Below are 57,671 nucleotides of genomic sequence, written 5' to 3' on the forward strand. Positions count from 1 at the left end.
TACTGACTACTGACTACTGACTACTGACTACTGACTACTGACTACTGACTACTGACTACTGACTACTGACTACTGACTACTGACTACTGACTACTTCCCTCCCTCACTCCGCGACAGCACAATGCGGAAGCCAATGTTATCCCTGCGAGTATTCGGCGGCAGAGATAACCGCGCCGAGCTGAGCAATTCATCAGGGTTGGAACTCCGCCAGCTTCCGCCGCGCACCGTGGCAGCAGGCATGTCCTTGTTCACAGGGTTGGATTCGAAATTGGTATCGATCCATTCACTCACATTCCCACCGAGACCGATGAGACCTTTGCTACTGGCGGGAAGCGCGGTCACAGCGGCAAGCGCAGGGAAACGATCATCGAAGCCAGGAATCACGGTGGTGAGTCCACCCATGCGGGCGCCGGCGCTGTCGGCGAAATTATCGGTGCCACGCGGTGGTGGCCACTCGTAGCCCCACGGATACACGCCCCGGATGCGCCCGTTGCGCTCGGCGGGGTCCTTACCTCGCTCCAGTGGCAATCCCACGGCGCGGCTCCATTCTTCGTCCGTGGGCAGACGGTAGGTGTCCGTCGACTGGATGAGCTTCATATCCCGCTCTTTCTTTGTGAGCCATGCGCAAAAGGCGCGTGCCTCATCACGATCCACACCGACCACGGGAAACTGCGCACTCTTCTGCTGAATCTGGCCGGGATAATTCTGCGGACGGCGGGCGTTGGTTGCCTTGGCATACTCGGCAAAGTCACGACGGCGGGTTTCTGTCGAGGCCATGAGCACCTCCCCCACCGGCACGAACTTCACCCCCATGGAGTTTCTCCACTCTCTACCAAATGCCACCGTGCGGCGTTGCACCATGTCCGCATACAGCTCGAGCATTTCATTCTCGGTCACCTCACCGTCCAACACGAGGTCCGTGTAGCCTTCCTGACGCAGCTCAAACTCCACCTCTCCCGTCTTCGCACGGGGAATCTCCAGCGGTGTGATGCCCAGCAGCTCACCTCCCTGGAAGACCTTCACCCCCTCAGGGTCGGTGCGCACAATCACGCTGCCGTATCCCTGGCGCGCCACCCGCAGGAAAAAGGCCTGCCAGTCGCCGGACTCGGCCCGCTCATCTGCGGCACGATCATCGAGCGCGGTATCGTCCGACGTCTCGGCTTCCATATAGGGCAACGTCTCGAGTTCATAGTGATGCTCGTTCGTCATGAAGCCACCATCTCGATCACGATCCGCGAGCCAGTAGCGGAACGCCTCCGCGTCCCCCGATGGCACCACTACGATGTAGGCCGGATCCTTCGTGCCCCGGATCTGGTAGCGCACCACCCTCCCCTCAAAGGGACGTCCCGTATCCTTCAGGAAGGCATCGAAGTACTTCATCTCCACCGGCCGTTCACTCGTGTGGCCGCCTTGCTTCGGCACGAACGTCATCTGCAGGCTGTTTATCCAGCGCTCACCGGGCTGCGGAAGCTTGGAAGGTTCCAGCTTCACTTCATAGGTGGCCGGGCGCTTCTTGTCGGCGATGTGCTCGATCTCGTGAATGCGGAATCCGGCCAGACGGATCTGATAGATGGCCGGCACTCCCTCGGCAGGATCCAGCGGGAGCGGCGTGGTACCGAGTTTCAGGCCATTTGAATAGACTTCCGCATGCGGTGGCTCGGTGCGGATGACCAGAGTCGGCTCCGTCCGGTGAAGGGCGGCCTGCACCTGTTCCTTCTGGCTGTTCCAGAAGATGGCCCCCAGCACCGCCGCACTGGCAATGACCAGCGCCATCATGACTTTTCGCCTGGTGCTGGCGCGCATGGGAAGAGCATCCCCACGCAGGGCCATCGCCATCTGTTGCGCATTCTCGAAGCGTTCCTGGGCTTTGGGGGCGCAGGCACGGCAGATGGCACTATGAAGTCGGCGCCAAAGCTGGATGCCCTCGCCGGACTCCGCCGCCGAGGGCAGGTCAGGGAAGTCGAGCCTGTCCTTTCCGGTGCTGGCCTCATAGAGCACCATGCCCAGGGAAAAGATGTCTGACTGCGGAGTGCCCGGCCCCTCAGGAGCCACGAAACCTTCCGTACCCACAAAGCTGCGCTGCCCCAGCAGGGCCACGAGGCCGATGTCCGCGAGACGGCAGGTGCCGTCAATAAAGACCAAGTTGGAGGGCTTCACATCCCGGTGGATGAGCCCGTTCTCATGCATGAAATGCAGCGCCTCGGCCACGTTGATGCCATGGCGGATGCACTCCTCTGCGCGCAGGCGACCCTGCTTGCGCATGCGGCCCATGAGGGTCAGCGGCTTGTACTTCTCCGCATCAATGTCACGACCAGTGTCCACATCATCCGCCAGCTCCATGATGTAGTAGTAGAAACCCTCCTCATCATTGCGGCCCACCTGCAGCACGGGCACAAGACCGGGATGGCGGCGGGAGACAGGCTCATAACGCTTCAGCGCCTCAAACTCGCGCTCGAAGGCCTCAGGATAGTCATAGTCCGCACGCCACACCACCTTCACCGCACGCAGGGCTCCGGTGACACTGCGAGCCAGCCACACCTCACCATAGGCTCCGCGACCAATGAGACGAAGGGTCTCATGGTCATGGATGCGAGGCCGCGTGCGGTCGCTGGAGGTGGGTGGATTCACGTAGAGAAAGAGCGGAACGTCCCAAGACTAACCCGGCTGCGTTGGACGCTCAATTCGGGTCATCTATTTCCATGTACGTCACACCGACCTCTTTTCCTGTACTGGGATCGAAAGAATGCACGCGCATCTGCTTGAGAATGTAGGCATCCTTGTACTTCTGCCCCTTGCGTACCACGAACTGCTTCACCTTCTTCGCGGAGCGGTCCCAGGCTTCCATCTTCAGCATGGCGCCGCTCTTCTGGTCGATCCACAGGTCCACCCATCCGTACGGACCGCGATTGTCCGGATTCTGAGCTCGTACCAGCCAGCACTTCTGCATGAGGACCTTGGCACTCTCATCCATCAGCTTCGCATTCGGCCAGTAGAGGAAGCGCATGGAGAGGTCCTCGTAGTTGATGGCGCTGCCACGCACGCGTTCGCCATAGAGCGAGGCGGGCATCTCCACCTTTCCGTTGGCATTCACCCGGGTGAGCGTGGTGGAGTTTTCCTTCAAGTCCAGATTGATCGACTCCTTCGGCGGCGCGGTGAAGACGAACCGGATGACATTGTCCGACATCGTGAGGGTGAAGGGATTTTTGATGCCTGATTCATTGTCGCGGAGCTGGCCCTTGAGCTGATTCAGATCCTGGATGGCCTGGCTCAGTCGCACCAGTTTCAAAATGCCGTCACCCGTGGGTTTTGGAGCTCCCTCCTGGCCAGAGGCCGGGCTCAGGGAGAAAAGCGCAGCGCCCAGCATGGCAAGGCCGGAGGTGAAGGTGCGTGCAAAGGAGGTCATGGATCTGGCGGACAAGTGAAAGTTCATGAGGCGCGGCTTTTGACAGTAGGCGGCGGACATCTACTCAAACAGGCAGGCTCCGTCCACCAGTCTGGCCCGGAACTCACGCACCGCCAACGTTTTCTCCCGCCAGGTCTGGTGGGATGCACCGCGCTGCGTCCCCGGCACTCCCGAAGAAACGCAGAACACACCTGGCTCGCGTGTCACGCAGGGCAGAATGGCCCATCAATCCGGATCATCGATTTCCAGATACGTGGGATCGCCCGCTTTCCCTGTGGCCGGATCATAGGCATACACGCGCATCTGTTTGAGGATAAATGCCCCCTGATACCTCTGCCCGCTACGCACCAGGAATTGCTTCACTTTCCTCGGCGATTTGTCCCAAGCCTCCATCTTCAGCATCGCGCCATTGCTCTTGGAAACCCAGAGATCCACCCACTGATACGGACCCCGTCCATCGGGATTCTGCACACGAACCACCCAACACTTGAAGCCCGCGAGGAGCGCATTCTCATCCATCACTTTCGCATTCGGCCAGTACAGGAAGCGCATGGCGAGGTCCTCATAGTTGATGGCCGTGCCCAGCACCGGCTGCGCGTAGAGTGCGGCAGGCATCTCCACTTTTCCGGAGGCATTCACACGAGTGAGCGTGGAGGACGTTTCCTTGAGATCCAGGCTGATGGTTTCTTTGGGCGGACTGGGAAAGACAAAGCGGATGACCTTGTCTGCCATGGTCAGCGTGAAAGGATGCGTCAGGCCGCCTTTCGTACGGAGCTGCCCTTTGAGCTGGTCCAGGTCCTGGGTAGCCTGGCTCATCCGCACCATTTCCAGAATGCCATCGCCCGTGGGTTTTGGAGTACTGCCCTGGGCCGAAGCAGAAGCAAAAGGCAAGAATGGTGCGCTCAACGTGGCAAAACTGAGGGCCAGGGCGCGAACGGAGCGGGTCATCATTCTTGCAGACAAGTGAAAGTTCATGGACGCGGCTTTTGACAGTGGGCCACGAACATCTACTCAAACAGGCACCCGCCGTCCACCAGTACCACCTTCAGTCTGTTCCGGAACCCATGCACCGCCAACGTTTCCTCCTGCCTGCCCTGGTGGTGCTGACGGTGGCGCGGTTTCTTCTCCTGCCCCAGACCGCGCTTTCTGAACTGGAGCAGCGGGTGCTCCAGCACGCACAGGAGGGTCACCTGTGGTATGAGGGCCTCGGCCCGCTGCTGCCGTGGTTGGTGAAAGTGAGCACGTTCGTCTTTGGTGAAGGTGGCTTCGGCGTGCGGTTCTTTGCGCCGTTGCTCATGCTCGGCGCGGGCTGGCTTCTGTGGATGCTGGTGCGGGGACTCTTTGATGCAACCACCGCTTCGTGGGCGCTGCTGGTGTTTCAGATCACACCTGTGGTGAATCTCGCCGCGGTCACCATGACGCACACCTCGCTGGGCATCGCCCTCTCCGTGGGAGTCATGGCGGCGGTGCGGGTGGCGCTGCATCGTGACTACCAGTTTCATCTGCACTGGTGGCTGCTGGCAGCGGCCTTCGCCGTGGTATTTCTGGCAGACTGGCGGATGAGCCTGATCTCCGTGGCCGCTGTCATCAGCATTCTCATCACTTCGCGAGGACGTCGTGCCTTGATGAAATGGCCCGTCCTGCCGGTGCTGGCACTTGCGCTCGGTTTGATGCTGGGATGGTTCCTGTGGTGGAATGGAAAGCACGAGTGGACCGCCTTTGAAGAGTTGCCGGTGAACGCACCAGACTCCTGGTGGCAGAAGCTGCTGGTCGTGCTGATCGCCTTCTCTCCCCTGCTACTGGCCGCCTGTGGATGGGCACTCGTGAAAAGCGCTGTTCCCCGGCCCATGACATATGCGGTGTCTGTCTTACAAGCCTATGCGTGGCCACTGGTACTGCTGGATGTCCTGTGCTGGATGAGCTTCCCCTGGCCCTACGCTGGCATGAGCGCATGGCTCGCACCTTCCATCGCACTGCTGGCCCATGTGTCCGTCAACTACGATGCCGGTCCGATGAAGAAGGTGCGCTGGGTGCGTGCTCTGGTGATTGCACTGGCAGCGCTGCAATCCTTGTGGCTCATGGGTGGCGGACTGCAGCGAGTGCTGGGGCTAGTGTGGTGAGCTGAAGCGCGAAGCGGCAACGTAGCTCGCGAGGCAGGTGGAATCTATCCCCGAACTCCGTTGTCTACGCTTAAATCTCCGGCCCCTCACGTCTCGAGAACGACTTCGAGACGCGTGCCCTTCGCACACCGTAAACACTCGCGAAGGGACTCGCGAGCTACGTGGTGCTCACGCGAGAGCCCCGTTCACTTCATCGGCGCGTACGCTTCCAACTCGGACAGGAACGCAAAGTCCGCCGGGAACTGATCCTGCTGCGAATGTTGGGCCACGAAGGTGACACGGATGTACCGCGCTTTCTTGGGCGCAAATCGCGCTTCCGCGCGGCCATCCTTCTTCGGTGCAAAGTCGTTGCGCCCCACTTCGGTGAAGGTCTTGCCGTCTTCACTGATGGACACTGCGACTGTCTTCGTAGAACCAACATTCGGCGCGCCATACACCACAGCCTGGATTTCCTTCACCGCACCAAGGTCTGCAGTCACCGTCTTGGGGAAGGTGGGCTCTGCGTCGGTGGCGTAGCAGTTGGGTGCATTGTTTCCCCACACGCCATCGGTCAGACCCGGGTCCCAGCCGTAGTTGTTCTTGTGGCTGGAGGTATAGGGCTTGCCGCGCAGGACATTCTCTCCCAACGTTGGATCCACCGGCCAATGCGTGTGAAACGCGGCAGCGGGCAGGCCTTCTTTGTTCCGTAGGTTCGGCTCGGCAACCTGCGACCACGCAAAGCGCACGCGGTCCGGCTTCGCCACCTTCGGGCTGCTGACGATCACGGTTTTGCCGTCGTCGGAAATCTTCACGTCTGCTTGCTGGAATTGACCATCCGTTCCAGCAATCTCAAACCAGTTGGGAGCCTTGCCATCGCGCGTGGTGAGTCCACTGCCGGTGTGCGTGAAGGAAATCACGACGCCCTGATCCGTGACCTTGAAGCCAGAATACAGCGGACCGGAGACGACGACGTTCTTCTTTCCATACGCATCCGCCATGGCCCACAGCAGCAGGCGTCGCGCCACTTCCATCTTCTCCTGAGGGTGGATGTCCTTGGGATTGCCAATGTCATTCGTCACGGCCATGCCGGTGTGCGGTGTCTTCAGAATCTGCTGCTGCGCCCACCAGAACTGCGGAATGGTGTGCACCGCCCCTTCGTGATAGAAGTAAGGAGCAATCTGCACATGGAGGAATGGCGCCTCGGGAGCATTGAACTGCTTGCGCCAGCCCGCGATGAGCGCGTTCTGCTTCGCCGTGTAGGCCATGCCCTCGGCGGAGTTTGACTCACCCTGATACCAGAGGAAGCCGCGCAGGGCAAAGGGAACCATAGGGTGTATCATGGACTGATACAGACCAGTCTCCCCCTGGAAACCGGAAGTCAGGACTGCGGGCGCAGCGGGAATGTCCGGAATGGGCGCCCCGGCACTCGCGGCCTTGTCGGCAGCTTCAGTCCAGGCGCGGACGCTGGCGATGTATTTGGGCATCTGGGCATCGTATTCGGGGAAGCCGGGCTGCCTGCCAACTCGCTGCTTGTAGAGATCTGCCGTTTCCGCGACTTCCTTCAGGCCTTCATCCGCCCACCACGGCTCGATGCGTGAGCCACCCCAGGAGCTGTTGATGACGCCCACCGGCACCTTCAATTCTTCCGTAAGCATCTTGCCAAAGAAGAAGCCGACTGCGGAAAAGTACTGTGCCGTCTCAGGTGTGGCATGCACCCACTGGGCATTCACCGTCTCCTGCCGCTTGTTGCTGGTGCCTTTGGGAATCTGGAAGAGGCGTAGCAGGGGTACCGGGCCCTTCGCGGCTTCGGCCTTGTTTCCCGGCGTCGTGTTGGCGACAGTCCACTCCATGTTGGACTGACCGCTGCACAACCACACTTCACCCACGAGGATGTCAGAGATTTGCTTTGCCGGGAGGCCTTCTTCCGTGGCGCTCAAGACCCGGCCCTCAGCACTGGCGGAAAGAGGATCCAGCGTGACCTGCCAGCGACCATCGGACTTGGCCGTCGTCTTCTTGGTCTGTCCAGCGAAGACGATGGTCACTTCCTTGCCTGGAGTCGCCCTACCCCACACGGGTGCGGGCTTGTCGCGTTGGATCACGGCGCCATTTTGGAAGGGCGGTGCGAGGGTGATTTCAGCGGAGAGCGGTACTGCGAGAGACGCGAGAGTGAGGCAAAAGGCCGGAAAAAGATTTTTGCACGCCATAGGGGTGAGCATCAGAAACGATTTTCCTGCGGCACGCCATAGCTTTCTTCGCGACCTCGGGCTTCTTCAGTGAAGCGAGCCTTACAGTGTTGGAGCCGAGCAGGACAATGCATAGGCCCAAGGAGTGGGAACGCCTCGTTCCCATGGCGACAGGGTCCATGACCGGAAATCACTGAGACACCAGGTTCAACACACATGGGATGCTCGGCACGCACCACGACAAGGAGTAGTGCCCAATGGGAACGAGGCGTTCCCACTCCTTGAGCCTATGCATTGTCCTTCCACATGGACTACCTCAAGCGCATGTGCCACTCCAGATAGCCCACTCTCACTCACTCCCACTCAATGCTCGCCGGCGGCTTCGTGCTGATATCATACAGCACGCGATTCACACCTTTCACGGAGTTGAGAATGCGATTGCTCGTATTGCGCAGCACCTGATACGGAAGCTCCACCCAGTCGGCGGTCATGGCATCTTCGCTGATGACCGCGCGCAAGGAGATAGCCTGCTCGTAGCTGCGTTCGTCACCCTTCACACCCACGGTCTTCACAGGGAGGAGTGCGGCATAGGCCTGCCAGGTCTTTTCATACCAGCCGGACTTGCGCAGCTCTTCCATGAAGATGGCATCGGCCTCGCGCGTCGAGGTGAGGCGCTCTTCCGTGATCTCGCCCGGCACGCGCACAGCGAGGCCAGGTCCGGGGAACGGGTGACGCCACAGGGCGCGGTGCGGGATACCCAGCTCAGCGCCGAGGGCACGCACTTCGTCCTTGAAGAGTTCTGCCAGAGGCTCGATCACACGACCGGCTTCCTTGAGTTCCATCACGCGGTCCACACGGTTGTGGTGCGTCTTGATCTTGGAGGCGATGGAGCCGCTCGTGGCGCTCTCGATCACGTCCGGATACAGTGTGCCCTGCGCGAGCAGTTCCACGTGATCCGCCGCGCCGAAGAAGACATCCAGGAAGAGATTCCCGATGATCTTGCGCTTTTGCTCGGGGTCGGTCACGCCCTTCAGCGCGCCGAGGAACTGTGCGCTGGCGTCCACCACCTCGATGGGCACGCCCACCTCAGCGAACTGGGCCACCACGTCCTCGCGCTCATGTTTGCGCAGCAGGCCGTGATCCACAAAGATGCAGCGCTGCTTGATGCCCGCCTTGTGCAGGAGCACGGCGAGCACGGTGGAGTCCACCCCACCGGAAACACCGCAGAGCACTTCGCGTCCTGCCACTTCCTTGCGGATCTGCTCGAGCATCTGGTTCTTGAAATCCGTGATGCTGAACTTCGCCAGCTTGCCCTTGGCCAGGCTGAGGAAGTTCTCCAGAATCTTCGTGCCCTCGTGGGAGTGGGTCACTTCCGGGTGGAACTGGATGCCGTAGCACGCCTCGCCCCACTGCAGGGCCACCGGCACGCTGTCCTGGTTGGTGGCCACGACCTTGGTGCCCTCCGGGAGGTGCTGCACGGTATCGCTGTGGCTCATCCAGATTTGGGAGTCATGGGACAGCCCTTGGAAAAGGGTGCAGGGCTCACCGGTGATGAGGCGGGCGGGGCCGTACTCACGCGTCACACCGGGCTTCACGGTGCCACCATGCTTGATGTTCAGGAGCTGCATGCCGTAGCACACGCCCAGAACCGGCACTCCAAATGCCTTAAGCTTCTCAAAATCAACGTCAGGCGCATCCTTCTCCGAGGTGCTGCGGGGGCCACCGCTCAGGATGATGGCACCCGGGCCCTTCAGCTCGCCGAGCTTCTCAGGAGCGTAGAGGTGGGACACAAAACCCAGCTCGCGCACACGGCGCACAATCAGCTGGCTGTACTGGGAGCCGTAATCAAGTACTGCGACTTCGCCTTCGGTGGTCATAGATGGAAGGCGAAAGTCATTCGTTCGGATTCGGGCCATGTCAAAGCGGAATCTTGGGGGAGTAGGCTGGGGTGGGCGCGGCAACTGCGGGAAAAGAGCGACTGCGCGTCCTTGGAGACATCCCTCCGGAGAAGACTCCCGCGAAAATCCAAGGCACCTTAACTACTTAATGATGACTTAGCCGCAGATGCGACTCGTAGTTTTTCCGTGCTTGCCAATGTGCCGGTTTTTCGTCAGGTTTGGCGCACCGAGTTCCAAGGGCCAAATCTACCATGGCGGCGAAAGCGATTGCCTTCATCAACTTCAAGGGTGGCGTGGGAAAGACCGCGGCCACCGTGAACATCGGCGCGTGCCTCGCCTACTACCGGCGGAAGCGGGTGCTTATTGTGGATCTGGATGCCCAGTGCAACTCCAGCTTCTGGCTCATGCCGCCTCTCGTGTGGAAGGAGCACATCGGAAATGGGGAGCACTCGACCTATCAGCTTTTCCGGGATGCCATCATGAAGTCGAAGGAGTTCGACTTCGAGAAGGCGGTGCTCAAGGGCATGCCGCGCGCTACGGTGCCGCTCATCAAAGACCTGGACCTGCTGCCAGCAGCAGTGGAGCTCATCAAGGTCGAAGAACAGCTCCAGCAGAACAAACACGCGAAGTTCTACGAATTCGTGGCCAAGGCGCTGAAGCCACAGTACGAGCGGTATGATTACATCCTCTTCGACTGCCCGCCGAACACCTATTCGGTGACAAAGAATGCCCTCTACGCGGCAGACTACTGCGTCATCCCCTACCTGCCGGACTTCCTTTCGCTCTCCGGTTTTCAGATTTTCGCGAAGCTGGTGGATGACATCAGCGAACTTTACTCCTGGCAGAAATCCAGCCGTCACAAGACGAGCATCGCCGCGGTGCTGGTGAGTCACTACCGCACGGGATTGAAGGATCACGACAAGAGCCTCGCTGACCTGCGCATCATGCTCTCCCTGCTGAAGTCCCAGGGACTCGTACATGCCAAGGCCGACCTGCTGGAGCCCCCCATCCGTCTGAGCAAGGACGTGGCGGAGTCCACGAACCAGCATCAGCCGGTCATCCTCACTGCACCCAACAGCATCGGAGCGGCAGACTACCACGACCTCGCCAAGGCCTTCGACGACCACTTCTCCAACCTGCCATGAACGATCTCACTGCACGACTGCGCAAGCTTGCCGCGCTGCTGGAGGAAAAGGGCGCGGAGTTGGAAGGCAAAAGCTGGAACACCGCTGTGACCGGCTTCGGCAAGGCGCTCGCGAAATTCGAGGGCTCTGCCGAAGATGCCGCAAAAGGACTCGCTCCAGGGCTGCGGGATCTGGGCAAGCTCTTCGAATCACCCGACAAGAAATTGCTCGATGAGTCGGTGATGAAGAAGCTCTACAAGGAGATCCTCGACGCCAGAACGCCCAAGGACGTGACCGCCGCGAAGATGCGGGCCGCATTTCTCACCGAAGTGAAGAAGCAAGGAGGCACCGCTGCGAAGAAAGCGCTGAACCTGGCGCAGGAGGTGATCTCCGAACTGAAAGCCCCGAAGGAAAAGCCCTCCAAGGAGGCGGATAAGCTTCGGCTAGAACTGCATCGCCTCGGCATGCTGGCGGATGATGACCAGCGCGAGTATGAGCTGGCAAAACGTTTCAGCGACAAGGCAGATCTCAAGCGCCTGGCGCAGGCTGCGGGCCTGCCGGTGGCGAAGGATGCGAAGAGGCCTGCACTGGCGACTGCCGTGCTGACTGCCGCGAAGCGGGTGGCGGCGCATACGGTGCCGGTCTAGTCAGCAGCCGGTGCAGGGTTCAGAATAACAAACGAACGTATCCACCAGTAGAAAGCTCTTGGGTAAGGAGAATAGGCGACAGCCTCCTTCGGTAGGGTGCTGCTGCGTCGGCACCCTAATCAGGTGGGGCTCGGGGAGGTGCGGAGCGAATGGTGTTGCGTGCCCCCCAAGGTAAAAACACGCAGTTCCACACCACCTCCGCCCACGGAAGTTTGGGTGCCGACGCAGCAGCACCCTACCAGGATCCTGCAAGCGCTTGCCACGCGCTCACAGAATCTTCAACTCAGCTTCCGCTACACCGTAATCCTCAGCCCCACTATCTTCCCATCTAGAATGGTCAGCCGGTGCTTCAGCTCGATGGGACTGCCATCGAAGTTCCCGGATACCATGCCGGTGATGACGCACACGCAGCCGCTGTCTTCTTCCTTGTAGCTGTTAGGTTCGAACATGGGCTGGTACTTTTGGTGGGCTTCTTCGATCCATGCGCGGATGGCGGCAGGGCCGTGGTGTTCATGACCTTCGTCGTGCACCACAGCATCAGGAGCGAAGAGGTCGGCGAAGGCCCCGTACTCCCGAGCGTTCATGTGCAGGACATAGGCGGCGGGCAGCGGCAGGAGCGAGAGGGCAGAGAGGAGCATCATGGCGGTATTCCGGTTGGGTTTCATGACTCACGAGGTGGATTCGCAGGCATTCTCGCCCATCCCACTGACAGCCCTATGTCAGGAGGGGTTTGGGAAATTGCATAACCCAGAAAGTAGTCCGCCGGGCTCCGGCGGGTCAGGTGAGTCCAAACGGCAACGTGACCCCCACCCGGCCATCAGAACCCAGAGTGACCCGGGTCGTCGACACATTCGGAATCTTCGCCGATTGCTGCCACGCCCGGAATGCCGGCATGCTGCCTATCGCCTGCTCCAGTGAAGGGCAAAAGCACCGCCACAACACCGCGCGGATGAAAAACTCATGGCATACCAGCACCGCCTGCTGTGCCTGCCGCTTCTGAAGCCATCGCAAGGTGAACTCCACGCGCTCCATGAAATCCGCGAACGACTCCGCCCCTTCTCCATCGCGATGGTCGGAATGACCACGGCTCCAGAATGCCTCGACCGCATGACGCCGGTCTTCGTTCGTGGTGCCACGCCACTGCGCTGGCGCCAGATACGTGAACTCCTGAATGGGCAGCGTCACTATCTCCACCCGCGGAAAGCGACGCAGCAAGGGTGCCGCAGTCTGCTGTGCCCGGAGAAACGGCGACACCGCGATCACGGATGGCTTGAAAGGAAATGCCCTGCCGAATTCCTCCGCTTGTTGCAGCCCCAGTTCAGTCAACGGAATCGACCCCGGATCCTGTGTAACCAAACCCGCATTCCCCGCGCTCTCCGCGTGCCTGATGAAGAAAGCGTCAAAACCCATGCGCAAATCCACTACCCCACAAACCTCACCTGCATCCCCACAGCCTTCTCCAGCAGGCGGAGGTATTCATCCCGCGGAATCTCCCGTCCGCCAAACATCGCGAGGTGGGGCGTAGTCCACTGGGTGTCGTGAAGGATGAAGCCCTTCTGCTGGAGATGATCCATCAGCCAGATGAGGGAGGCCTTGGACCCGCCGGTGCGGCGGCTGAACATGGACTCGCCGAAGTACGCTCCGCCGATGGCCACGCCGTACAGGCCGCCGATAAGTTCATCCCCCTCCCAGGTCTCCACGGAGTGGGCGTAACCCAGCTTGTGCAGAAGCTCATAGCTCTGCATGATCTCACGGGTGATCCAGGTCTCGCGTCGCTGCGCACAGCCCTGCAGGACCAGGGAAAATGCGGTATTCACCCGGACCTCAAGCTCCCGCTTGGCCAGCTCGGTGCGCGTACTGCGCGGCACCCGGAATTCATCGATGGGCAACACCCCCCGGGGATCTGGGGAGAACCACGAGAGCCGGCCATTTTCCATCCCCATGGGGAAAATGCCGTTGCAGTAGGCGCTGATCAGCAGTCGGGGTTCGAGTGCGGACACGTGTGGATTGGACGGGAAGAGGGACACCTGTGTTTGGTGTCTGGGAGTATGGTGGCGTTGAGTCGATCCCGCAACTTTCTGGATGGGGATGTGTGATGAGATGGGAGTCAGGGGGATGCGGGGACTGCATGAATGGCCGCAAAAGAACGCAAAGGGATTCGGAGGTTAGGGCTTCTGCCCTGACGGTGGGCGTTGGGCCTTCTGGCCCGACAGATGAAGGCCTCACTAGGTTGCGGGTGTGCGGCGCATTGAGTTAGGACGCAGAACAGCTGTTGCTGTCAGGCCAGAAGGCCTAACGCCCACTGTCGGGCCGGAAGGCCCAACCTCCTTCTTGAGATTTCCCTTTCCTCTCCCCTGCCGCGCTCTTTACTCTGGGGCCCCAGCAGCCCATCACCCGTTCCCATGCGCAAAGGCATCTATCCCGGCAGTTTTGATCCCATCACCAATGGTCATCTGGATGTGCTGGCACGGGCGGCACGGCTTTTTGACGAGCTTGTGGTCGCAGTGGCGCGGGACAACCAGAAGGCCAGCCTCTTCACCATGGAGGAACGCGTGGCCATGATTGAGGCCTCGGCGAAGGAGATGGGGCTGGAGAATGTGCGCGTGACCCTTTTCTCGGGTTTGCTTGTAGAGTTCGCCAAGGAACAACAGGCCTGCGCGGTCGTGCGCGGTCTGCGGGCCATCTCCGACTTCGAGTTCGAGTTCCAGATGGCGCTCATGAACCGGAAGCTGGACCCGCAGGTGGAGACGATTTTCCTCACGCCCCGTGAAGAATTGACCTATATCAGCTCACGGATCGTAAAAGAAATAGCAAGACTTGGTGGAGACATCAGCGCCTTTGTGCCCGAAAGTGTGGCCAAGGCGTTGCGCAAGAAGCTCGGCTGAAATGCCCCCTTCCCGCTCTCTCAGAGCCCCTTGTGAATCCCCGACCCTACCTGCCATGAGCCTCCAATTTGACCCGAATACCCTGCCAGGCGACGGCCTGGACATCCAGGGCAGCCTGCCACCCAGCTTCTTTGACCTGGCGGAGAATGACCAGGCACGCCCGGTGACCCCGCTGGAGTACAATCTCCACGTGTCCAAGGACGAAGATGGCGAACTCTTCGTGACCGGGGAGGTCAGCGCCACCTTTGAGCTGCACTGCGGCCGGTGCCTGGAGCCCTTCCAGCTCCGCATCGAGCAGACCGATTTCGCCCACCAGATTCCTATGGAAAATGGTACACCAGACTTGACAAACCTACTAAGGGAGGACATCCTGCTGGCCCTTCCGACCTATCCGCGCTGTGAGACGGGCAACGTAACACCGCGCGAATGTCCGGCAGAGGGCAGATTCGACTCACCCACGGAACCCTCCGGAGACGAAGCTCCCGATGCCTCAGGCAAGAATACGTGGGAGGCCCTCGACCAGCTTACGAACCTTAAGAAAAACTAGACCATGGCCTGTCCGAAACGCAGAAAATCCAAGAGCAAGCAGAAGATGCGCCGCGGCGCCAAGCGCTGGAGCGCTCCCAAACTGCAGTCCTGCTCCTCCTGCGGCACCTCCAAGCCCGGCCACATCGTGTGCCCGTCCTGCGGCTACTACGGCGATCGCCAGGTCGAGACCATCGAAGCGGCAGCCTAAACAGCTCCCCTTTCTCGCAATCCCTTTTAAATCCCTGCAGTGCCACGCGCTGCGGGGATTTTTTGTTGCTCAGGCAGGAGGTTAGGCGTCCTCGCCTGACAGCGGTGGTTGGGCCTCCGGCCTGACCAATCTCACTCGAATACAGAATGACAGTCAGACCAGAGGTCTAACATCCACCGTCAGGCGGGACGCCTAACCTCCTTACCGATCACTTCTTCGCCCCGATGCAGTACGCATACCGATCCGAGCGCAGAAAGACTTGGCCATCGGCTACAGCAGGACTCGCATTGGAAACAGCGTCGTCTCCAGCAATCACATTCGTAGCCAGCACTTCGAACTGCGGCTTCGCAGCGAGCACGACGGTACCAGAAGTACGTCCCACATAGTAGAGACGATCTCCTACCAGCAACGGCGAGGCATACCAGCGATCGCGCTTGGTTGGCATGGGTTGCTCGTAGACCACGTCGCCGGTTTTCGCGTCCATGCAGATGGCGATGCCGCGGGAGTCATTCACGATGTAAAGGTGGCCGTTGTGATACACCGGCGAGCCTACGTTGGAACCCTTCGCCTGTTTCCACAGCACGTGCGTGGCGGTGACATCCCCTTTCCCGCCAGCACGAATGGCCATGGACTGGCTGTTCGGCCCACCGGAGATGTAGATCACACCATCATGCGCCACGATCGTGGGGCACAACTCCGCAGCGCGAATCGCCTGGCAGGACCACAGTTCTTCGCCGGTCTTGGGATTGAAAGCACGCAGCTTGCCGCTGGCATTCACCACGAGTTCATCATGCCCATCCACCTTCATGATTGTGGGCGTGTTCCATGAGGCAGGAAAGCCACTCACGCTCCACACGGTTTTGCCGGTGCGGCGGTCGAGCGCAATGAGAGCATTGCTTTCATGAGCCGCATTCACGATCACGAGATCGCCGTACAGCATGGGTGAGGTACCTACCCCCCACTCGTGCGCCTTTTCTCCGACACTGACTTCCCACACCTTGCGACCGTCCACGGTGAAAGCATGCACACCGGCATTGCCGAGGAAGAAGAACACGCCCTGGCCATCGCTCACCGGCGTGCTGGAGGCATAGCCGTGCATGGTGATGTACTGGCCCTGGTAGGGCTTGTCGGAGTACGGTGACTTCACCTCGTGCTGCCACATGATTTTCCCGTCGCGACGGCTCAGGCAGATGGCGTGGCGCTTGAGATTGGAGAGGTCGCCTGGATCACGCACGTCAGTACCGTAGCCGCTGTAGCTGGTGAGGAAGACTCGGTCGCCGACAACGATGGGGCTGGAGGAGCCGGGACCAGGCAGCTCGGTCTTCCAGAGCAGGTCGCTCTCGCTCCACTTCAGGGGCAGATTCGTGTCTGTCACCACGCCGTTTCCGGTAGGTCCGCGGAACTGGGGCCAGTCCGCAGCGTGCAGGCTGGGCGCGAAGACAGCGCTAAAACCGAGGAAAAGATACAGAAAGTGCTTCATGGAGAGGAACGAGCGCAGGGTTCCCGAAATCAACGGGCGATACCACACCATTTATTTCGCCTCGGCAAAATATACCCGCAAATGCAGGCTAACCTCTAACCCACACGGCGGAGCATCCACTCAAGCGGGCCCGTGCGGAATCGACGCAGGAGCCAGACCGAGCTAAGCGAAGCCAGCAGCAGGAAGCCTACCCCTGTGGCGAGAGCCAAGACGGGTGACACGCTGGTCAGACCGAGCGCATCCACCGCACCCAAGCCGAGAACGATATGCCCGACATACCAGGTGAAAGCGAGGCGGCCCACGGACGACACCGCCTTCAGCAATCGGCTGCCTGGCCAGCGCGCCACGGCAAGGCAACAACTCCCAATGGCAAGAAGCGCAAACCCACCCGCATTCAAAAGAAACAGCGGCAGCGGGGGCATCGAGATGAGGCCGAAGAGAGCGACCGCATCCTCTTGCGAGAGGTCGGGCTGGGGATTCTCAGAGAACCAATCGAGGATCACATGGGAGACGATCCATGAGCCAGTCATCACCAGGAGTCCCCACTTCACGGCGCACCACGCGGTCGACCGCTCACGCCAGTCCCACCGACCCAGCCACACACCGAGGAGCAGTAATCCGGTCCACGGAAACACGGACCGGAAGCCATCATAGAACAGACTGCGGAGAAGTCCCTTCACCGTCCACAGGTGATGATACGTCATGGTACTCCAGTCCCAGTAGGTCTCGTAGTCGATGGTACACAGCAGCACGATGAACACCATCACGAAACCTGCGACACAGAGCAGAAGACGGCTCGAACGCTGGCGGACAAACCACGGTGCAAGGAAAAGGGACACGCCGTAGACACGCAGGATGTCTCCGGGCCAAATGGCCAGATTCAGAAAACCGCAGAGGAGCAGGAAGATGCCACGCCGACGCAGCCTGCGATCCAGAGTGCCCGGGGCATCTCCGGCTGCGGCGGCTTTGCTCACCATCAGCGTGACTCCCATGCCCGCGAGCATCACGAACATGGCCGCCGGGCGCCCATCAAGCACCGCCAGAAGATGCGTGCTCCACTCGGCAGGTGGTGTGTGCTGCGTCATCACGAGGATGAAGTGCACCAGGGTCATGCCGAAGATGGCAAACCCGCGAGCGAGGTCGAAGCCTTCGAGACGTGTGGCAGTTGCCTGCGCGTTCATGCCAGCCAGATCCAAGACAGGAAATGGCTGGCACGTAAAGGGAAGACTTGGTGACGATTACCTACGCCCATCCACCGCGAGCTTCACCTTGTAGAAGCCCGTGCGGGCGGTGATGTAGAGGGTCTGGGTGCCTTTCGCGCCAAAGACGCAATTGGCGGGACCTTCCGGCACTTCAATCTTCGCGAGCGTCTTGCCTTCCGGTGAGAAGACCCAGATGAACTTCTGAGCGGTGACATACAGGTTGCCGCGCTCATCGATGGTCATGCCATCACCACCGCGAGCCTGGCCTTCTTCCATCTTCGCGAAGTCGCGGCCGTTGGTGCAGGCGGCTGTCTTGGGATCGATGTCATAGGCACGCACTTTGTTCGCGCCGTTGTCGCAGACATAGAGGGTCTTCTTGTCGAGCGAGACGATAACGCCGTTGGGCTTCACGCAATCGTCCACCACGCGGGTGATCTTGCCGCCCTGAGCATTGCCCTTGCCGGTGGCGATGTAGTACACCGCTTCCTTGTCCTGCGTCGGCGCTTCCTTGCGGTAGTTGGGGTCAGTGAAGTAGATGCCGCCTTTGCCGTCGAGGTCGAGGTCATTGGGCGCATTGAAGGTGGCGCCGTTATGTTCCTTCGCGATTGCCACCGCTTCGCCAGTACCAACCTGACGGGTGACAAGACGGTTCGTGCCTTCGCAGGCGAGAAGCGCACCGGTGGGTGTAAACATCAACCCATTCGCGCCCCCGGTATTCTCACGATGCACCGAAATCTGACCGGAGGCAGGATCGTAGATGTGGATGCGGTTGTTCGGGATGTCCGTGAAGAAGATGCGGCCATCGATCGCGAGTGCAGGCCCTTCGGTGAATTTGAAGCCACCCTGCACGAGTTCCACCTTGGCATCCGCTGGCACGGGCGCCGCTTGAGAATCCTGTGCCTTGGTTGCACGTGTGAGGTCCTCCGCCTTGGGGTTCTCCAGGATGCGGATGTTGCGCCACTTTACGGACATGGGCGTGGTCTCCTTCCCCACCCCATGCACTTGCAGGGCGATGAAGCCCTTCGGCGTCATGCTGTCCTTCAGGTCACCGGCAGGCACACCATTCAGGAAGGTGCGCAGATGGTCACCATTCGCCTCGATGCGCACGCGATTCCAGGCGTCGCGCTTGAAAGCGTAGCGCGCGGGGTCATTCGCTTCGAGATTGTTCAGCCAACCGCGCCGCCCTTCTTCATAGATACCGCCGGTCCATGCGCGATCACTCGGGTCGAGTTCAAACTGCAACCCATGCACGCGGCCATTCTGGTAGTCCGCCTTCGACTCAGAGCGGAACTGGATGCCACTGTTCAGCCGCGAGTCGACCATGACCTCCAGCTCAAGAATGAAGTTCCCGTAGTCCTTCTCGGTGCAGAGGAAGGAGTTCGGCGTGTCTGGCACACTGGTGCCCACGATGGCCTCGTCCACGATTTCATACTTCGCGGTGCCACCGAGTTGTTTCCATCCGTTGAGGGTCTTGCCGTCGAAGAGGGGAACGAAATCGGCGGCGTGGATGGCTGCGGGCGAGAGGAGGAATGCGAGGAGGCAGGTGCGGAGGTTCATGCGAGAGATAGAGGACGGCGATTGCGTGAAAAGAGAACGCCCTTCATGGATGGGTGTTTCCACCCCGGCGTATTTTTCGCAGACTTTGCGATGTGCTACTCCATCGTATTCACGACTTACGAGCAGTCAGCGCTTGTTCAGAAGTCCCACTCCACGACCACCTTCTCCTCCATGCCGGTCTTCCAGGATGCGAAGGTCCACCCGCAGCACGCCCAGCCTCTCCTCGCCACGCCGTGCGCGTCCTTGACAGAGATGCGAAACACCCTTCGCTGCGCGGTGGCCCAGAAGAATGGCCCGCGCAGGAAGACACGCAGATCTGCTGATTCGATCGTGAGCTCCTGAGATTGCGCCCAGCGATTCAGCAGTTCACGAGCGTGCCCGGATTCAAACATAGTCCAAATTCAAGAATCCCACTTCACGACGACCTTCACCTCCATACCTGACGTGATAAACGTCCCACAGCACGCCCAGCCCTGCCGGAGAGTACCGCTTTCTTTGTCCGTCACGGCGATGCGAAATACCGCCTTGCCTTGGTCCGCGAGCCAAAAGGGGCCTCTCCAAAATCCGCAACGCTTTGCTGAAACAAGAAGAATCCCCTCGTCCTTTGCCCACGCATCCAGCATGCTTCGTCCGCTTGCCTCTTGCCTCCGTATGATCAGGAAGACGACTGCAATGGCGACCAGGATGAAGATGGTCGTTGTGACAGGGGAATTCATGAACAGAAATGTACTTCACGCGTCCCTTCGCGGGTCGATTTCTAAAGAGGAAACCCTCGCGAAGGGACTCGCGAGCTACATTCGACTACCCCACCACATTCTGCGGTTTTCCATCCAGAAACGCCTTCACATTCTGCGTCGCCACACTGATGAGCCTCTGACGCGCTTCCTTGCTCGCCCAGGCGATGTGCGGGGTGATGTAGCAATTCTTCGCGGTGAGCAATGGATCATCCGCAGGCGGAGGCTCGGCGGAGAGGACATCGAGACCAGCCCCTGCGAGACGCCCCTCATTCAATGCAACAGCCAGCTCAGCTTCATTCACCAGTGGACCGCGAGCGGTGTTGATGAGCAAGGCACTGGGTTTCATCTTCGCGATGTTCTGCGCATTGATGATGTGCTTCGTATCTTCCGTCAGCGGGCAGTGAAGGGAGAGGACATCCGACTGCGCGAACACTTCTTCCTGGGATGCGGGAGTCACGCCTTCAATCGGAGCTTCTTTCCAGGTGCGGCGATTCGCGATGACCTTCATGCCGAGAGCGAGCGCAATCTTGGCCACGCCTTCGCCGATGGTGCCGTAACCCAAGATACCGAGGGTGCGCCCACTGAGCTCCACCAGGGTCCCGTCCCAGTAGCAGAAATCCGGGCACTGGCTCCAGCGTCCATCGCGCACGGTCTGCGCATGGTGTCCCACGCGATGCGTGAGCTCCAGCAGCAGCGCGAACACAGTCTGCGCAACGGAAGGCGTGCTGTAGCCCGGCACATTCGTCACTGTGATACCGCACTCCTTCGCAGCGGCGACGTCCACCACATTGTAGCCGGTGGCGAGCACGCCAATGTACTTGAGCTTCGGCAGGGAGCGGATGGTGTCGCCGCTGAGCACGGTCTTGTTGGTAATCACCAGCTCGGCATCCTGCGCGCGCACGAGCACCTCAGCAGGCGCGGTGCGGTCATGAAAGGTGCAGTCGGCCAGGGATTCCAGTCCGGCCCAGGAGAGATCGCCGGGGTTGGCGGTGAAAGCATCGAGGATGGTGAGGCGCATGCGCAGAAGGGAGCGTGGAGGGCAATGGAGGGCAAGTGATTCTGCATATTCCCCGCAGGGATGTTTCGCGTTTGCACGCGGCTGGCCCCACCTTGCCAAAATGCAGTGGTGAAGTTGCGGGCACGGCCACGGTGTCTAGCATCGCGGTCCATGAAAACTATCGCTCTGCGCACCTCATCTTCATGGATCGCACGCCTTGCCTGCGTGATCGCTCTCACTGGCTTTGCCATTCCCGCCTTCTCCGCGGACCCGGCCAACAAGCTCTGCCCCATCATGACGGATGACGAGGTGGATGCAGAATACATTGTGCAATCCGGCGGCGTGCCCGTGGGCCTGTGCTGCGGCAAGTGCGACAAGCTCTGGAAGAAAAACGAGAAGTACTACATCAAGGCAGGCCTGGAGCTTGGCCTGCTGCCACAGTTCAAAGGCAAGGAAGCAGAACTCGGCCTCGACAAGGTGGAACTGCTCCCACAGCGCTTCTGCCCCATCAATGACAAGAACATCGTCACTCCCGACAGTCCCTCCGTGGAGTACAAGGGTGTGAAGGTCTACTTCTACAACGAAGCCGCGCTGAAGAAGTGGGAAGCCGCTCCGGATGCGGCCGCGGAAAAGGCTATCAAGGCGGGCTTGCTGCCGCAACTGGCGGGCAAGTAGTCGATAGTCTAGAGTTGATGGTTGATAGCCTGAGAGGTGCTGGACGAAGAAGGGCTCATAGAATCCGACACACAAACGTCGAAACCCCAGTTCTCCTCAAGCCATCAACTTTCAACCATAGACCATCAACTCCCTACAGCTTCTCCGGCGTCTGCAGCAGCGCCGCCACGCGATTGAGCAGACGTCCAGCGCCACCACCATCCAGGATGCGGTGGTCGAAGCTCAAGGTGAGCGCAGCTTCCGTCACGGGGATGAAGGTGCCCACTTCATCACTCCAGCGCGGCACCTTGCTACCGGCACCAAGGCCGAGCACGAGGTTCTGCTCGGGCAGCGGGATGGGTGTGGCCCAGGTGATGCCGAAGGTGCCGAAGTTCGTCACTGTGGCGATGCCAGGGCGTTTGCTATCGACAGGGAGACGACGCACGCGGGCCTTTTCCACGAGTTCGTTGTAGGGAGCCACGAGGGCGGAGAGTGGTTTCTGCTCCACCTCACGCAACACAGGAACCATCACACCATCGTCCACTTCCACGGCGAATCCGATGTCGATGGCGCTGGGGTGCACGATGCGATTCCCCACGAGGCGGCCAGCCACCGCCGTGTTTTCCGCAAGAGCCAGGGCGAGCGCACGGACGGCATACAGGGCCGGGCCGGGTTTGGGATTGGCCTTCTTACGATGCACCAGCAGCGGATCCAGCACCACGGAAATGCCCACGGTGGCAAGCGGGCGGGTCCAGCTGCGGCGCATGGAGTCCGCCACGGCGATACGCATGGGCGAGGCCTTTGTCATGCGATGCGCCTCAAGTGAACGCAGGAATTGCTCAAAGTCTTCCACCGTCACGCGCCCCCCTGCCCCACTGCCTGCCACGGCGGAGAGGTCAGCGGCATTCAGGCCCATCTCATTCATGCGGGCACGCATGCGCGCGGAAATGTACGTGGCACCCGCCGCACCGGCAGGCACGGGAAGGCCACCCACCACCGGCTCCACGGTCGGCTGCCGCTCGTGAATCGTGCTGTGGTCATCCACGGCGAAGTGCACGTTCGCAGTGTCGGAGCCATTGGCGCCTTCGGACTTGGACTGCGTCACGGGTCCGGTGATGGAGCGCTGATCGGCAAACCCCATGGCCTTTGCATCTTCCTCGCTCACGAGCAGGGCACCCAGGGTCGCGCCCACAGCGTAGCTGGTTTGCGGTGTGGCGGTGACCTCCCCCACGGCACCGGAGCACGGGGCCGTCACGGTCATCACCGCCTTGCTGGTCTCCACTTCAAAGATGTCCTCCCCGGCCTCCACCTTGGCACCCGGCTCAATGAGCACGCGCACGATGGTAGCCTCGGCAATGCTTTCGCCGAGCTGGGGCATGAGAATCGGAATGGATGGCATGTGAAAAGGGTGAAGGGAGGAAGCAGGGACAAGCTGGCGAGCGTCTGCGCGAGGGCAAGATGAGAAGTGAGCGACTCACCTTGTCGCCGCACTCTTATACCACGGAGGAGAAGGACGGGAAACGCCGGTTCTTGGTCCTTGGTTCGTGGTTTGGATGGCCCGGACCTACGGGTGCGGGGTCGACGAATGAGGCACCCCCCTGAACCAACCAAGAACTAGGAACCGCAACACCCCCTACTTCTTCACCTTCTTATCAATGAGGTCCACCAACTCACCCACGTTCTTCAGGTAGGCCATTTCAGAGGTGGAGAATCGTACCTTGAACTCGGCCTCGACCTCCAGCATGAGGGTCACGTGCTGCACAGAGTCCCACGCCTCGATGTCCTGCGCAGTCGTTTCACGGGTCAGCACGATGCTGTCGTCCTCGAAGATGTTATGGAAGACCTGTTCCAGGCGGGCGAGTGTGTCCATGAGGCTTGTTCGCTAGACGCGGACCGGAAGCTTGCAAAGGAGAAAGATGATCACGTGCGCGCGGCAGGAGCATCGCACCAAGCAAGGAAGCACAGGCCTCGGAAACCTGGGTGTCCACGGGACGATCTGTGGGGAGCTCCCCCGTGGTCCGCGCCTGCATGGCAAATCTTGTAAGCCATCCCTCCATATTGAGGAACCATTGCTGCACCTCCGTCTGGCACTCTGGCGGCAGTGTGAACAGATCCACCACCGCCACCACGGCCGGACCAATGGCGCCGGGCTCCTTGGAAGACGTGGAAAAGTAGTGATTCATCAACTGCGTGCGGAAGGCAAAAGTCTCCGCCTCGCTCTCGATGGCCGCCATGCGCTCATTCATTTTCGCGCGATCTTGGCCAAGCACCTCGGCAATCAGGTTTCCCTTCGTTGGGAAATGGTAGTGCAGGCTCGCGGTGCTGATGCCCACCTCGTCACTGACATCGCGCACGCTGAACCCATTGCATCCGCGTGTCTGGAGAAGACGGCGGGCGGCGTCGATGATTTCGCTCTTGGTAATGTCTCTGGGACGGGCCATGACGGGAAACGAGGAGTCTATCGACTAGTAGACAGACTTGTCAAAATTCAAGTTCAGATGCTTGCCACCCGGGTCAAGCTGGGGATGATGGAGCACGCAACCCTCGCTCCTTCCCATGCCCAGCAAGAAGTCCCCCAAATCCGCGCCCGCCGCTGCCATCGCCGCCGCGAATGAAATCCGCCCGATTCGCAAGCTCATGGTGGCGAATCGTTCTGAGATCGCCATCCGAGTTTTCCGTGCCGCGACGGAACTGGGCATCCGCACGGTGGCCATCTATGCGAATGAAGACCGCTTCTGCCCGCACCGCTTCAAGGCGGACGAGGCGTATGAGCTGAACAAGGACAAGGGACCGCTCGGTGCGTATCTCGACTACGAAGGTATCGTGGCGCTGGCCAAGGAAAAGGGCGTGGACGCCATCCACCCCGGCTACGGCTTCCTCTCGGAGAATCCCCTCTTCGCCCAGGCATGCAAGGACGCGGGCATCATCTTCATTGGGCCAGAACCCAAGGTGCTGGAAATGATGGGGGACAAGACCGCCGCGCGTAATGTGGCGGACGAACTCGGCGTCCCCACCCTGCCGGGCACCAAGGACCCCATCGAGTCCCGCAAGGAGGCGCTGACCACGGCAAGGAAGATTGGATTCCCCCTCATCATCAAGGCAGCCTTCGGCGGCGGTGGCCGCGGCATGCGTGTGGTGCGCGAGGCGAAGGAACTCGAACCGCTGCTCGATGAAGCCCAGACCGAGGCGAAGCGTGCCTTTGGCAATGGTGCCGTGTTCCTGGAGAAGTTCGTGGGCCGCGCCAAACACATCGAGGTGCAGATCCTCGGGGACAAGCACGGCAACGTGATCCACTTGCATGAGCGCGACTGCTCCGTGCAGCGTCGCCACCAAAAAGTCATCGAGCAGGCGCCGAGCTACCAGATTGACCAGAAGATCATCGATGGCCTCTGCGATGCCGCGGTGCAGATCGCGAAGGCGGTGAACTACACGCACGCCGGTACGGTCGAGTTCCTCGTGGACGTGGAGACGGGCGAGTGGTTCTTCATCGAGATGAACCCGCGCATCCAGGTGGAGCACACCGTCACGGAAGAGATCACGGGCATCGATATCGTGCGTTCGCAGATTCTCATCGCACAGGGCTCGCAGATGCATGAGCAGCCGCTTGCACTTCCTGAGCAGCAGGACATCGAGAAGTCCGGCTACGCCATCCAGTGCCGCATCACCACGGAGGATCCGGAGAATGGGTTCACGCCGGACTTTGGGAAGATCCTTACCTACCGCAGTGCCGGTGGCTTCGGGGTGCGTCTCGACGGCGCGCTCGGCGTGAATGGCGCGGTCATCACGCCCTACTATGACTCCATGCTGGTGAAGGTGACCGTCTTCGCCCGCACGTACCAGCAGGCGCTGGATCGCATGCACCGTGCACTGAGTGAATTCCGCATTCGCGGGGTGAAGACGAACATCCCCTTCCTCCTGAATGTGCTTCACGATCCCGCCTTCAAAGGCGGCCAGGCGACGACACGCTTCATCGATACGAATCCCCACCTCTTCAAGTTCGCCCCGCGCAAGGACCGCGCGACCAAGCTGCTGAGCTATCTCGCGGACGTGAGCGTGAACGGCAATCCCTTCGCCAAGGGGCACAAGCCGGAGAAGGAATTCCGGATGCCGCCGGTGCCGCACTCGGATCATCGCGTGGCTCCGACACCCGGCACAAAGCAGCTTCTCACGGAGATGGGACCGGAGGCCTTCTGCAAGAACTGGGTCGCGAAGCAAAAGCGCCTGCTCATCACGGACACCACCTTCCGTGATGCGCATCAGTCCCTGCTGGCCACGCGCATGCGCTCGTATGACATGCTCGCCGTGGCAGATGCCGTCGCACGCCGCACGCCGAATCTCTTCTCGCTCGAAATGTGGGGCGGTGCGACCTTCGACGTGACCATGCGCTTCCTGCGTGAAGACCCATGGGAACGCCTGCGCCAGCTCCGTGCCCGCGTGCCGAACATCCTTTTCCAGATGCTCTTCCGCGGCTCCAACGCCGTGGGCTACAGCAACTATCCTGACAATGTGGTGAAGGGATTCGTGAAGCATGCCGCGGAAAACGGCATGGACATCTTCCGCATCTTTGACTCGCTGAACTACCTGCCGAACCTCGTGCCCGCCATGGAGGCGGTGCGCGAAGACACGCAGTCGATTTGCGAAGGCACGCTGTGCTACACCGGTGACATCCTGGATCCGAAGCGCGACAAGTACGGCCTGAAGTACTATGTGAAACTCGCCCGCGAACTGGAGAAGATGGGCGCGCACATGCTGTGCATCAAGGACATGGCCGGCCTCGTGCGCCCCTATGCAGCGAAGAAACTGGTGAAGGCGCTCAAGGAAGAGGTGGGCATCCCCATCCACTTCCACACGCATGACACGAGCGGTCTGAATGCCAGCAGCATCCTGCAGGCAGCCGATGGTGGCGTGGACGTGGCAGATGCCGCGATCGCCAGCATGAGCGGTGGCACCTCGCAGCCGAACATGAACAGCATTGTCGCCAGCCTGCAGCACACGCCGCGGGATACGGGACTCGATACCGAAGCGCTGCAGGAGTTCAGCGACTACTGGGCGGCCGTGCGTGCCTTCTACAAGCCCTTCGACACCAGCGAGCCCTACGGAACCGCGGAAGTGTATCTCCATGAGATGCCCGGTGGCCAGTACACGAACCTCAAGGAACAGGCGACGGGCATGGGTCTCGGACCGCGCTGGCCCGAGATCGCCCACGCATATGCGGAGGTGAACCAACTCTGCGGCGACATCATCAAGGTGACGCCAAGCAGCAAGGTGGTGGGTGACCTCGCCATCGAATGCGTGGCTCGTGGCGTGAAGCCGTCAGACATCATCAATCTCAAGGGCACGAAGTGGAGCAAGGACGTCACCAGCATGTTCGAAGGCTGGCTCGGCGAGCCCTTTTACGGACTCGACAAGGACGAGGCGAAGGACTCCTGGGCTAAGTGGAACGCGCTGGCCGATGCCATTGTGGGCAAGGGCGGCAAGCGCCTCAAGGGACGCCCCGGCGACCACGCTCCGAAGGTGAAACTAGAGGACGTGCGCAAGGAACTCGAGACCAAGCTCAAGAAGAAGCCCACCGAGGATGATGTGTGGAGCTACCTCATGTATCCGGATGTCTTCATGAAGTATGCAGACCATCGCGAGCAATTCGGCGATGTGAGCGTACTGCCCACGCCTGCCTACTACTACGGCTTGCGTGACCAGGAAGAAATCCATGTGGACCTCGAAGAAGGCAAGACCCTCTTCGTCCGCATGCTGAACCTCACAGATCCTGATGCGAAGGGCAAGCAGACGGCCATTTTCGAACTGAACGGCTACCCGCGTCACACCACCGTCGCGAACAAGAAACTCGCGAAGGAAGGTGCGTCCCGTCCCAAAGCGGATCCTGCCAAGCCGAGTGAAGTCGGCGCGCCAATGCCCGGCATGATTGCCAGCGTGGCAGTCAGCGTCGGTCAGAAGGTGAAGGAAGGCGAGACCCTGCTCACGCTGGAGGCCATGAAGATGTTCGCCGCCGTCGCCGCCCCTACCGCCGGCACCGTACAAGAAGTCTTCGTGAAAGTGGGCGAAAGCGTGGAGAGCAAGGATTTGCTGGTAAGGCTGGGATAGCCGGAAAGCGGCCAGCCTTACAACAGCACAAGAACGAACTCAGGGGCAAGAGTGCCCCTGAGGTGATCATGCCGATATCAGGCCACCTCAAGACACGGACGTGTCGCCCTCATCTGAAGGAACGGTCCCCTCCAGGTGTGACTTTGCTGAGGCCGCAATACCTTTGATGGGTGCATTCTCGAGCAACTTACAACTGGCTAGGACGTTGATCAATGGACGCACCAGATCATGGAAAACGGCCCAGTCATAATTCTGAGTGAGTCGCGGGTCAGAATCCTGCCTCATCGCGAAATCGAGAATATCGGTCAACGCTTTCACATCCCCACGCATGAGGGCAGCAATCGCGAAACTCGCCCAGCTTGTTGGTGAGTGAATCACGGATAGTTCCATGCACTTTTTGCTCAATTGAAACCAATTCAAGAGCATGGATGCCGCATCGCTCGAAGGACTTGCAGCTTGGTTTGCGGCTGGTGTGAGAATAGCCCATTTCAGGTAATCGGCGAGCGCCCATAGGGCGAGAACCACATGTTGGTTTCTGCTCCCTTCCGCATAGTAGGAAACTCCCACAAACCTCATTCCGTTTCTCTGTTCTTCGTCCAGGGCTGCCTGGGGCTTTATCAATATCTGGAGATACATGTCGTAGGCATGAGACAGAAACCCCTCAGCATCAGATATGTCTTCCGCGGTAAGAGCCAGGGACATCAAAGCGTCGGCAATCACCAGCAAAGTCTCATTCCTGACATCAGCTTTGGACTTACTTCTCTCTCTCAATTCGTCCAAATAGGCTCGAAAGCCGGGATCCAGTTCCTTGTCCGCCTGAAACTTTTGTGCACGAATGGACATGCACAAAAGCAAATCTCTGGTGTCTGAGGAGAGAAGGTTTCGCTTGGACAACCACGAGTTGTACTGCTTCAAAACAGACAACGCCTTCTTACAGGCACCTGCGTAGAGCAACCGCTGAATGAGCTTCTCCCAAGTGACAAAGATGCTTGGAGGTGAAAAGTCCCCCTGGGCACGCTCCAACAGCTTGTCACACCAAATTTCGAGGCGTGAGCGCTCGTTCCTCTTCGACAAACTGCTATACACCATTTCTTCGGCCTGATTGAGGGAGGTTTCGTTCTCGCGATCCTTCCTCAACCAGTAGGTGAAGTGAGTACCATGATCCTTGGCAAATCTCACGTAAGTCAACGACTTGAGTGAGTAACCTTGGGGAACGACGGCCAGCGGCTTCCGGAACATCATGGCAGCCTCAGTGGTGCACCATACCTGTCCCGGCTCCACCACAGGTTCCAGCCGGGCGGGCGTTACAATATCAGACCCGTGGTGCATGCTGCGAGTCGAGCCATTGAGCGAAACTTCGTTCGCCTGGACCTCGCCATAGTGCAAAGCGGTCCGCAACCGCAAGATGGGACCGCCCTTCGCAGAATAGTCGTCAAATGCCTGGGTAAGATTTACCGCAAAGTGGGCAAGCTTGCCCAAATCATCGTGGCAGCAGAAGATGCCATCCCCCCACAAATTTTGCTCGCGAAACTGGATTACCCCACTTCGAGCCATGGCCTCCTCGAGAAGCTTGTTCAGGGTGGTGGTATGAAATGTTTCCTTGTCCTTGTCTTCCAGCTTGGAGTAGCCGCGCACGTCAGCGAACATGATGCCTGCCTTGAACTTCTGGCCGGCAGGAACTTCACTTGGCCCAGAAACCCAGTACCGAACCAGATGGCGTTTCTGGCAGGTGAACTTCGTGGACCTTGCATGCACGCAGATGTGATTGTCCCAGACCAGGAGAGATCCTGGCTCCTGCACAAAGTCCCTCGAATGCTCATGAAAGTACTCAAGCAGGGCTCCTTTGTACTCTGTCACAAGCTCCTCCTGTCCACACCTCATCCCGCCGGTGCAGAACCTGAGAACGTCGCTGCTGCCACCATCCTTGGAAATCGGACAAACAATCGCTTCGCTGCCGAAATTTTGCGACCGCAGCCCGGCTTCAGATGAAAACGTGAACGGGGTGGTTTCCAGACGCTTCCGCAACTTGGGATCCATCCCCGAAATGAATCCCCGCATGTCCGCGACGGCGATCGCGCCTCCGCCGCAGCTTGCCTTCTCCACGCAATACAGGGCCACGTACTTCGGAGGGACGAGTGGCGTCTCGTAGAATTCCGTATGGGGCGCGATCTCCGCTTTTCCCAGGGAATTGCGCATCTTGGACTGACCTTGCCTGGGTTTGACGTTCCAGGCGATGCCCTTGTCGTACTGTGGCATCAGCTCCCCCAGAGACTGCACAAACCTCTGAGCCGAAGTCTGGTTCCCTGCGAAGTTGAGGTGTAGGTAACCGTTTTGTTGGAGCTCTTGCAGTGCATCTTCCCGCGGTATCATAAATGCAATGTCCTCTGAGGGGGTTGACCGCCCGGACGGGGCGGCGCGAATTTATCCGACCATTTAGATAAAACTTTGCTCACAGAAATATTGCATTGCATGTGACAAAAAATGCATAGCGCCCCAGGCGTCCCATTTTGACGGAGGCGCGTATGGAGCGCGGAGGAAGAGCTGGATCACGCCCCCTCGCTGCAGGTCGGAAACGTAGGACACTAAAGTTGGAATTGCAGATCTCTAAGATGGACGAAAGTCTTTCGGGCGCCCCAGTGAACGTGATGGAGGGAGACGTGAGCGAAAGCGGTTCGGGGCAATTCTGGTCCCGGCCAGTAACCGCGTGCTTTTTGCGATTGTCTCGCATTTGCCCAGGTGTACAGTCACCTGATGCCACTCCCGAAAACGATAGTTCGTTTGGCCGATCTTTGAGTTTTTCTAGCCCTCGGTCGCCGAGGACACCTTCACCTCCAATTCCCGAGCATGTGACCTGCCAAGCCTCTCCACATCCCGTTTGCCGAACACGGGAGCCTGAGGCAGAGTCCCCCGCCCTTTTCCCATCCCCGTTCATGCTGCGACTGCTTCTTCTCCTCAGCCTTCCGCTCTACATCCTCGACCAGTGGTCCAAACACTGGATCGTGCAGAACATCGACGTCCAATCGGAAGAGTTGGTAGTGGTGGAGAACTTTTTCACAATCCATCATGTCAAGAATACCGGCATTGCCTTTGGCCAGTTCAATGGGGGGCAGTACTCGAACTACATCTTCGGCGGAATCGCGCTGGGGGCACTGGCGTTGATCACCTGGCTGTACCGGAAGGGGCTCTTCCCCGGAGGCCTTAGCCGGACCGCGATTGCGCTGCTGGCATCGGGCGTATGCGGGAATTTCACAGACCGGATCCTGCACGGCTACGTGGTGGACTTCTTGAGCTTCGACCTGCACGTGAAGTTCGCGAATCCCTGGCCGACTTTCAATGTGGCGGACTCGTGCGTCGTGGTTGCGGCCATCCTGCTCGCGATTGCCTCCTTCAAAGAGGTGCCTGAGCAGAAAACGGCGTGAGCAAGATGCGTAGCCAGTCGTAGGACGGGGCTCAACCAGCCGCTTCGCATCTGCTTGCGTATCCCCTGTTTTGATCCTTCACTTGCTTGAAGTCCGCCCGGCCCTGTGAACCTGACGCCCAAGAAGAAGAACATGCGCTCCCTGTCCCTCTCGTCCGCCCTGTTCAGTGCGTTTGCACTCCAGCTTTCCGCGCAATCCGAACCGGAGACGCCGAAGGCTCCCGTCACGATCGAGCCGGGGCTGGAGAAGGCCGTGGAGTGGAAATGGTGGGTGGTGCCCTCGGACTCGGTGAAAAACTGGGCGAACCCCACCCCCCAGCCAGCGGAACAGGTGCCAGGCACTCCAGGTGCGAATGGGGCCACGACCACGGGTGCAACCGAGCCACGCCCACGCGAGTACGAGGTGAAGAAAGGCGACGTGCTCACCCACATCGGCAGGCGCTACGGCATCACGGCACAGCAGCTCAAGGAATTCAACGGATTCACGAAGGACACCATCCACATTGGGCAGGTCATCAAGATCCCCACCATGGAGGAAGTCATGGCCATGGCGCCACCGCCAGAGCCCAAGAAGGAAACCCGCAAAAAGCAGGAGGAAGAATCCAGCCAGCCCCAGACGCCGAAGGCTCCTGCGATGCTGCCTCCCGGACAAGAGGACCTGCTCATGCAGATCTATCTCGACCGCGAAGGGTTCTCCTGCGGCTCCGTCGATGGCAACGCGGGCCCAACCTTCACCAAAATCCTGCAGCTCTACCGCGACAATCATCCCGAGTTCATCGACATGACGTCGCTCAAGGAGAAGGCCTTGGAGGTCGTGGGCCATCCGCTGACGGCCTACACTTTGAAGCCCGAGGACTTCCGATTCATTGCGAAACCAGCGCCGAGCCTCAACACGACGCCAGTCCGCCGCAAAGGCAGCAATAAAGCGGCGGCGGCGAAAGAAGAAGTGGAACCTGCCACCACCTATGAAGAGCTCACCTCTGCTCCCATGCTCCTCTACCGGAACGCATGGGAATTCGTGGCGGAGCGCTACCACTGCGATGAACTCTTCCTGAGAGGACTGAATCCCCGGGTCAAGACCCTGGAGCCCGGCACGGGGCTGCAAGTGCCGAACGTGATTCCGTTTGAGATTGAGAAGGCTTTCGAAGGCACGCTCCAGCCCGTGGCAGATCCGGAGAATCCGGTGACGGTGGCGCTTGTAGAGCTGACCCGCCTGGAGGTTTCCCGCGGTGGCAAAGTGATCGCCGTGGCCCCTGTTGGCTTTGCCAGGCCTGGACTTCGGGGAGCAGGTTCCTGGACGATTCACCAGGCCGTTCCCCTCCCCAAGCTGGCTACGCTGCAGGAGCTGAAAGAGGCGCCCAAGCCCTCTGCCACGGTCCTGATCCAGACCGGCGATGCCAACCCAACCGCGCCCCCGCCCACACCTTCGGTAGTGGCGCCCACGGTTTCGCGCGCCGCGCTGGCCAGTGAGCAATTCATCGCGGAGGGTCCCAACAATCCGGTGGGGCTGGTCTGGCTCAATCTTTCCAAAACCAAGACGAAGGAAGCCCTTCCCTACGGACTGCACGGCACGAGCATCCCCCGCCGCATCAAGTCCCAGGAGGGCATCGGCGGCATCCGCCTCACCAACTGGGACCTCATGCGCATTGTGCGCTTGATCCCTGCGGACACACAGATGCAGTGGAAGTAGCCGCGCGTGTGCGCCATTGCCTCCGATTCTGTGGGGCCCAGACCATCGCTTCGTGCATGGTGCATGTCCCTGACCTGAAGAAGGGTTAAGGGTAATTCTTTGCGCTTGGCGGGACAATCTTTGGGGCGCATTGTAAGAGGCGAAACATGTCATCAACCTACCCGCAGGCGCTTCATCAATTGCTCACCGAGTTCGAGGGATTCCGCGATCTCGGCATGTGGCAGGCTGCCGGGGAGGTGCTGGAAAGAATCCCTGCGGAATGGACCAACCATCCCGACGTGCTCCTGGCGAGGCTGGACGTGCTTGTCGGCAACAATGACTGGACCGAAGCCCTGCACCTCTCCGAGCAACTGGGCGCTGCGCTGAAGGATCACCCCGAGGCGTGGTACGGCATTGCTTGCGCGCACTCGCAACAGGGAAACATCCAGGCAGCCATGGATGCCGTGAAACACTGCGTCTCGCTGGACAATTCCTACAGCAGCCGTGTACTCCAGGAGCCGCTGCTGGCTCCGATGTGGAATGAAAATCGACTCTGGGAGTGAGGCACGCTCCTACGCCGTCTTGACGTAGGTAAAAACGCTATCGCGGGCCCTGCCATCCAAGGCACGGCTACCTCTCGCAGGAAACGTCCATGTCGTGGCGTTAGGATAGATGCCTCGGCATTGTTATGATCACTGGCATCCCCTACAAACTCCCCCGCATTTTCGGAACTGCATACACGCTCCTGAGCCTCGCCACACTGGCTTCTGCTGCCGACATCGAGCTCACAGAGACACTCCAACTCCCCGAGTGCCACAGCATCGGCTGGGTGCAGAGGAATCTCCAGTCGAAGGGCGACCAGGCCTGGAATGGCGTCTTGGATGAAGCGAAATGGGGCACCCCTTCACCTCAGCAGGTGGTGGGTAGGAATTGGGACTGGAGAGTAACGACCGACCAGTGGAAACAGGCCGTGAAAGAGAAGGGCGAGGGAAAGCGGGAGGATGTAAAGTTTGACCTCTGGATTCCCGAGGGTGTGGAGGTAGTGAAGGGTATCGTCGCCATCTCCGGTCACGGCAGTGGAGAGTATCTCTACCGTCATCCCGAGATGAGGAAGCTCGCGAAGGAGTTGCACCTTGGAATCTTCAAGTTCGTGGGCAATCCCATGCAGCGAGGATTCTGGCCACAAAGCCTGCTCTTCGAACGGCTCGCTGCGTTCGGTCAGAAGTCCGGGCATCCGGAGCTGCCGAATGCCCCGTTGTTTCTCTACGGACACTCCAACGGCACCGGCTACTCGGCTGTTTTCCCTGCTACGGAAGGCGCGCATGTCTGGGCGTGGGTATCGATGCGGCCGGGGATCACATTCCAAGTCTATCAACCTGGAGGAGCGCAAGTGCCTGGGCTGGTGATCTTCGGAGAAGATGATCAGTTTCTGCTGCGTCCCTCCAAGGAGGAGAATCTCGCCGTGGTGGAGGTCATGAGGAAGAAGCACCACGCCGTGTGGAACTTCGCCGTGGAGCCGAAGACTGGGCATGGACCGGGAGAAAAAACCTGGCCGCTGGTATTCTCGTTCCTACGCCATACATTTGCCGCGCGTGTCCCTGCAGATGCCGATCCGCGCAAAGGCCCGGTGAAGCTCAATACCCTTTCAGAAGAGAGCGGATACCTGGGGAGGAATTGGGATGCGGCAAAAGGCGGCTATCAAACTTTGTCCATCGCACCTCATGCCACCTATGAGGGAGACAAGAGTACTGCGTCATGGCTCATCAATTCCGACTATGCGAGCGACTGGCAGGCCTTCCAGCGCGATGGGCAGGTGGGAAAAAAGGAGTGAGCACGGGCGGACGACCGCACACCCATCTGTATGCCATCGTCACGCAAGGCCACGCGTTCTGCATGCCTTGCTACCGCTCACGGCACCAGCACCGCCGCGCCGCGGAGCCTGCCTTCGCGAAGATTGGCCAGCGCTTCATTCGCCGCCTCCAGCGGGAATGCGTGAGTCTCCGTGCGCACTGGCACTGCGGGGGCCATTGCGAGGAACTCAAGGCCATCGCGTCGTGTGAGATTTGCCACGGAGACAATGCTCCGCTCGCCCCACAGGTCTGCGTAGGGAAACGCAGGGATATCGCTCATGTGTATCCCACCACACACCACCACCCCTCCCTTGCGCAAGCTGCGCAAAGCCAGGGGCACCAGCGCCCCCACTGGTGCAAAGATGATGGCCGCATCAAGCTCGAACGGCGGTGAATCATTCGAGCCACCTGCCCATACTGCTCCAAGCTCACGCGCAAACTCCTGGGCTGCCGTATCCCCCGCACGTGTGAAGGCGCATACCTCGCGCCCCTGATGTCGTGCCACCTGGAGGATAATATGCGCTGCCGCTCCAAATCCATAGAGACCAAGTCGCCTGCCCTCGCCGGCCTTCACCAGAGAACGATAGCCAATGAGTCCGGCGCACAGCCATGGAGAAGCAGAAACTGGGTCCATGTCCCTCGAGAGCGGGAAGCAAAAACGCGAGTCCGCCACCGTGTACTCCGCATAACCGCCATTGAGGGTGTAGCCCGTGAACTTCGCCGCATCGCAGAGGTTTTCTCTGCCTGAGAGGCAGTATTCACAAGTGCCGCAAGTCCATCCCAGCCAGGGAATGCCGACACGATCGCCGGCTCGAAGGCCTGTGACCTCCGCACCTACGATCACCACTTCTCCCACAATCTCATGCCCCAGAATCAGTGGCAGCTTCGGCTTCGGCAACTCACCATCCACCACATGCAGATCTGTGCGGCAGACGGCACAGGCCATCACCTTCACCAGCACTTGCTCACGGGAAGGCGAAGGCACAAGTATGTCGCGGCACTCCAGGGATCTGCCAAGACCGGTGAACACCATCGCTTTCATCATGTGCAGCCTGCGTTTCCATAGATTCGCACAGGATTGCGCCGTGTCCTTGAGAAAGACGGAGACAGCCCGCCCCTATTTCCCCAGCATCTTCTCCACCAGATCCAGGCATTCCTTTTGATTCAGAATTTCCACATGCTCGCGCCGTAGATGGGTGAAGGAGGAGGTGCTGCGTTTGACGCGCAGATCAGTTTCGCTTTCCACGGTCACCACCCCGTCATGTTCCCCGCTCATGAACATGGATGACTTGTCGATGGAACCGTAGATGAGGTCGTGCGTCGTACCCGCGGGCAGAGGAGTCGCATACAACGAATGCAGGAAGTCACTGCCCGGCTTCACATCGAGCCACGACGGCACGGGCTTTTTGAGATACCGGATGCCTGACTCCGCAGCCTTGTGGCCACCCCAGGGAGTGGAAATGCTGACGAACTTCGGAATGAAATTCACGCCCTCATCCGCAATCGCCTTGCTGATGGCCGCCCGGGAAACCAAGCCGCCCATGCTGTGGGCCACGACATAACACTGCGGGAAGCCATAACGATGCTTCAGCGTGCGCAACGAAAGGGCCAGCGCGCTGGACACACGCGCAAGCCTCATGCCGCTGGGATAGTGGAAGAACCAGAGCTGATACTTTGAGCGGTCGAAGTTTCCAATGAAGTAGCGCCAGTCTTGCGGACTGCCACCGATGCCGTAGACGAAGACCACAGGAATGCGATTCGGCGAATACGGCTCCGTCATATACAAGCCGAGACGATTCTCCGAGAGGAAATGCAGGGGTCTCCAGAGACCTGAACCACCCACATCAGGCGCGAACCTTGAGTCATCCAGTGAGGCGACCTCGCCGATGGCGAGATTCATCTGCCCTCCGAGTTCCTTGTTCTCCTTGGGCACGTGAATGACAGTGCCGGGTGGCAGGCCGTGCTCGCGATGCAGGGAGATCTTTAGGATTTGCGGCTCGGCGGAGGGGTTCGTGAGGGACACAGGCCTCGCATACTTCAAGTAGCCGAGCGGCTCACCGGCATCGTAGGCGCCGTTGCCATTTTCGTCAGTGAAGGCTCCGACACGATAGGCGCTGTCCATCCGCAAGTTCAAGGCAGCAATGCCATCCTCACGCACACGCTGGAATCCGGCGGAGTCCTTCCGCGAGCCATTCTCCATGCGCCAGGCGAGTGCGTAGGTGGGATGGGCGGCGGTCGGATGAGGAGTGACCTCCATGGTGATACCGCCCATGGTCTCGAGGGTCTCCACATGCTGCCGGAGACCAATGAGGCCACAAGAGCTCAATGTGGACGCCGCAGCAACGAGTGAGGCGAAGCGGACAGATTTTGATACATTCATGCAGGCAAGCCCTAGTGCATCACCCGATCAAACCACGCATCCGTCCGCTGCTGCCGGGCATCGGCTCGCATCTCACGGCGCTCTTGAAAGTTGGAATAGGCGTCGTTGCGATTGTCGAGTCGGTCCTGCAACTCTTCGTTGCTGGAGCAGGAGGCCAGGCAGCAGAATACTGCCAGCACAAGAGTGGTGAGGATGGCTTTCATAGCGCGGAATTTCACTGTGGATGATGGTGCATGATGCAGGCTGCATGTTTCAGGCTTCCCCCTGGATGCCGTCGATGTATCCCTGGGCGCCATTCTTGACGTTGGCGGCATTCGCTTCGTCGGTGTCGATGTGCATGGCGAGTGCGAAATTGGGATCCACTCGCACGCGCACGTCTCCAAAGATGAGCTCGCGGTCACCGGACACACGCACACGTACGGAGCACTTGTCCCTCAGGCCATAGCGGAGGGCATCGGTGGGAGTCATGTGAATGTGTCGCAGAGCGCAGATGACGCCCTGGTCGATGGCTACGCTTCCCGCCGGCCCCTCCAGTGTGCAGCCGGGCGAGCCCTCAATGTCACCAGATTCGCGAATGGGCGGCTGGATGCCGAGTTTGAATTGCTCCGTCATCGCGATCTCCACCTGTGTGGCCTTGCGCGCAGGTCCCAGCACACGCACACGCTCGATACGTCCTTTCGGCCCCACGATGGCCAATTGTTCCTTGCAGGCATACTGCCCCGGCTGGGAAAGGTCGGCATGCTTGGTGAGCTGGTGTCCAGGGCCAAAAAGCGCTTCCACGTCCGGCTGTGCCAGGTGGATGTGATGGGCAGAGACCTCCACCGGGATGGGTTCATTCCGGCAGGCTTCGCTGGCACTGACAAGAACATCGCGACTCTTCACTCGCAAGGTCTCACGCGCAATCATGCGCTCCTCATCCGTGGGCACCACCAGCACCTTCACGGGAGAGTCGTCCGCGGAGATGATCGAGATTTCCTTTCCTCCGGTAGCGAGACGATTTTTCCCTTCATCGATCTTGATGCCCATGCAGGCGAGTCCCTGCAACGCCGAGGCACGCACGCCCGCACTCCCCTGCCCGATACCCGCGGTGAAGATGACCACGTCAAGCCCACCCATGGCGGCCACGTAGGAGCCGATGTACTTGCGCACCCGGTAGCAGAAGGTCTTGAGCGCCGTGAGAGCACGGGCGTCGCCAGCATCCGCTGCCTTCTCCACTTCGCGCATGTCACCCGAGATTCCCGACAGTCCCAGCAAGCCGCTCTTCTTGTTGAGCAGGTCATCTATCAACTTGGACGCCATGCCTTCCGTGCGTTCGAGGAAGCTGGTGACCCCTGCATCGAGATCTCCACAGCGAGTGCCCATGATGAGCCCCTCTCCCGGTGTGAATCCCATGGAGGTATCCACGGAGCGTCCATGATCAATGGCACAGATGGAGGCGCCATTACCAAGGTGGCAACTGATGACTCTCAGCTCGCGTGCACGACGGCGCAGATGCTGGGCCGCCGCCAGGGCGACGTAGCTGTGGGATGAACCGTGAAAGCCATACCGGCGCACCCCCTTCTCTTCGTAGTAGGAGTAAGGCAGACCATAAAGATACGCGTGACTTGGCAACGTGGCGTGAAAGGCCGTGTCGAACACCGCAACATGCGGCACCTTTGGGAACACCCGTCTCGCCTCTCGAATGCCGAGCACATTCACCGGATTGTGCAAGGGAGCGAGAGGAGCAAGCGCCTCAATCTCCGCCACAACCTGGTCATCAATCACGACGGCGTTGGTGAATTTCTCCCCTCCGTGCACCACCCGATGTCCCACGGCAGTGATATCCGAAGAAGACTTGAGCACTCCATGCGATTCATGCGCCAGGGCTGCGAGCATGGATTTGAACGCGCCTGCGTGGCCGCGCTCCTTCACGTCGGACTCCACACGTCCTCTGGCACTGGTTTGCACCAGTTTTGTGCCCTCCGCATCAATGCGCTCCACGTGTCCATGCGCCGTATTCTCCGGACGCTCCGTATCAAACAGCGTGTACTTCAGTGAGGAGGAGCCGCAATTGATCACCAGGATGCGTTCAGGCTTCTCCCCCTTCAGCTCAAGTTCCGAGGTGTGATCCTGCTTCTTCGCAATGACCGCAGCCTTCTCCGGATCCTTCATGGCCTCCTGGATGCGCGAGCTGATCGTCATCGCGATCAACTGGGCTGCTTCAGGATTGGCCATGATACGGGTTTGGAAAAGGCTCAGGGGGATCAGCATCACCCGCGTACCGGAAGCCGCCGCCTTCAAGTCCGCCACCGCGGGATCACCGCTCATCAACGCGAGTTCACCGAAGGTTTCCCCCGGCTTGAGCTGCCCCAGCGAAATGCTTCCTGCTCCGTCCACCGGAAGGAACGCCTGGACCTTCCCCTCCACCACGACCCCCAGGAAATGCACTTCATCACCCGCACGCAAAATGGTGTCGCCAGAGTCGAACACCCGCACCTCTGAACCCTCAGCCAGCTCCGTGCGCTGGGCGAGGGTGAAGTGGGACAGGAGTGGGACACTGCCCACCAGAAAGGCGAGATCGCTGGCGCTCATGGCTTCTAGTTGAGTTGGCGCGGGTGCGTCATGTTTTCAGGCTTGAGCAGATCATCCAGCCGCTCCTTCGTCAGCCATCCCTTCTGCAAGACAAGGTCATACACACTGCCTCCGGTCTTGAGTGCTTCCTTCGCGATTGCGGCACTGCGTTCATAGCCGAGCACCGGATTGAGGGCGGTGACGAGGCCGATGGAATTGTGCACATACTGCAGGCAGCGTTCACGATTCGCCTCAATGCCGACGATGCAGCGGCTGTTCAGAACAATGGCGGCATTGCGCAGCAGCGTAAGTCCGAAGAGGAGGTTGAACGCAATCACCGGCTCCGCCATGTTGAGCTCCAGCTCGCTCGCCTCCGCTGCCATGGAGACGGTGATGTCCATGCCGATGATCTGAAAGCACACCTGGCTTACCACTTCGGGCACCACCGGATTCACCTTGCCCGGCATGATGGAGGAACCCGGTTGCATGGAGGGCAGGCGGATTTCATAGAGCCCGCAACGCGGACCGGAGGACATCCAGCGCAAGTCATTGCAAATCTTCGAAAGCTGCACTGCAGCGGTCTTCATGGTGCTGCTCATCAAGGCGAATTCCCCGGAATCCTGCGTGGCCTCCACCAGGTCATCCGCGAGCTTCACGGGAATGCCGCTGATATCCGCAAGATGCTTGGTGCAGAGCGCTGCATATCCGGGAGGGCTGTTGAGCCCCGTGCCGATGGCGGTGGCGCCCATATTGATGGAAAGAAACTCCTCGCCCACGCGCGTGAGATGGCGGATGCCATCACCGATCATCACCGCATAGGCGCCGAACTCCTGGCCGAGTGTCATGGGCACGGCATCCTGATTCTCCGTACGGCCCATCTTCAACACATCGGCGAACTCCTTCGCCTTGGCCTCCAGGGCCGTGCGGAGTTCACGCAGAGCGGAGAGTGTTTCCCTCAAGGTGAGCATCACGCCCAGCTTGATAGCGGTGGGATAGGCGTCATTCGTGGACTGCGAGCAATTCACATGGTCATTCGGATGAAGGTGCTCGTACTCGCCCTTGCGATGACCGAGAATCTCCAGTGCACGGTTCGCGATGACCTCGTTCGCGTTCATGTTCGTGGAGGTGCCGGCACCCCCTTGAATCATGTCGATTGCGAACTGGTCATGCAGCTTGCCTCCGGCGATCTCATCGCACGCCTTGAAAATCGCGTCCGCCCGCTCCTGGCTGAGCACACCGAGCTCACAGTTTGCCTTCGCGGCGGCCTTCTTCACAAAGGCAAACGCGCGAATGAAGTGCTCGAAGTGATACATACCGATGCCGGAGATGCGGAAGTTCTCCATGCCGCGAATGGTCTGCACACCGTAGTAGGCGTGATCCGGCACTTCGCGCTCGCCCAGAGAATCGTGCTCGGTGCGCACCGATGATACCACGGTGGCTGATTTCTCGCCGGCGATACGTTCCGCAGCAAAGCGCAGGCGCTCACTGAGACGTGCAGCGATGCGTCCCACAATGCGGTAGAAGAGCTCCGGCTTCTCCGTTCGCACCTTTTCCAGATCCGCTCGTGAAATCTGCCACACCTTGGCACCCTGGTGCGTGAGTGCATTTGCCGCATGAGGCGCATCATCAAGCATCACGCCCTCACTGAAGACAGCGCCCGGCACCAGGGTGGCAAGGGTGACCGTGCGAGCCTGGGCGCCGCGCACGATTTGCACTTCACCCTCCAGCACCAGCCCCAGCCAGAGGCGCGGCGTGGCTTCGTGGTACAAATAGTCGCCTGCAGCATAAGATACGGCACTGCCCTGCTGCATCACAGCGGCGAGATCTTCCGTGGCAATGCCGATGCGCTTCGCGGCAGCGGCGATGGTGTCGAGTTGGAGACTCATAAAAATGCGTGCGTGGGATATTGGTTTTATTTAAAGAAGGATCCAATGAGCAGGCCGATACCCACGGCCCCGACGGTGCAAATGACACCGGGCAGCATGAAGGAATGATTCAGCAGGTACTTGCCAATGCGCGTTGTCTTCGACCGGTCAAACTGCATGGCCGCGATGAGCGTGCCGTAGTTCGGGATGAAGAAGTAGCCATTCACCGCCGGGAACATGCCGATGAGGTATGGGATGGGAATGCCCAGCGAAATACCCAGTGGCATGAGCGCGCGTGTCGTGGCCGCCTGACTGTAGAGCAACATGGAGGCAATGAAGAGACCGATGGCAAAGGTCCACGGTGCCGCCTTCGCCATGTCACTCAGACCACCAATGATGACATCGCGATTGGCATTGATGAAAGTGTCCCCCAACCAGGCAAGGCCGAGAATGCCGATGATCGCGGTCACGCCCGATTGGCAGGTCTTGCACTTCGGCACCTCACCCACCGGAGCCTTCGTGACGGTGAGTATCAGAGCAGCGACCGCGAGCATCACGATGGCAATCGAGATGGGCATGGTCATCACCACGGGCTTGGGTCCGGTGCCTGCCACCGTACGGAGTTCCGGGAAGATGCCTGCGAGAACGATCAAGGTCACGCCGGACAAGAAAATGAAGGCACTCGCCTTCGCTCCCGCACGCAGCGGCTGTTTCACCGCGCCAGCGCTCTTGCCACCGGCGGTGAGTTCCCCGGAGGCCAGCAGCTTCTGGTACTCGGGATCGTCCTTGAGCTCCTTACCCACGCGAAGTTGTACAAAGGCCGCGATGAGCACCGCGAGAATGGTGGAGGGCACACAAATGAGTAGAATCTGCACGAGGCCGTATCCATGCGACGCCATGAGGCCAATCATGGCCGCCGTCGCCGCGGAGACCGGACTCGCGGTGATTGCCTGCTGCGAAGCGATGGTGGCCACGGCCATGGGACGCTCGGGCCGTATCCCATTTTCATGGGCCACTTCATAGATCACGGGAAGCAGCGGATACACAATATGTCCGGTACCTGCGGCAAACGTGAAGCCGTAGGTCACGAGTGGCGCCACAATGGTGACCTGCTTCGGATTCTTCCGGATGATCTTCTCCGCCACCTGCACCAGGAAGTCGATGCCCCCCGCCACCTCCATGGCAGAGGCCGCCATGATCACCGTGAGCACGATCAGCAACACTTCACCGGGAATCGCTGCCGGGGCGATGCCAAAACCCACCACCAAGACGAGTAGGCCCACGGCACCCCAGAGACCGAGCCCCACTCCTCCCGCTCTTGCGCCCATGGCGAGCGCGCCCAGGATGACGAGGAATTCGAGGATGAGTTTGATATCCATGGGAGGTGGTGTGGGAGGTTATGAATGGCTTGCCAGGAGGTCACGGTGTGTCGAGCCGCATGAACTCGATGCGGTGATTGGCGTGTGGGTTGCGAGGTGAAGGCCCTGCCACCATGATCACTCGGGTGGCGTTGATGCCATGACCGCCCAGCCATTGCCGCACGTATTCCTTCCAGTCGGCAGGCTCCTCCTCGAGGTCCACGGCATGCACGCCATAGGAAAAGCTCAGTCCCTGACACACGGCGGGATCCACGCTGGGAGCAATGCTCCACACCTGCGGCTTGCATCGGGAAAAGATTCGGGCCGTGCTCCCCCCTCGTGTGGGGACGAGGGCAATATCACAAGGCACGGTATTCAGCGCGTGCTCCACCAGCGAGGCGATACGTTCACTCGTGCTTTCGTTTGCCTTTGGCTGGATGAGACCCAAGGGATCCACCCTTTTCCCACGGGGACGAGCAGGCTCTGTCGCTGCCGCGATGCGCGCCAGCATCTGCACCGCCTCCTCGGGAAACTTGCCCATGGCCGATTCGCCGGAGAGCATCACACAGTCGGTGCCGTCGAGAATGGCATTCGCCACATCCGTGGCTTCCGCTCGTGTGGGAAGGCGGCTGCTGGTCATCGATTCCAGCATTTGCGTGGCAGTTATGACCGGCTTGCCTGCGAGATTCGCCTTTGCGATCAGCATCTTCTGGGTTTGCGCGATGCTTTCAATGGGCACCTCCACTCCCAGGTCACCGCGAGCGACCATGATGCCATCCGCAACAGACAGGATTTCATCAAAATGCACCAACGCATCCGAGCGCTCGATCTTCGCGATGATAAAGGGCTGACGGCCGAGTTTGCTCGCTGCGGCACGCAAGGCTTCAATGTCTGACGCGCGCTCCACAAAGGACTGGCTCACTGCATCCACTCCCGCTGCCAACGCAAACTCCAGGCACTTCTGATCGCGCTCGGTGAATGCGCCAATGCCCAGATCGATCCCGGGCAGGTTCAAGCCTTTCTTCGAACGCAGCTCACCGCCCACGGCCACCACGCACTCCACATCATTTCCCACTACTCGCTCCACCACCAACTGCACAATCCCGTCATTGAGAAAGATACGGTTCCCCGGCTGAACAACACGCGGCAAAGGCTCGAAGGTCATCGAAACGCGCGTCTCACTGCCAACGATGTCCTCACTCGTCAGGGTGAACCGATCTCCTGGTGACAATTGAATAGGCTCCGGCTGAATCTTTCCCAGTCGCATCTTCGGGCCAGGAAGGTCTGCCATGATGGCCACCCGCCGACCAGCCACCTTCGAGGCGTCACGGAGACGTCGAATCACCTCGCCATGATGCTCAAAGTCTCCGTGCGAGAAGTTCAGCCTCGCAACATTGAGTCCCGCCTTGATGAGCCGCACCAGCATTTCCGGTGACTCAGATGCGGGGCCGATGGTGGCAACGATCTTCGTCTTGTGAGAAGGCAGCGGTGCAACCGTTGCATCCCCCGCAGCCGTGGCATTCATACCCGGGCTGCCTTCGATGGATTCGCGACATGGAACTGAATCATTGACCGACGCCATTCCTCACACAGTGCCCAATGCTGCCTGCCGGTGAAATAGGACCTTGGTCCGATGCTCTTTGCGGGAGGTGAACCAGCCTGCTGAAGCTCAGGCTCCGGCACGCTTTTTTTCCACCACCTGCCGCACTCCCCTGGCCTGTACAATGGACTCCATGTAGGTCGCGAGACGTGACGCGGTCTCTACATGCTCCGTCTCAAGCTCCTGCGCATGCGCCAGATGATTTCGCAAGGATTCAATTTTCCGGGTGAAGCGGTCCGCGTCCCGCCGCGACGCAAAGCCCAGCACAGCAAGACTCTGCGCATCCGCTGCGAGGATATCCGCCTTGTCCTTGATCTGAAGGCAATCCACCAACCGGCAGGGATTGCCGCATCTCCCCCTCTCGGCTTGGAGCCACTGGGCTTTCTCAAGCCGTCCGGGTGAGATGCAATCCTTCCAGGTGTCCCCGGGATGCAACTCCTCGATGGCCCATGTCATGTTCAGATCAAAGAGCGTGATCACACCAAAGAGCCACATGCGCAGCGGCGCCTTTTGCAAATCCTGCCTCGTGATCACGCCGGTCACCTCTCCGAGCCACCGGATGAACACACGCTCGCGGGCTCCCAAGGTGACCAGCACCTCATCGAGTCCGACGTCTTCATCCAGCACCGACTCTGGGGAAAACTCGTGGGCACGCTCTCCGACGGTTCCGCCGATCAACTCCGCCTCCGTAACCCACCCTGCCACCAGCCCACCTCGACGCACTCCCAGCACTCCCACTGCCCGGGCGCGCATGACCTCAAGCCCCATGTCGGCGGACTGGTTCTCATCCAGAGAAACCAAGGGCTCCACCAGGTCCGCCGCGGACAGACTTTCCGAGAAAGTCTGGCTCAGTCGCGCAATCGACCGGGAGTGGCGGATGGGAGCATGGACAGTCTCTGACATGGAGGTTGGGGATGCAAATGCCAGCCTACGGTTCGCGTCTCTTTTCGCACCTTTCATCCCATAGGACCTAGGACCTATCGACCACTCAGTTCGTGAATGATAGAGACACAGGCACCCTCCACGTGGTACGACACGGTCATGGCACGATTTGCATTTCTCACCGCGCCGTTGCGTTGGATCAAGGAGCACCCAAAAACGCGGCGAGCCCTCTTCTTCGGGTTCTTCCATCTCCTGGGGCTGCTTACCTCCGTCGATGCCATCCTGAGTGTGCGCACTGCGCAGGGTGCGATTGGCTGGGCGATCTCACTCAATACATTCCCCTATGTTGCGGTACCTGCGTACTGGGTTTTTGGGCGGAGCAATTTCGAAGGGTACATCGTTCTTCGAAGGAAAGCAGAAGACGAACTTTCAGAGGAGGAACGCAAGCTCGCAACCGATCTCCTGGCCATGCGTCCTCAGGCCGGTGAGGTGCCGCCCCCGGCCATTCTCCTGGAGAGACTCGCAAAGATGCCCGCGACCCAGGGCAACCACACCGAACTGCTCATCGACGGCGAGGCGACTTTCCGATCCATTTTCGAGAGCATTGCGCAGGCACGCGAGTATGTGCTCGTGCAATTCTACATCATCCGCGACGATGGACTGGGCCGCCGCCTGAAGGATGCCCTGATTGAGCGAGCCAAAGCCGGTGTTCCCTGTTATCTCGTCTATGACGAAATTGGGAGTCATGGACTCACTGACAGTTATCTCGGAGACCTGAAGGCTGCAGGCGTGGAGACTCACCACTTCAACACACGCAAAGGCGACGCCAACCGCTTCCAACTCAACTTCCGCAACCATCGCAAAGTGGTCATCGTGGATGGTCACACGGCCTTCGTCGGCGGGCACAATGTGGGAGACGAGTACCTTGGCAAGGACCCCAAGATGGGTGCCTGGCGGGACACTCACGTGAAGGTGCAGGGTCCCGTGGTGCAGTGTGTGCAGATTGCGTGGGTGGAAGACTGGAAGTGGGCCACGGGCAGCATCCCCAATCTGAACTGGACTCCGAAGCCGGCACCCGGTGGGGAGAATGGACTGGCCTTCTGCCTGCCCTCTGGTCCCGCGGATGAGTTCGAAACGTGCACCCTCTTCTTCCTGCATGCCATCCAGTCTGCGAAAAAGCGTGTATGGATCGCGAGCCCCTACTTCGTGCCGGATGAGCAGTTCACCTCCGCGCTGCAACTCGCGGCGCTGCGTGGGGTGGACGTGCGTATCCTGCTGCCTGAGAAGGCCGACAGCAATATGGTGCAACTCTCCAGCTACACGTATCTCCCTGTCCTGGAAAAAGCCGGTGTACAGGTGTGGCGGTATACCAGCGGCTTTCTACATGAGAAGGCCATCATCGTGGATGACTATTGCGGCGTGGGCACGGCGAACTTCGATAACCGCAGCTTCCGTCTGAATTTCGAAATCACCCTGCTCTTCTCCGAACCTTCCGTGGTGAAGGAAGCAGAAGCCATGTTCCTCAATGACTTCTCAAAGAGCACGCGTGCCACCGCAGCAGACTACACGGAGCGGCCGTGGTGGTTCCGCCTTGCGGCGCGCACTTCGTGGCTGATGGCGCCCATCCAATAAGGCCGGCATCTCCTGTTATTCGATATCGCAGGCGACATCGCATTCTTCGTAGGACCAAGGTCCTATGGAGTGTAAATGCTACTGCTGGGTAGCATCTTCATCATGAGTGAGGCACGCATCGCTCCCAACCCAATGAATGCGAAACTGGTGGCACTGCTCGGGATTTGTACGTTCGGAAGCAGTTCATTGCTCGCACAAGAGAGCCCGGAGATGGTGGCGTTTCGGAAGCAAATCGAGTCGCAACTCGCCGAGATGAAGTCTGGCTACGAAGGCCGCATCAAGGAACTGGAGGGCCGGATTGGCGTCCTTGAGACGGACAATGCCCGGCTGAAGAAGAACGGCGCGACGGCTTCCAATGGTCCCACCAAAAAAGCCAATGAACAGATGGAGGACATTGAGGAGCGTGTGACGACCCTGGAAACACTGGCGAACCACTCGGATCCCCAGTTCCAGGCAACCGCGAAGCGCGCACAGGCCAACTCCGAGGCCATTGCGCACATCCAGCAAACCATCAAGGATGACGCCACGGAGTCCCGTGAAATCTTTCGCAGCGGCTCGGGCAAGCCCTTTGACCTCGCTGCGTTCTACAAACTCCCGCAACCTTTTGAGTTTCACGGCTACCTCCGCGCGGGCTTCGGCCTGAATGGCGAGGGGGGCGAGATGGACGCCTTCAAGGCGCCGGGTGCCGGAGCGAAGTACCGTCTGGGAAATGAAGAGGACACGTACGGCGAACTGGAGTTCACTCACAACTGGCTCCGTGAAGACGACCCCTTGCAGGCGCCATATGTGCGCACCACGGTGATGATGTCCTTCTCCACCGGACAGAACGACACCTACGACTCGCTCAATGCCCAAAACCTCGGCAATGACATCGCCCTGCGCCAGGCCTTTGTAGAAGCGGGCAATATCATCACGGAGGCTCCGGACATGCGATTCTGGGTGGGACAGCGCTACTACCGCCGGCAGGACATCCACATCAATGACTTCTACTGGCTGGATATGAGCGGCTATGGTGGCGGAGTGCAGGATGTGCCTTTTTTGGGGGAATCAAAGGTGGCCCTCGCCTGGCTTGGCGGCAGCTTTGACGAATATCAGACTGACGATGGCAATGCCGCCAAGAGCACCTTGGATTTACGGGTGTATGACATCCCGGCCCCCTTGGGAAAAATTGGATTCTGGCTGGCCTATGCCCACTCCAGCGGTGGAGAGGTGCTGAATGTCTTTGATGAGAATGGCGATCGATTCTCGCTGGAGACTTCCCAGGGCTTCGCCGTGGGCATGAAGCATCGCACGCTCCCGGAGAGTTTCTTGGGAGGCTACAATGAATTCTCCATCCAGTATGGGACGGGCGCCGCGTACAACTTTGCCTCCACCATCGACGTAGCCTCGCCCGACATTGATGACGCAACACGGTTCCGCATCACTGACCACTTCACCATTGAGCCCAACAGATGGCTCTCCCTGCAGGCGGCCGCCATCTATCAGGACACGGACTACGGTGGTCCAAACTCAAGTGAGAAGTGGGCGTCCTTTGGCGTGCGGCCCATCTTCCACTTCACGGATACTTTCAGCATCGCACTCGAAACTGGCGTGGACTTCGTGGATAGCGAGCCGCTTGGCGTGAATGACTATCTCTGGAAAATCACACTGGCTCCGCAGCTCACTCGCGGACGCAAGTTCTTCAGCCGCCCAGCCCTGCGTGCCTTCATCACCTACGCGAAATGGGGCGATGACTTCCGGGGCAAGGTGGGTGGAAGCGCCTACCGGAACGAACTTGAAGGACTTTCCTACGGTGTCCAGCTTGAGTCCTGGTGGTAGAATGCTGGCAGGACCAAGGCTTCCCCATTTGCCATGTCTGAAACCCTTACTCTCGTGGCACCGCTGTCCGGTGTCATCTATCCGCTCGAGCGCGTCCCCGATCCCGTCTTCGCACAGAAGCTCGTGGGTGACGGCCTCTCCATAGACCCCACGGACTCCTGCCTGCGTGCCCCGTGTGCGGGTGAGGTGGTGCACATACATCCTGCGTCCCACGCGCTCACCATCCGGGCGAAAGATGGTGTGGAAGTGCTCATGCATATCGGCATCGACACCGTGGCGCTGAAGGGCACCGGATTCACTCCGAAGGTCAAGGCCGGGGATCGCGTGGAGGCTGGAGCACCGCTCATTGAATTTGATCTCGATGAAGTGGCCACACACGCGAAAAGCCTGCTCACCCAGATCATCATTGCCAATGGTGAAACGGTGAGCGGCATGGAGCGTGCCTCAGGCTCGGTAAAAGCTGGTGCGGACGGATTTCTGAAACTCACCCTCGCCAATGGCAATGCTCCAGGCGTGACCGGGGGAGGTGCAGCAGTCACATCCGATGCCATCCTCATTCCCAACAAGACCGGCTTGCATGCCCGACCCGCCGCGGTGCTGGCAAATGTGGCCAAGAGTTTCCAGAGCGAGATCAAACTCCAGCTCAACGACCGCACGGCAAATGCACGCAGCATCACGGCAATCATGGCCCTGGAGGCATCCCGTGGGGACAAGGTGATCGTAGTGGCCAAGGGTGCCGATGCGAAGGAAGCCGTGGCGAAACTGAGCAAGCTCATCGCCGAAGGTCTGGGAGACGAAGGCTGCTGCCCGGCTCCAGCGCCAGCCACCACGACGACGGACAAGCTCTCCGAGCCACCACCCCAGCGTCGCAGCACCAACCCAAATGAGCTGCTGGGTGTATCCGCATCCCCGGGGCTTGCCGTGGGAAATGTCTTCCAAGTGCAGCGCGCGGACATTGCCGTGAAGGAAGAAGGCAGCGGGGTGGAGCAGGAGAAAGCAAGGCTCTCTGACGCCATCGCCAGGGCACGCGCGCAGCTCGACGCGCTCCGTGCACAGCTTCATGCAAAGGCCGATCCCGCCAAGGCAGCCATCTTCGCCGCACACGCGGAACTGCTGGACGATCCTGACTTTCTCGACATCGCCAACTCTACCATCGCCAAGGGCAAGAGCGCTGCCTTCGCCTGGAAGAGTGCGGCAAAGCTGCATGCCGAGCGCCTGGCATCCTTGCGCAATGAACTGCTCGCACAGCGCGCCAATGATGTACGCGATGTGGGCTGGCGTGTGCTGGAACTCCTCACCGGAGTGAGTCGCCAGCTGCCTTCATATCCGGAGAACTCCATTCTCATCGCGGAAGATCTCACGCCCTCGGACACAGCTACGATGGAACGTGGACGTGTGGTGGGGTTTGCCACCGTACGCGGTGGCGCGACCTCGCATGTGGCCATTCTGGCTCGCTCGCTGGATATTCCCGCCATCGCGGGCATCGAGCCTGCGGCCCTTGATGTCGCAGCGGGCACTCCAGTAGTCCTCGATGGCAGCAAGGGCTCCCTGCTTCTCCATCCACCACCTCAGGAGGTGGAGCGCATCCGTCAGCGGCAGGCGCGGAATGAAAAACGCCGCAAAGAGGACATCGCTCACGCTTTGCAGCCCGCTGTCACCAGCGACGGACATCGCGTGGCTGTCTTCGCCAACATCGGTGGCGTGAAGGACGCAGGACAGATCGTGGACGTCGGCGGTGAAGGCGTGGGACTGCTGCGCTCGGAGTTCCTCTTCATGGATCGCTCCGCCGCACCCAGCGAGGATGAGCAGACCGAGAGCTACACCGCGGTGATTCGCGCCCTGGGAAAAGAGAAGCATGTCATCATCCGCACGCTCGACGTCGGAGGAGACAAGCCCCTTCCCTATCTCCCCATTCCGAAGGAGGACAATCCCTTCCTGGGAGAACGCGGCATCCGGGTGGGCCTCGATCGACCGGAGGTCCTGCGCACGCAGCTTCGCGCCCTGCTGCGTGCCTCCAAGGAAGGAGTGCTGCATGTCATGTTCCCCATGATCGCGACGGTGCAGGAGCTGCGCGACGCAAAGGCCATGCTGGCGGAAGAGTCCAAGGCACTGGGCATCCCCCCCTTCCCCTGTGGCATCATGGTGGAGGTGCCCGCAGTCGCCGTCATGGCGGAGACCTTTGCCACGGAGGCGGACTTCTTCTCCATTGGCACCAATGACCTCACGCAATACACGCTCGCGATGGATCGCGGCCACCCCAAGCTCGCGCCGAAGGTCGATGCGCTGAACCCAGCTGTGCTGCGCCTCATCGCACAAACCATTGAGGGTGCACAGGCTCACAAGCGACTCACAGGCATCTGCGGTGGCATCGCCGGAGATCCCCATGCCGTGCCCATCCTGGTCGGACTTGGGGTCGATGAGCTGAGTGTGAGCATCCCCGCCATTCCTACAGTGAAGGCGCAGATCCGCAGGCTCAATCTCTCTGATTGCCAGAAACTCGCCAAACGCGCTCTCGACTGCACCACTGCGGAGGAAGTCCGCGCCTTGATGCCCGACCTTGAAGACTAACCCCAACGGCCATGTTCAACATCAACTTCAAAGGCGCCTTCTCGCTGCTGCAGAAAATCGGGAAGTGCATGATGCTGCCCGTCGCCGTGCTGCCTGTCGCGGGCATCCTGCTTGGCGTGGGCAGTGCGAACTTCTCCTGGTTGCCGGAAAGCCTCTCGCTGATCATGGCGAAATCGGGCGACGCCATCTTCGGAAACCTGCCCTTGCTCTTCGCCATCGGTGTGGCCATCGGGCTCACGGACAATGATGGCGTGGCTGCTTTGGCTGGCACTACGGGCTATGTAGTCTTCCTCGCCGCCCTGGGCGTGTGTGCGGATATGCGCGGACTGGAGGTGAAGCCCATCATGGGCATCCCATCTGTCGATACGGGGGTCTTTGGCGGCATCATCGTCGGGATGATCGCGGCCACCTGTTTCAACCGGTTCTACAAGGTCCAACTCCCCGCGTATCTGGGCTTCTTCGCGGGCAAACGCTCCGTCCCCATCATCACGTCCTTCGCCGTCATCTTTGTGGGTGCGATTTTGAGCTTCATCTGGCCTCCGATTGGGGATGCCATCAAGGAATTCTCCAATTGGGCGGCACACGGCCGTCCCGCGCTGGCATTCACCATTTACGGAGTGGTCGAGCGCGCGCTCATCCCCTTTGGCCTGCATCATGTTTGGAATGTGCCCTTCTTCTTTGAGGCGGGAAGCTACACGGATCCGGTCACCGGCAATGTCGTCAAAGGAGAAATCGCCCGCTTCATTTCTGGTGACCCCACAGCGGGAAACATGACCGGCGGCTATCTCTTCAAGATGTGGGGCCTTCCTGCTGCGGCGATCGCCATGTGGCGCGCGGCGCGTCCGGAAAACCGCGCCAAGGTGGGCGGCATCATGTTCTCCGCAGCGCTTACTGCCTTCCTCACCGGCATCACGGAACCCATTGAATTTGCCTTCCTCTTTGTCGCGCCGGTGCTGTATGGCATTCATGCCATTCTCGCCGGGCTGGCTTACTTCATCTGCATTGCCCTGGGCATCAAACACGGCTTCACGTTCTCGCACGGCTTCATCGACTACGTGGTACTCTTCCCGAAGTCACACCACGCGCTGTGGCTCTTCGTGCTGGGGCCCATCTGGGCAGGCATCTATTATACCGTGTTCACCGTGGCGATTCGCAAGTTCAACCTCGCCACACCCGGTCGCGAGGTGGAGGACGAGGCTGCCAAGGCCGCCCGCTCGGCCAGCGGCAGTTTCGCTCTCCAACTCATCCGCGCGTTTGGTGGGCGCAGCAACATCGCCAGCCTCGACGCCTGCATCACCCGCCTGCGCGTGAAACTCAATGACGTGACGAAGGTGAATGCGGAGAAGCTCAAGGCCTTGGGCGCCGCTGGTGTGGTGGTCGTGGGCGATGGTGTGCAGGCCATCTTCGGGACACAGAGCGAGAACTTGAAGACAGAGATGGAGGAATATCTGAAGACGGCAGGACCAGAAGCGGATGAGCTCGAAACGCCCTCTCCCGTAAAAGGCCCGGCCGCACCCGCCGGCGTGGTCTCCAAGCTGCGCGACCCGGACGCCGCACGCAAAGCCGCCGCATGGCTTGCGGCCCTGGGTGGCGCGGAGAACGTGGAACGTGTTGACGCCTGTGCGGAAACCCGGCTGCGTGTCGTGTTGCGTGATGAGTCACGCGCGAATGAATCCTCGCTCGTCGCTTCGGGTGTCGAAGCCGTGATCAAAGTATCCGCAAAGACACTCCATCTCCTCGCGGGTTTGAATGCGGACCAGTACGCCGCGGAATTGCGCGGGCAGCTGGCGGCACCTGGGGCAGCATGAGGCAAGTCAATCGATGGCATCGCACCACCACGATTGAAGAGAATGGTTGCGCACCCGACCTCCTCACCTGAACTCCCCCGGCTGCCCCGTGGAAGAAATCACTGCACGCCAAAGCTCGCCCTCCAGGTTCACGCGCTTGCTGCTGCGAGCAATTTCGGAAATCGGTACGTGCACATACTGGCCATGCAGGAAGCTGATGACGAGTCCCGTCTTCCCGGCCATGGCAGCGTGCACGGCGTGGCGGCCCATGCGGTCACACAGCAGAGCATCTTCCGTATTCGCGGCACAGGCGCGGATCTGATAACTGGGATCAAAATACCTCATCACCATCTCGATGTTTCTGGCCTTGAAGTGGGCATTGATCTTGTCCCGCAAATAGACACCAATGTCCTGTAGCTTCGTATTTCCTGAGGCATCCTTTTCGCCTGTCGCACCCAGCAAATCCTGCCCAGCTCCCTCGGCAACGACTAGAACCGCATGGTTCTTCCATCCCAGGCGGGCCTCCAGTGCAGCCAGCAATCCCCCCTTACCTTCCAGCTTGAAGGGCACCTCGGGGATGAGGCAGAAATTCACGTCCTGGCTGGCCACGGTGGCGGCAGCAGCGATGAATCCGGCATGCCGCCCCATGAGCTTCACCACGGAGACTCCGTTGTCCACGCTTCTGGCTTCTGTGTGAGCACTGTGAATCACCCGCACAGCAGCCTCCACAGCGGTACCGTAGCCGAACGTGCGCGAGACATACTGCACATCATTGTCGATGGTCTTGGGAATGCCCACCACAGCCAGGGCATGCCCCTGCTTCTGCGCTTCTTCGAACAAGGCATTACCTCCACGCTGCGTGCCGTCCCCACCGACCGTGAAAAGCATGTTCACCCCGCGACTGATGAGAAACTTCACCGCTTCGCATACATCGACAGGTCCTCTCGAGGTCCCAAGCAAGGTACCTCCATCCTCATGGATGTACTCCACAATGTCATCGGTGAGTTCGAGCGGAGGATTTCCGCGGGCGGGATCCAATCCGCGATAGCCTCCACGGATTCCCAGCACTGACTTTACGCCATAGCCACGCATCAACTGGCGCGTAACCGAGCGGATGACGTTATTGAGTCCTGGACACAATCCACCACAGGTCACGATGGCAGCGCGCGTGTCCTTCGGATCGAAGAACAACTTCCGACGTGGACCCGCACGCTCAAAGAACAATTGGTCCGGAGGGTTCCCATGCGCGGGCCATTGCACCACGGAAGGTGTGTAAAACTCCTCCTCTCCAATGACGTCGATGGGCGAGGTGTATCTGGGTTCTCCCAGTTGGGTGATGGCGACTTTGTTCATGAGCAGAGGGTGATGGCAAGGATTTGCGCCGCAAGAATACGCAGCAGCGTGGTGAGTGGAAAGACGGTAGCATAGGCCACGGTGGGAGCATCTGAACCGGCAATGTTGGAAGCGAACGCAAGTGCCGGTGGATCCGTCATGCTGCCGGCGACCAGTCCGCTGAGCTCCATGAAGTTCATCTTCAGAATCACCCGGGCGAAGGCTGCCACCAGCGCAAGAGGAATGATCGTAACGCAGGCACCGGCCACGAGCCACTGGATGCCCGTGGCACTGAAGACCGTCTCAAAAAACTTCGCCCCAGCACTCAGGCCCACCGCGGCAAAAAAGAGCGCAATGCCAAACTCACGAAAGGCGAGATTGGTGTTGATGGGCATGTGCCACACCTGGCGGCCAATGTGCCCCACCCTTGCCAGAATGAGTGCCACAATCAACGGACCGCCAGCCAGGCCCAACCGGATGGGATGTGGAAGACCGGGAAATGCGATGGGCATCGTGCCAAGCACGATGCCCAGGGCAATTCCGATGAAGAAGGGAATGAAATGGGTCTCATTCAGTTCCTTGAGTGAGTTCCCCACGGCACTGGCTGCCTTGTCGAGATCCTCGCTCCTGCCCACGAGCTGCAACTGATCTCCGAACTGAAGCCGAAGTCCCAGCACTGCGGACATTTCAATATCCGCACGCGTGACCCTTGTGACGGCTACATGAAATCGATCATCAAGATCCATCTCGCCCACGGTCTTCCCGAGCACGCCCGGCTCCGTGACCACCACGCGGCGGAATGTGACAGCACTCTCCTCCAGCATGAGATCCATGTCCGTACGCTGTCCGATAACCTTCTCCATGGTATCCAGTCCACCGCGGGGACCCACGGCCAACAACACATCATCCCGATGGAGCACCGTCGTATCCGTGGCCGGACTGGTGTCCATGCCATGCTTCACGCGGGAGATGGTCACGTTCGCTTCATTCTTTCCAGGAAGGTCCTTGAGCAACACGCCTTCGAGGTTTGGATTCGTCACGACAAACGTGCGGCGTTCCAGCGGCAACACCTGGCTACGTTGTTTGTCGGCATATTCCTTTGCTTCACGCATGGGATCGATTCGGAAGACCTGCTTCAACAGAAGCAGGGTCCCGATGATTGCCACGATGGCCGTGGGATAGCTCACCGCATAGGCGAGAGCAGGAAGAGCCAGCCTGTCCTCCGTGATGCCGGGCAGGGTGCTGATGGTCTGTGTCGACGCTCCGAGTGAAGGTGTATTTGTGGAGGCTCCCGAAAAAATGCCCAGCACCGCCTCCGGCTGAAAACCTCCAATCCAACCTGCGAGCGCCGCACCCACCGCGCCAAAAAAGACCACAGCCGCTGCGAGCAGATTCAACTTCACCCCCTGCTGGCGCAAGGCGGCAAAAAAGCCGGGGCCAAGCTGCAGACCGATGGTGAACACAAACAGCACAAGGCCGAACTCCTTCACAAAGGCAAGAGTGTGATGATCCGCGTCCTCGCCCAGATGTCCCACCAGGATGCCTGCAAAGAGCACACCCGCAGTCCCCAGCTTGATACCGCGAAACTTCACACTGCCCAAGGCCATACCCAGGACACAAACGAACGCCAGCACCCCAATCGCGTGAGCGATGGGCTGTGTCTGGTGAAGTTCAGTGAGCCATCTCATATCCACTCCCGGTGACCGGCCTGCCTCGCCTCGTCGTTTCCGCTATCCTGGCACTCGAGTGAGGTCGAGAACGATGTGAATCACATCATCCACTCTCTGTGAAGTCATCGGCCAGCCACTGGAAGCAAAGACCCGGCGCATGGCCAGGTTGTGCGGCAGCACCTCTGCCTCGAATCGTGCAATGCCGCGCTCCCGGGCGATGAGACCCAGATGCCAGAGCAGGTGGTGTGCCACCCCCTGCCCGTGGTAATCCTCCTCGACGATGAACGCTACTTCCGCCGCATCTTTGCCCATCCGACTGTAGCTTCCCGATGCAATGATAATCTCCTCACCCCGCTCCATGAGCGTCACCACGAGGACCACACGTGAGTCAAAGTCCAGCTCCCGTATCAGGCGGTGCTCCTGCTCGGTCAGACCGGACTTGGCTCCAAAGAATCTCAACCGAATGGATTCCTGCTCCAGCTTCTTGAAAGCCTCGTCCATGCGCCCGCCATCATCCGGATGCAGCGCGCGAATCTGCACCGCCACACCATTCCTCAAGGACTCATGAACAGAGTAGTGTCGGGCGTCAGTCATGCGTGGATCCGGATCATCACCGGCCTTGAGATGATCGGACTCAGGTGGCGCGATCATGCATCAGGAGCGCGGTGCCGCTGCCTTGATCTCAGCGCTGGCGCCATCCGCATAGGTGTCGAAGTTCTTGACGAAGAGCCCCGCGAGTTTCTTCGCCGTCTTGTCATAAGCCGCCTTGTCCGCCCAGGCTTCTCTCGGCCGCAGCATCTTGGGAGGCACCCCGGGGCACTCGGTGACCACATCAAATCCGAACACCGGGTCCCGCTCAGTCTTGGCCTTGGCGAGCGCTCCGCTGTGAATGGCATCGATGATGGCACGGGTGTGTTTGAGGCTGATGCGCTTCCCGACACCGTGGCCTCCCCCGCCCCATCCCGTATTCACCAGCCAGACACGGGCCTTGTGCTTGCGCATCTTCTTGGCGAGCAGCTCAGCATACTTGTTCGGGTGCCACACCAGGAAGGGGCCGCCGAAGCATGGAGAGAATGTGGCCTGCGGTTCCGTGACCCCCATCTCCGTTCCCGCCACCTTTGCGGTGTAGCCACTGATGAAATGATACATGGCATGAGCCGGCGAGAGCGCGCTCACCGGAGGCAGCACACCAAAGGCATCGCATGTGAGGAAGATGACATCGGTGGGATGCCCCGCCACACAGGGGATCTTCGCATTCTGGATGAACTCAATCGGGTACGCTCCGCGTGTATTCTGCGTGATGCTGGTATCCGTGTAGTCCACATCGTGATCCTCATCCAGCACCACATTCTCCAGCACCGCGCCAAAGCGGAGTGCCTGGAAGATATCCGGCTCACTCTCCGGAGTAAGATTGATAGCCTTGGCGTAGCAACCACCTTCGATATTGAAGATTCCATCGTCGCTCCAGCAATGCTCGTCGTCGCCAATGAGGTTTCGTTTGGGGTCAGCGGAGAGCGTGGTCTTCCCAGTGCCACTCAAACCAAAGAGCAGTGATGATGCCCCTGTCTCCTTGTCCGCCGTAGCGGAGCAG

Annotated in this window: 46 protein-coding genes (1 of these 46 running past the window's edge); 16 read left to right on the forward strand and 30 right to left on the reverse strand. The window is 59.8% G+C overall.

Going from position 1 to position 57,671, the window contains the following annotated elements; translation table 11 throughout:
- Positions 1–90: 90 nt before the first annotated feature.
- The 3 genes from DES53_RS25360 to DES53_RS25370 all read right to left on the reverse strand — a co-directional run bounded on the left by DES53_RS25360 (position 91) and on the right by DES53_RS25370 (position 4,294).
- Complete coding sequence (locus DES53_RS25360; protein WP_113961141.1) at positions 91–2,628, reverse strand: bifunctional serine/threonine-protein kinase/formylglycine-generating enzyme family protein; 2,538 nt, start codon at positions 2,626–2,628, stop codon at positions 91–93.
- Positions 2,629–2,677: 49 nt separating this feature from the next.
- Positions 2,678–3,403 carry an outer membrane lipoprotein-sorting protein gene (locus tag DES53_RS25365; RefSeq protein ID WP_170157394.1) on the reverse strand — a complete coding sequence of 242 codons (726 nt, stop codon included), beginning with the start codon at positions 3,401–3,403 and terminating at the stop codon, positions 2,678–2,680.
- Between the two features lie 225 nt (positions 3,404–3,628).
- Positions 3,629–4,294, reverse strand: coding sequence for an outer membrane lipoprotein-sorting protein (locus DES53_RS25370; RefSeq protein WP_170157395.1), 666 nt, complete (start codon positions 4,292–4,294; stop codon positions 3,629–3,631).
- 173 nt (positions 4,295–4,467) lie between these two features.
- Between DES53_RS25370 and DES53_RS25375 the strand changes: the two genes are divergently transcribed.
- Entirely contained in the window at positions 4,468–5,523 is a 1,056-nt protein-coding gene (locus DES53_RS25375; RefSeq protein ID WP_113961144.1) for a glycosyltransferase family 39 protein, read from the forward strand.
- Positions 5,524–5,708: 185 nt separating this feature from the next.
- On the opposite strand, the gene DES53_RS25380 is transcribed toward DES53_RS25375, so the two are convergent.
- Both DES53_RS25380 and guaA read right to left on the reverse strand, forming a co-directional pair.
- Positions 5,709–7,601 carry a sialate O-acetylesterase gene (locus tag DES53_RS25380; RefSeq protein WP_170157396.1) on the reverse strand — a complete coding sequence of 631 codons (1,893 nt, stop codon included), beginning with the start codon at positions 7,599–7,601 and terminating at the stop codon, positions 5,709–5,711.
- A 437-nt stretch (positions 7,602–8,038) separates the two neighbouring features.
- The gene (guaA, locus tag DES53_RS25385; RefSeq protein ID WP_113961146.1) at positions 8,039–9,562 is read right to left on the reverse strand and encodes a glutamine-hydrolyzing GMP synthase; all 1,524 of its coding nucleotides are present in this window, start codon (positions 9,560–9,562) and stop codon (positions 8,039–8,041) included.
- Positions 9,563–9,834: 272 nt separating this feature from the next.
- Between guaA and DES53_RS25390 the strand changes: the two genes are divergently transcribed.
- Positions 9,835–10,728, forward strand: coding sequence for a ParA family protein (locus DES53_RS25390; protein ID WP_113961147.1), 894 nt, complete (start codon positions 9,835–9,837; stop codon positions 10,726–10,728).
- Complete coding sequence (locus DES53_RS25395; RefSeq protein WP_113961148.1) at positions 10,725–11,354, forward strand: hypothetical protein; 630 nt, start codon at positions 10,725–10,727, stop codon at positions 11,352–11,354. Before DES53_RS25390 ends, DES53_RS25395 begins: the two co-directional genes overlap by 4 nt.
- Positions 11,355–11,647: 293 nt before the next feature.
- Here the strand turns inward: DES53_RS25395 and DES53_RS25400 are convergent, their stop codons facing one another.
- The 3 genes from DES53_RS25400 to aat all read right to left on the reverse strand — a co-directional run bounded on the left by DES53_RS25400 (position 11,648) and on the right by aat (position 13,354).
- Positions 11,648–12,019, reverse strand: coding sequence for a nuclear transport factor 2 family protein (locus DES53_RS25400; RefSeq protein WP_113961149.1), 372 nt, complete (start codon positions 12,017–12,019; stop codon positions 11,648–11,650).
- A 112-nt stretch (positions 12,020–12,131) separates the two neighbouring features.
- A complete protein-coding gene (locus tag DES53_RS25405; RefSeq protein WP_113961150.1) occupies positions 12,132–12,764 on the reverse strand; it encodes a histidine phosphatase family protein in 633 nt (210 codons plus the stop codon).
- Positions 12,765–12,775: 11 nt separating this feature from the next.
- Positions 12,776–13,354, reverse strand: a complete 579-nt coding sequence (gene aat / locus DES53_RS25410; protein ID WP_245958263.1) for a leucyl/phenylalanyl-tRNA--protein transferase — start codon at positions 13,352–13,354, stop codon at positions 12,776–12,778.
- A 402-nt stretch (positions 13,355–13,756) separates the two neighbouring features.
- Between aat and coaD the strand changes: the two genes are divergently transcribed.
- Genes coaD through rpmF form a run of 3 tightly spaced genes read left to right on the forward strand, consistent with a single transcriptional unit; the run spans position 13,757 to position 14,975 of the window.
- Complete coding sequence (gene coaD, locus DES53_RS25415) at positions 13,757–14,239, forward strand: pantetheine-phosphate adenylyltransferase (protein ID WP_113961151.1); 483 nt, start codon at positions 13,757–13,759, stop codon at positions 14,237–14,239.
- 55 nt (positions 14,240–14,294) lie between these two features.
- The gene (locus DES53_RS25420) at positions 14,295–14,786 is read left to right on the forward strand and encodes a YceD family protein (protein WP_170157397.1); all 492 of its coding nucleotides are present in this window, start codon (positions 14,295–14,297) and stop codon (positions 14,784–14,786) included.
- 3 nt (positions 14,787–14,789) lie between these two features.
- A complete protein-coding gene (gene rpmF / locus DES53_RS25425; RefSeq protein ID WP_113961153.1) occupies positions 14,790–14,975 on the forward strand; it encodes a 50S ribosomal protein L32 in 186 nt (61 codons plus the stop codon).
- 208 nt (positions 14,976–15,183) lie between these two features.
- Here rpmF and DES53_RS25430 read toward each other — a convergent pair whose 3' ends face one another.
- The 6 genes from DES53_RS25430 to DES53_RS25455 all read right to left on the reverse strand — a co-directional run bounded on the left by DES53_RS25430 (position 15,184) and on the right by DES53_RS25455 (position 20,969).
- Positions 15,184–16,455 (reverse strand): PQQ-binding-like beta-propeller repeat protein, encoded by a 1,272-nt coding sequence (locus DES53_RS25430; RefSeq protein ID WP_170157398.1) that lies wholly within the window; start codon positions 16,453–16,455, stop codon positions 15,184–15,186.
- A 95-nt stretch (positions 16,456–16,550) separates the two neighbouring features.
- Entirely contained in the window at positions 16,551–17,636 is a 1,086-nt protein-coding gene (locus DES53_RS25435) for a DUF418 domain-containing protein (protein WP_147263612.1), read from the reverse strand.
- Between the two features lie 57 nt (positions 17,637–17,693).
- Positions 17,694–19,214, reverse strand: a complete 1,521-nt coding sequence (locus DES53_RS25440; protein WP_113961156.1) for an SMP-30/gluconolactonase/LRE family protein — start codon at positions 19,212–19,214, stop codon at positions 17,694–17,696.
- A gap of 137 nt (positions 19,215–19,351) precedes the next feature.
- Positions 19,352–19,606, reverse strand: coding sequence for a hypothetical protein (locus DES53_RS25445; RefSeq protein ID WP_113961157.1), 255 nt, complete (start codon positions 19,604–19,606; stop codon positions 19,352–19,354).
- Positions 19,607–19,615: 9 nt separating this feature from the next.
- On the reverse strand, positions 19,616–19,930 hold the full coding sequence (locus DES53_RS25450; RefSeq protein WP_113961158.1) for a hypothetical protein: 315 nt from the start codon (positions 19,928–19,930) through the stop codon (positions 19,616–19,618).
- Positions 19,931–20,015: 85 nt separating this feature from the next.
- Entirely contained in the window at positions 20,016–20,969 is a 954-nt protein-coding gene (locus DES53_RS25455; protein ID WP_113961159.1) for a D-2-hydroxyacid dehydrogenase, read from the reverse strand.
- 150 nt (positions 20,970–21,119) lie between these two features.
- On the opposite strand from DES53_RS25455, the gene DES53_RS25460 reads away from it, so the two are divergent.
- A complete protein-coding gene (locus DES53_RS25460; RefSeq protein ID WP_113961160.1) occupies positions 21,120–21,623 on the forward strand; it encodes a hypothetical protein in 504 nt (167 codons plus the stop codon).
- A 133-nt stretch (positions 21,624–21,756) separates the two neighbouring features.
- Here DES53_RS25460 and DES53_RS25465 read toward each other — a convergent pair whose 3' ends face one another.
- The 3 genes from DES53_RS25465 to DES53_RS25475 all read right to left on the reverse strand — a co-directional run bounded on the left by DES53_RS25465 (position 21,757) and on the right by DES53_RS25475 (position 24,043).
- Positions 21,757–23,001 carry a 2-oxo acid dehydrogenase subunit E2 gene (locus tag DES53_RS25465; protein ID WP_113961161.1) on the reverse strand — a complete coding sequence of 415 codons (1,245 nt, stop codon included), beginning with the start codon at positions 22,999–23,001 and terminating at the stop codon, positions 21,757–21,759.
- 234 nt (positions 23,002–23,235) lie between these two features.
- Positions 23,236–23,472, reverse strand: a complete 237-nt coding sequence (locus DES53_RS25470) for an acyl carrier protein (RefSeq protein WP_113961162.1) — start codon at positions 23,470–23,472, stop codon at positions 23,236–23,238.
- Complete coding sequence (locus DES53_RS25475; protein ID WP_113961163.1) at positions 23,435–24,043, reverse strand: TetR/AcrR family transcriptional regulator; 609 nt, start codon at positions 24,041–24,043, stop codon at positions 23,435–23,437. Before DES53_RS25475 ends, DES53_RS25470 begins: the two co-directional genes overlap by 38 nt.
- Before the next feature lie 115 nt (positions 24,044–24,158).
- Between DES53_RS25475 and DES53_RS25480 the strand changes: the two genes are divergently transcribed.
- Positions 24,159–27,701, forward strand: coding sequence for a pyruvate carboxylase (locus DES53_RS25480; protein WP_113961164.1), 3,543 nt, complete (start codon positions 24,159–24,161; stop codon positions 27,699–27,701).
- Positions 27,702–27,788: 87 nt separating this feature from the next.
- Here the strand turns inward: DES53_RS25480 and DES53_RS25485 are convergent, their stop codons facing one another.
- The gene (locus DES53_RS25485; protein ID WP_113961165.1) at positions 27,789–30,071 is read right to left on the reverse strand and encodes a TauD/TfdA family dioxygenase; all 2,283 of its coding nucleotides are present in this window, start codon (positions 30,069–30,071) and stop codon (positions 27,789–27,791) included.
- 560 nt (positions 30,072–30,631) lie between these two features.
- On the opposite strand from DES53_RS25485, the gene lspA reads away from it, so the two are divergent.
- The 4 genes from lspA (at position 30,632) to DES53_RS25505 (ending at position 34,619) form a co-directional block, all read left to right on the forward strand.
- A complete protein-coding gene (gene lspA, locus DES53_RS33195) occupies positions 30,632–31,120 on the forward strand; it encodes a signal peptidase II (RefSeq protein ID WP_170157399.1) in 489 nt (162 codons plus the stop codon).
- Positions 31,121–31,225: 105 nt separating this feature from the next.
- Positions 31,226–32,809 (forward strand): LysM peptidoglycan-binding domain-containing protein, encoded by a 1,584-nt coding sequence (locus DES53_RS25495; RefSeq protein WP_113961167.1) that lies wholly within the window; start codon positions 31,226–31,228, stop codon positions 32,807–32,809.
- Between the two features lie 146 nt (positions 32,810–32,955).
- Entirely contained in the window at positions 32,956–33,351 is a 396-nt protein-coding gene (locus DES53_RS25500; RefSeq protein ID WP_147263613.1) for a tetratricopeptide repeat protein, read from the forward strand.
- Positions 33,352–33,476: 125 nt separating this feature from the next.
- On the forward strand, positions 33,477–34,619 hold the full coding sequence (locus tag DES53_RS25505; RefSeq protein ID WP_113961169.1) for a hypothetical protein: 1,143 nt from the start codon (positions 33,477–33,479) through the stop codon (positions 34,617–34,619).
- A gap of 77 nt (positions 34,620–34,696) precedes the next feature.
- On the opposite strand, the gene DES53_RS25510 is transcribed toward DES53_RS25505, so the two are convergent.
- From DES53_RS25510 to DES53_RS25545, 8 genes are all read right to left on the reverse strand, one after another.
- Positions 34,697–35,680 (reverse strand): zinc-binding alcohol dehydrogenase family protein, encoded by a 984-nt coding sequence (locus DES53_RS25510; protein ID WP_113961311.1) that lies wholly within the window; start codon positions 35,678–35,680, stop codon positions 34,697–34,699.
- A gap of 75 nt (positions 35,681–35,755) precedes the next feature.
- Positions 35,756–37,018 (reverse strand): lipase family alpha/beta hydrolase, encoded by a 1,263-nt coding sequence (locus DES53_RS25515; RefSeq protein ID WP_113961170.1) that lies wholly within the window; start codon positions 37,016–37,018, stop codon positions 35,756–35,758.
- 11 nt (positions 37,019–37,029) lie between these two features.
- Positions 37,030–37,221: a hypothetical protein gene (locus DES53_RS25520; protein WP_113961171.1), complete on the reverse strand. Its 192-nt coding sequence runs from the start codon at positions 37,219–37,221 to the stop codon at positions 37,030–37,032.
- A 49-nt stretch (positions 37,222–37,270) separates the two neighbouring features.
- Entirely contained in the window at positions 37,271–39,589 is a 2,319-nt protein-coding gene (locus DES53_RS25525) for an acetate/propionate family kinase (protein WP_113961172.1), read from the reverse strand.
- 5 nt (positions 39,590–39,594) lie between these two features.
- A complete protein-coding gene (locus tag DES53_RS25530) occupies positions 39,595–41,454 on the reverse strand; it encodes an aspartate ammonia-lyase (RefSeq protein ID WP_113961173.1) in 1,860 nt (619 codons plus the stop codon).
- Positions 41,455–41,480: 26 nt separating this feature from the next.
- Positions 41,481–42,812, reverse strand: coding sequence for an anaerobic C4-dicarboxylate transporter family protein (locus DES53_RS25535; protein WP_113961174.1), 1,332 nt, complete (start codon positions 42,810–42,812; stop codon positions 41,481–41,483).
- 40 nt (positions 42,813–42,852) lie between these two features.
- Positions 42,853–44,316 carry a pyruvate kinase gene (gene pyk / locus DES53_RS25540; protein ID WP_113961175.1) on the reverse strand — a complete coding sequence of 488 codons (1,464 nt, stop codon included), beginning with the start codon at positions 44,314–44,316 and terminating at the stop codon, positions 42,853–42,855.
- Between the two features lie 144 nt (positions 44,317–44,460).
- Entirely contained in the window at positions 44,461–45,294 is an 834-nt protein-coding gene (locus tag DES53_RS25545; protein WP_113961176.1) for a hypothetical protein, read from the reverse strand.
- Between the two features lie 138 nt (positions 45,295–45,432).
- Here DES53_RS25545 and cls point away from each other — a divergent pair, with 138 nt between their 5' ends.
- From cls to ptsG, 4 genes are all read left to right on the forward strand, one after another.
- Entirely contained in the window at positions 45,433–46,905 is a 1,473-nt protein-coding gene (gene cls, locus DES53_RS25550; protein ID WP_113961177.1) for a cardiolipin synthase, read from the forward strand.
- A 102-nt stretch (positions 46,906–47,007) separates the two neighbouring features.
- The gene (locus tag DES53_RS25555) at positions 47,008–48,723 is read left to right on the forward strand and encodes a carbohydrate porin (RefSeq protein ID WP_170157401.1); all 1,716 of its coding nucleotides are present in this window, start codon (positions 47,008–47,010) and stop codon (positions 48,721–48,723) included.
- A gap of 33 nt (positions 48,724–48,756) precedes the next feature.
- Positions 48,757–51,291, forward strand: coding sequence for a phosphoenolpyruvate--protein phosphotransferase (gene ptsP, locus DES53_RS25560; RefSeq protein ID WP_113961179.1), 2,535 nt, complete (start codon positions 48,757–48,759; stop codon positions 51,289–51,291).
- 11 nt (positions 51,292–51,302) lie between these two features.
- Positions 51,303–53,099 carry a PTS glucose transporter subunit IIBC gene (gene ptsG / locus DES53_RS25565; RefSeq protein ID WP_113961180.1) on the forward strand — a complete coding sequence of 599 codons (1,797 nt, stop codon included), beginning with the start codon at positions 51,303–51,305 and terminating at the stop codon, positions 53,097–53,099.
- A 63-nt stretch (positions 53,100–53,162) separates the two neighbouring features.
- Here ptsG and DES53_RS25570 read toward each other — a convergent pair whose 3' ends face one another.
- The 4 genes in view from DES53_RS25570 to pckA are tightly spaced (at most 42 nt apart) and all read right to left on the reverse strand, a layout consistent with a single transcriptional unit that may run on beyond the window.
- A complete protein-coding gene (locus tag DES53_RS25570; RefSeq protein ID WP_113961181.1) occupies positions 53,163–54,431 on the reverse strand; it encodes an ATP-dependent 6-phosphofructokinase in 1,269 nt (422 codons plus the stop codon).
- Complete coding sequence (locus DES53_RS25575) at positions 54,428–56,098, reverse strand: putative transporter (RefSeq protein WP_113961182.1); 1,671 nt, start codon at positions 56,096–56,098, stop codon at positions 54,428–54,430. Before DES53_RS25575 ends, DES53_RS25570 begins: the two co-directional genes overlap by 4 nt.
- 42 nt (positions 56,099–56,140) lie before the next feature.
- Positions 56,141–56,731 carry a GNAT family N-acetyltransferase gene (locus tag DES53_RS25580; protein ID WP_113961183.1) on the reverse strand — a complete coding sequence of 197 codons (591 nt, stop codon included), beginning with the start codon at positions 56,729–56,731 and terminating at the stop codon, positions 56,141–56,143.
- Positions 56,732–56,734: 3 nt separating this feature from the next.
- Positions 56,735–57,671, reverse strand: the 3' portion of a protein-coding gene (pckA, locus tag DES53_RS25585) for a phosphoenolpyruvate carboxykinase (ATP) (RefSeq protein WP_113961184.1). It continues 665 nt past the right edge of the window; the window shows 937 of its 1,602 coding nt (coding positions 666–1,602); the start codon falls outside the window, past its right edge; the stop codon is at positions 56,735–56,737.

Source organism: Roseimicrobium gellanilyticum, from assembly GCF_003315205.1.
GTDB classification, from domain to species: domain Bacteria; phylum Verrucomicrobiota; class Verrucomicrobiia; order Verrucomicrobiales; family Verrucomicrobiaceae; genus Roseimicrobium; species Roseimicrobium gellanilyticum.

Coding starts and splice junctions, on each gene's coding strand:
- DES53_RS25365 (WP_170157394.1), bottom strand. CDS start 3,403: ATGACCTCCTTTGCACGCACCTTCACCTCCGGCCTTGCCATGCTGGGC.
- DES53_RS25375 (WP_113961144.1), top strand. CDS start 4,468: ATGCACCGCCAACGTTTCCTCCTGCCTGCCCTGGTGGTGCTGACGGTG.
- guaA (WP_113961146.1), bottom strand. CDS start 9,562: ATGACCACCGAAGGCGAAGTCGCAGTACTTGATTACGGCTCCCAGTAC.
- DES53_RS25390 (WP_113961147.1), top strand. CDS start 9,835: ATGGCGGCGAAAGCGATTGCCTTCATCAACTTCAAGGGTGGCGTGGGA.
- DES53_RS25395 (WP_113961148.1), top strand. CDS start 10,725: ATGAACGATCTCACTGCACGACTGCGCAAGCTTGCCGCGCTGCTGGAG.
- DES53_RS25400 (WP_113961149.1), bottom strand. CDS start 12,019: ATGAAACCCAACCGGAATACCGCCATGATGCTCCTCTCTGCCCTCTCG.
- DES53_RS25405 (WP_113961150.1), bottom strand. CDS start 12,764: ATGGGTTTTGACGCTTTCTTCATCAGGCACGCGGAGAGCGCGGGGAAT.
- coaD (WP_113961151.1), top strand. CDS start 13,757: ATGCGCAAAGGCATCTATCCCGGCAGTTTTGATCCCATCACCAATGGT.
- DES53_RS25420 (WP_170157397.1), top strand. CDS start 14,295: ATGAGCCTCCAATTTGACCCGAATACCCTGCCAGGCGACGGCCTGGAC.
- rpmF (WP_113961153.1), top strand. CDS start 14,790: ATGGCCTGTCCGAAACGCAGAAAATCCAAGAGCAAGCAGAAGATGCGC.
- DES53_RS25430 (WP_170157398.1), bottom strand. CDS start 16,455: ATGAAGCACTTTCTGTATCTTTTCCTCGGTTTTAGCGCTGTCTTCGCG.
- DES53_RS25435 (WP_147263612.1), bottom strand. CDS start 17,636: ATGAACGCGCAGGCAACTGCCACACGTCTCGAAGGCTTCGACCTCGCT.
- DES53_RS25440 (WP_113961156.1), bottom strand. CDS start 19,214: ATGAACCTCCGCACCTGCCTCCTCGCATTCCTCCTCTCGCCCGCAGCC.
- DES53_RS25445 (WP_113961157.1), bottom strand. CDS start 19,606: ATGTTTGAATCCGGGCACGCTCGTGAACTGCTGAATCGCTGGGCGCAA.
- DES53_RS25450 (WP_113961158.1), bottom strand. CDS start 19,930: ATGAATTCCCCTGTCACAACGACCATCTTCATCCTGGTCGCCATTGCA.
- DES53_RS25455 (WP_113961159.1), bottom strand. CDS start 20,969: ATGCGCCTCACCATCCTCGATGCTTTCACCGCCAACCCCGGCGATCTC.
- DES53_RS25460 (WP_113961160.1), top strand. CDS start 21,120: ATGAAAACTATCGCTCTGCGCACCTCATCTTCATGGATCGCACGCCTT.
- DES53_RS25465 (WP_113961161.1), bottom strand. CDS start 23,001: ATGCCATCCATTCCGATTCTCATGCCCCAGCTCGGCGAAAGCATTGCC.
- DES53_RS25470 (WP_113961162.1), bottom strand. CDS start 23,472: ATGGACACACTCGCCCGCCTGGAACAGGTCTTCCATAACATCTTCGAG.
- DES53_RS25475 (WP_113961163.1), bottom strand. CDS start 24,043: ATGGCCCGTCCCAGAGACATTACCAAGAGCGAAATCATCGACGCCGCC.
- DES53_RS25480 (WP_113961164.1), top strand. CDS start 24,159: ATGCCCAGCAAGAAGTCCCCCAAATCCGCGCCCGCCGCTGCCATCGCC.
- DES53_RS25485 (WP_113961165.1), bottom strand. CDS start 30,071: ATGATACCGCGGGAAGATGCACTGCAAGAGCTCCAACAAAACGGTTAC.
- lspA (WP_170157399.1), top strand. CDS start 30,632: ATGCTGCGACTGCTTCTTCTCCTCAGCCTTCCGCTCTACATCCTCGAC.
- DES53_RS25500 (WP_147263613.1), top strand. CDS start 32,956: ATGTCATCAACCTACCCGCAGGCGCTTCATCAATTGCTCACCGAGTTC.
- DES53_RS25505 (WP_113961169.1), top strand. CDS start 33,477: ATGATCACTGGCATCCCCTACAAACTCCCCCGCATTTTCGGAACTGCA.
- DES53_RS25510 (WP_113961311.1), bottom strand. CDS start 35,680: ATGAAAGCGATGGTGTTCACCGGTCTTGGCAGATCCCTGGAGTGCCGC.
- DES53_RS25515 (WP_113961170.1), bottom strand. CDS start 37,018: ATGAATGTATCAAAATCTGTCCGCTTCGCCTCACTCGTTGCTGCGGCG.
- DES53_RS25520 (WP_113961171.1), bottom strand. CDS start 37,221: ATGAAAGCCATCCTCACCACTCTTGTGCTGGCAGTATTCTGCTGCCTG.
- DES53_RS25525 (WP_113961172.1), bottom strand. CDS start 39,589: ATGAGCGCCAGCGATCTCGCCTTTCTGGTGGGCAGTGTCCCACTCCTG.
- DES53_RS25530 (WP_113961173.1), bottom strand. CDS start 41,454: ATGAGTCTCCAACTCGACACCATCGCCGCTGCCGCGAAGCGCATCGGC.
- DES53_RS25535 (WP_113961174.1), bottom strand. CDS start 42,812: ATGGATATCAAACTCATCCTCGAATTCCTCGTCATCCTGGGCGCGCTC.
- pyk (WP_113961175.1), bottom strand. CDS start 44,316: ATGAATGCCACGGCTGCGGGGGATGCAACGGTTGCACCGCTGCCTTCT.
- DES53_RS25545 (WP_113961176.1), bottom strand. CDS start 45,294: ATGTCAGAGACTGTCCATGCTCCCATCCGCCACTCCCGGTCGATTGCG.
- cls (WP_113961177.1), top strand. CDS start 45,433: ATGGCACGATTTGCATTTCTCACCGCGCCGTTGCGTTGGATCAAGGAG.
- DES53_RS25555 (WP_170157401.1), top strand. CDS start 47,008: ATGAGTGAGGCACGCATCGCTCCCAACCCAATGAATGCGAAACTGGTG.
- ptsP (WP_113961179.1), top strand. CDS start 48,757: ATGTCTGAAACCCTTACTCTCGTGGCACCGCTGTCCGGTGTCATCTAT.
- ptsG (WP_113961180.1), top strand. CDS start 51,303: ATGTTCAACATCAACTTCAAAGGCGCCTTCTCGCTGCTGCAGAAAATC.
- DES53_RS25570 (WP_113961181.1), bottom strand. CDS start 54,431: ATGAACAAAGTCGCCATCACCCAACTGGGAGAACCCAGATACACCTCG.
- DES53_RS25575 (WP_113961182.1), bottom strand. CDS start 56,098: ATGAGATGGCTCACTGAACTTCACCAGACACAGCCCATCGCTCACGCG.
- DES53_RS25580 (WP_113961183.1), bottom strand. CDS start 56,731: ATGATCGCGCCACCTGAGTCCGATCATCTCAAGGCCGGTGATGATCCG.